The organism is Streptomyces sp. NPDC014801, assembly GCF_043082085.1.
In the GTDB taxonomy this organism is placed as follows: Bacteria; Actinomycetota; Actinomycetes; order Streptomycetales; family Streptomycetaceae; genus Streptomyces.
In genome coordinates, this window is the sequence record NZ_JBIBXG010000006.1 from 227,536 (window position 1) to 285,206 (window position 57,671).

Annotated in this window: 45 protein-coding genes and 1 pseudogene (2 of these 46 only partly in view); 26 read left to right on the top strand and 20 right to left on the bottom strand. The window is 72.3% G+C overall.

Going from position 1 to position 57,671, the window contains the following annotated elements:
* From murC to ACF1AL_RS16275, 3 genes are all read right to left on the bottom strand, one after another.
* A protein-coding gene (gene murC, locus ACF1AL_RS16265) for a UDP-N-acetylmuramate--L-alanine ligase (RefSeq protein WP_384208413.1) crosses the window boundary here: on the bottom strand, positions 1 to 800 show its 5' portion. The gene continues 589 nt to the left of window position 1, outside the view; the window shows 800 of its 1,389 coding nt (coding positions 1-800); it begins with the start codon at positions 798 to 800; its stop codon lies beyond the left edge, outside the window.
* A 182-nt stretch (positions 801 to 982) separates the two neighbouring features.
* On the bottom strand, positions 983 to 1,456 hold the full coding sequence (locus ACF1AL_RS16270; protein WP_384208416.1) for an indole-3-glycerol phosphate synthase: 474 nt from the start codon (positions 1,454 to 1,456) through the stop codon (positions 983 to 985).
* Between the two features lie 216 nt (positions 1,457 to 1,672).
* Positions 1,673 to 2,611 (bottom strand): pyrimidine reductase family protein, encoded by a 939-nt coding sequence (locus ACF1AL_RS16275; protein WP_391826239.1) that lies wholly within the window; start codon positions 2,609 to 2,611, stop codon positions 1,673 to 1,675.
* 37 nt (positions 2,612 to 2,648) lie between these two features.
* On the opposite strand from ACF1AL_RS16275, the gene zapE reads away from it, so the two are divergent.
* Positions 2,649 to 3,758 carry a cell division protein ZapE gene (gene zapE, locus ACF1AL_RS16280; RefSeq protein WP_391703576.1) on the top strand — a complete coding sequence of 370 codons (1,110 nt, stop codon included), beginning with the start codon at positions 2,649 to 2,651 and terminating at the stop codon, positions 3,756 to 3,758.
* On the opposite strand, the gene ACF1AL_RS16285 is transcribed toward zapE, so the two are convergent.
* Complete coding sequence (locus ACF1AL_RS16285) at positions 3,755 to 4,024, bottom strand: hypothetical protein (RefSeq protein WP_391826241.1); 270 nt, start codon at positions 4,022 to 4,024, stop codon at positions 3,755 to 3,757. The two genes, zapE and ACF1AL_RS16285, sit on opposite strands and share 4 nt — an antisense overlap.
* Positions 4,025 to 4,252: 228 nt before the next feature.
* Here ACF1AL_RS16285 and ACF1AL_RS16290 point away from each other — a divergent pair, with 228 nt between their 5' ends.
* From ACF1AL_RS16290 to ACF1AL_RS16355, 14 genes and pseudogenes are all read left to right on the top strand, one after another.
* The gene (locus tag ACF1AL_RS16290) at positions 4,253 to 4,645 is read left to right on the top strand and encodes a hypothetical protein (RefSeq protein ID WP_391826243.1); all 393 of its coding nucleotides are present in this window, start codon (positions 4,253 to 4,255) and stop codon (positions 4,643 to 4,645) included.
* A gap of 109 nt (positions 4,646 to 4,754) precedes the next feature.
* Complete coding sequence (locus ACF1AL_RS16295; protein ID WP_391826245.1) at positions 4,755 to 5,336, top strand: carbonic anhydrase; 582 nt, start codon at positions 4,755 to 4,757, stop codon at positions 5,334 to 5,336.
* Positions 5,337 to 5,344: 8 nt separating this feature from the next.
* Complete coding sequence (locus ACF1AL_RS16300) at positions 5,345 to 6,802, top strand: SulP family inorganic anion transporter (RefSeq protein WP_391826247.1); 1,458 nt, start codon at positions 5,345 to 5,347, stop codon at positions 6,800 to 6,802.
* Positions 6,803 to 6,986: 184 nt separating this feature from the next.
* Entirely contained in the window at positions 6,987 to 7,880 is an 894-nt protein-coding gene (locus ACF1AL_RS16305) for a slipin family protein (protein WP_391826249.1), read from the top strand.
* A gap of 293 nt (positions 7,881 to 8,173) precedes the next feature.
* On the top strand, positions 8,174 to 9,541 hold the full coding sequence (locus ACF1AL_RS16310) for a PhoX family protein (RefSeq protein ID WP_391826251.1): 1,368 nt from the start codon (positions 8,174 to 8,176) through the stop codon (positions 9,539 to 9,541).
* A 50-nt stretch (positions 9,542 to 9,591) separates the two neighbouring features.
* Positions 9,592 to 11,109 carry an FAD-dependent oxidoreductase gene (locus ACF1AL_RS16315; protein WP_391826253.1) on the top strand — a complete coding sequence of 506 codons (1,518 nt, stop codon included), beginning with the start codon at positions 9,592 to 9,594 and terminating at the stop codon, positions 11,107 to 11,109.
* A 339-nt stretch (positions 11,110 to 11,448) separates the two neighbouring features.
* Positions 11,449 to 12,345, top strand: a complete 897-nt coding sequence (locus ACF1AL_RS16320; protein ID WP_391826255.1) for a polysaccharide deacetylase family protein — start codon at positions 11,449 to 11,451, stop codon at positions 12,343 to 12,345.
* Positions 12,346 to 12,373: 28 nt separating this feature from the next.
* Complete coding sequence (locus ACF1AL_RS16325) at positions 12,374 to 12,595, top strand: hypothetical protein (protein WP_391657913.1); 222 nt, start codon at positions 12,374 to 12,376, stop codon at positions 12,593 to 12,595.
* 76 nt (positions 12,596 to 12,671) lie between these two features.
* Positions 12,672 to 13,397 (top strand): peptidyl-tRNA hydrolase, encoded by a 726-nt coding sequence (locus ACF1AL_RS16330; RefSeq protein WP_391826402.1) that lies wholly within the window; start codon positions 12,672 to 12,674, stop codon positions 13,395 to 13,397.
* A 65-nt stretch (positions 13,398 to 13,462) separates the two neighbouring features.
* Positions 13,463 to 14,254, top strand: a complete 792-nt coding sequence (locus tag ACF1AL_RS16335) for an SAM-dependent methyltransferase (RefSeq protein ID WP_391826257.1) — start codon at positions 13,463 to 13,465, stop codon at positions 14,252 to 14,254.
* A gap of 179 nt (positions 14,255 to 14,433) precedes the next feature.
* A complete protein-coding gene (locus tag ACF1AL_RS16340) occupies positions 14,434 to 15,756 on the top strand; it encodes a DUF692 domain-containing protein (protein WP_391826259.1) in 1,323 nt (440 codons plus the stop codon).
* Between the two features lie 119 nt (positions 15,757 to 15,875).
* Positions 15,876 to 16,708, top strand: a pseudogene (locus ACF1AL_RS16345) (DUF4142 domain-containing protein).
* A gap of 9 nt (positions 16,709 to 16,717) precedes the next feature.
* Positions 16,718 to 17,485, top strand: a complete 768-nt coding sequence (locus ACF1AL_RS16350; protein WP_391779594.1) for a TIGR04222 domain-containing membrane protein — start codon at positions 16,718 to 16,720, stop codon at positions 17,483 to 17,485.
* 116 nt (positions 17,486 to 17,601) lie between these two features.
* Positions 17,602 to 19,257, top strand: coding sequence for an alpha/beta hydrolase (locus tag ACF1AL_RS16355; protein WP_391826261.1), 1,656 nt, complete (start codon positions 17,602 to 17,604; stop codon positions 19,255 to 19,257).
* Between the two features lie 114 nt (positions 19,258 to 19,371).
* Here the strand turns inward: ACF1AL_RS16355 and hemQ are convergent, their stop codons facing one another.
* Entirely contained in the window at positions 19,372 to 20,103 is a 732-nt protein-coding gene (hemQ, locus tag ACF1AL_RS16360) for a hydrogen peroxide-dependent heme synthase (protein ID WP_391657908.1), read from the bottom strand.
* Positions 20,104 to 20,107: 4 nt separating this feature from the next.
* On the bottom strand, positions 20,108 to 21,559 hold the full coding sequence (gene hemG / locus ACF1AL_RS16365) for a protoporphyrinogen oxidase (protein ID WP_391826263.1): 1,452 nt from the start codon (positions 21,557 to 21,559) through the stop codon (positions 20,108 to 20,110).
* A 152-nt stretch (positions 21,560 to 21,711) separates the two neighbouring features.
* On the opposite strand from hemG, the gene ACF1AL_RS16370 reads away from it, so the two are divergent.
* Together ACF1AL_RS16370 and ACF1AL_RS16375 are read left to right on the top strand one after the other, a co-directional pair.
* Positions 21,712 to 22,659, top strand: coding sequence for a DUF4349 domain-containing protein (locus ACF1AL_RS16370; RefSeq protein WP_391703543.1), 948 nt, complete (start codon positions 21,712 to 21,714; stop codon positions 22,657 to 22,659).
* A gap of 44 nt (positions 22,660 to 22,703) precedes the next feature.
* Positions 22,704 to 24,104, top strand: coding sequence for an FAD-dependent oxidoreductase (locus ACF1AL_RS16375; RefSeq protein WP_391703540.1), 1,401 nt, complete (start codon positions 22,704 to 22,706; stop codon positions 24,102 to 24,104).
* Between the two features lie 536 nt (positions 24,105 to 24,640).
* Here the strand turns inward: ACF1AL_RS16375 and ACF1AL_RS16380 are convergent.
* Positions 24,641 to 24,907: a hypothetical protein gene (locus ACF1AL_RS16380; RefSeq protein ID WP_366837678.1), complete on the bottom strand. Its 267-nt coding sequence runs from the start codon at positions 24,905 to 24,907 to the stop codon at positions 24,641 to 24,643.
* 125 nt (positions 24,908 to 25,032) lie between these two features.
* Between ACF1AL_RS16380 and ACF1AL_RS16385 the strand changes: the two genes are divergently transcribed.
* Positions 25,033 to 25,857, top strand: coding sequence for a rhomboid family intramembrane serine protease (locus ACF1AL_RS16385; RefSeq protein WP_391820974.1), 825 nt, complete (start codon positions 25,033 to 25,035; stop codon positions 25,855 to 25,857).
* Between the two features lie 48 nt (positions 25,858 to 25,905).
* On the opposite strand, the gene hemE is transcribed toward ACF1AL_RS16385, so the two are convergent.
* Complete coding sequence (hemE, locus tag ACF1AL_RS16390) at positions 25,906 to 26,973, bottom strand: uroporphyrinogen decarboxylase (protein ID WP_366837680.1); 1,068 nt, start codon at positions 26,971 to 26,973, stop codon at positions 25,906 to 25,908.
* Positions 26,974 to 27,091: 118 nt separating this feature from the next.
* Between hemE and ACF1AL_RS16395 the strand changes: the two genes are divergently transcribed.
* From ACF1AL_RS16395 to ACF1AL_RS16425, 7 genes are all read left to right on the top strand, one after another.
* Positions 27,092 to 27,766, top strand: coding sequence for a DUF3000 domain-containing protein (locus ACF1AL_RS16395; protein ID WP_384208473.1), 675 nt, complete (start codon positions 27,092 to 27,094; stop codon positions 27,764 to 27,766).
* Positions 27,767 to 28,268: 502 nt separating this feature from the next.
* Complete coding sequence (locus ACF1AL_RS16400; RefSeq protein ID WP_361624703.1) at positions 28,269 to 28,931, top strand: response regulator transcription factor; 663 nt, start codon at positions 28,269 to 28,271, stop codon at positions 28,929 to 28,931.
* A 226-nt stretch (positions 28,932 to 29,157) separates the two neighbouring features.
* A complete protein-coding gene (locus ACF1AL_RS16405) occupies positions 29,158 to 30,438 on the top strand; it encodes a ribonuclease D (RefSeq protein WP_384208477.1) in 1,281 nt (426 codons plus the stop codon).
* Positions 30,439 to 30,884: 446 nt separating this feature from the next.
* Positions 30,885 to 32,105: an acetyl-CoA C-acyltransferase gene (locus ACF1AL_RS16410; protein ID WP_366841641.1), complete on the top strand. Its 1,221-nt coding sequence runs from the start codon at positions 30,885 to 30,887 to the stop codon at positions 32,103 to 32,105.
* A complete protein-coding gene (locus tag ACF1AL_RS16415; RefSeq protein ID WP_384208481.1) occupies positions 32,102 to 34,231 on the top strand; it encodes a 3-hydroxyacyl-CoA dehydrogenase NAD-binding domain-containing protein in 2,130 nt (709 codons plus the stop codon). Before ACF1AL_RS16410 ends, ACF1AL_RS16415 begins: the two co-directional genes overlap by 4 nt.
* A gap of 236 nt (positions 34,232 to 34,467) precedes the next feature.
* Positions 34,468 to 35,553, top strand: coding sequence for an LCP family protein (locus ACF1AL_RS16420; protein WP_391826265.1), 1,086 nt, complete (start codon positions 34,468 to 34,470; stop codon positions 35,551 to 35,553).
* Between the two features lie 50 nt (positions 35,554 to 35,603).
* Positions 35,604 to 35,987, top strand: a complete 384-nt coding sequence (locus ACF1AL_RS16425) for an NTP pyrophosphohydrolase (protein ID WP_386916004.1) — start codon at positions 35,604 to 35,606, stop codon at positions 35,985 to 35,987.
* A 134-nt stretch (positions 35,988 to 36,121) separates the two neighbouring features.
* Here the strand turns inward: ACF1AL_RS16425 and ACF1AL_RS16430 are convergent, their stop codons facing one another.
* From ACF1AL_RS16430 to ngcE, 9 genes are all read right to left on the bottom strand, one after another.
* Complete coding sequence (locus ACF1AL_RS16430; RefSeq protein WP_391779601.1) at positions 36,122 to 37,636, bottom strand: amino acid permease; 1,515 nt, start codon at positions 37,634 to 37,636, stop codon at positions 36,122 to 36,124.
* A gap of 145 nt (positions 37,637 to 37,781) precedes the next feature.
* Entirely contained in the window at positions 37,782 to 39,698 is a 1,917-nt protein-coding gene (gene dxs / locus ACF1AL_RS16435; RefSeq protein WP_386916006.1) for a 1-deoxy-D-xylulose-5-phosphate synthase, read from the bottom strand.
* A 224-nt stretch (positions 39,699 to 39,922) separates the two neighbouring features.
* Positions 39,923 to 41,215, bottom strand: a complete 1,293-nt coding sequence (locus ACF1AL_RS16440; protein ID WP_366841647.1) for a sugar ABC transporter permease — start codon at positions 41,213 to 41,215, stop codon at positions 39,923 to 39,925.
* Positions 41,212 to 42,012 (bottom strand): ATP-binding cassette domain-containing protein, encoded by an 801-nt coding sequence (locus ACF1AL_RS16445; protein ID WP_366841648.1) that lies wholly within the window; start codon positions 42,010 to 42,012, stop codon positions 41,212 to 41,214. Before ACF1AL_RS16445 ends, ACF1AL_RS16440 begins: the two co-directional genes overlap by 4 nt.
* Positions 42,013 to 42,216: 204 nt before the next feature.
* Positions 42,217 to 43,323 (bottom strand): sugar ABC transporter substrate-binding protein, encoded by a 1,107-nt coding sequence (locus tag ACF1AL_RS16450; RefSeq protein WP_384208565.1) that lies wholly within the window; start codon positions 43,321 to 43,323, stop codon positions 42,217 to 42,219.
* 134 nt (positions 43,324 to 43,457) lie between these two features.
* The gene (locus tag ACF1AL_RS16455; RefSeq protein WP_391703528.1) at positions 43,458 to 44,657 is read right to left on the bottom strand and encodes an ROK family transcriptional regulator; all 1,200 of its coding nucleotides are present in this window, start codon (positions 44,655 to 44,657) and stop codon (positions 43,458 to 43,460) included.
* 261 nt (positions 44,658 to 44,918) lie between these two features.
* Positions 44,919 to 45,842, bottom strand: coding sequence for a carbohydrate ABC transporter permease (locus ACF1AL_RS16460; RefSeq protein ID WP_366841651.1), 924 nt, complete (start codon positions 45,840 to 45,842; stop codon positions 44,919 to 44,921).
* Positions 45,842 to 46,768, bottom strand: coding sequence for a sugar ABC transporter permease (locus ACF1AL_RS16465; protein ID WP_366841652.1), 927 nt, complete (start codon positions 46,766 to 46,768; stop codon positions 45,842 to 45,844). Before ACF1AL_RS16465 ends, ACF1AL_RS16460 begins: the two co-directional genes overlap by 1 nt.
* An 87-nt stretch (positions 46,769 to 46,855) precedes the next feature.
* Positions 46,856 to 48,310 carry an N-acetylglucosamine/diacetylchitobiose ABC transporter substrate-binding protein gene (ngcE, locus tag ACF1AL_RS16470; RefSeq protein WP_391703522.1) on the bottom strand — a complete coding sequence of 485 codons (1,455 nt, stop codon included), beginning with the start codon at positions 48,308 to 48,310 and terminating at the stop codon, positions 46,856 to 46,858.
* A 436-nt stretch (positions 48,311 to 48,746) separates the two neighbouring features.
* Between ngcE and ACF1AL_RS16475 the strand changes: the two genes are divergently transcribed.
* Complete coding sequence (locus ACF1AL_RS16475; protein WP_391826404.1) at positions 48,747 to 52,490, top strand: GH92 family glycosyl hydrolase; 3,744 nt, start codon at positions 48,747 to 48,749, stop codon at positions 52,488 to 52,490.
* Positions 52,491 to 52,551: 61 nt separating this feature from the next.
* Here the strand turns inward: ACF1AL_RS16475 and ACF1AL_RS16480 are convergent, their stop codons facing one another.
* From ACF1AL_RS16480 to ACF1AL_RS16490, 3 genes are all read right to left on the bottom strand, one after another.
* The gene (locus ACF1AL_RS16480; RefSeq protein ID WP_391826268.1) at positions 52,552 to 55,839 is read right to left on the bottom strand and encodes a GH92 family glycosyl hydrolase; all 3,288 of its coding nucleotides are present in this window, start codon (positions 55,837 to 55,839) and stop codon (positions 52,552 to 52,554) included.
* A 322-nt stretch (positions 55,840 to 56,161) separates the two neighbouring features.
* Positions 56,162 to 57,262, bottom strand: coding sequence for a sensor histidine kinase (locus tag ACF1AL_RS16485; protein ID WP_391826270.1), 1,101 nt, complete (start codon positions 57,260 to 57,262; stop codon positions 56,162 to 56,164).
* On the bottom strand, positions 57,255 to 57,671 hold the 3' portion of the coding sequence (locus ACF1AL_RS16490) for a response regulator transcription factor (protein WP_391826272.1). The gene runs 279 nt beyond the window's last position; the window shows 417 of its 696 coding nt (coding positions 280-696); its start codon lies beyond the right edge, outside the window; it ends in the stop codon at positions 57,255 to 57,257. Before ACF1AL_RS16490 ends, ACF1AL_RS16485 begins: the two co-directional genes overlap by 8 nt.

Genomic DNA, 57,671 nt, shown 5'->3' on the forward strand with positions numbered 1-57,671 from the left:
AGGACGACCGTGACCTGGCTCTTGAGCCCCTGCGGCACGATCGACAGCACCCGCACGTCGGCGTCCTCGGCCTCGCCGTAGGTCACCACGCGCACGCCGTCGACACGGCGGGTCAGCTCGCGGGCGCCCTCGTGGTCGGCGGAGATCACCAGGGTGCCGCCGGGCACGATCTTGCCGGCGAAGGTCTCGAAGGACTCGTAGATCTCGTCCATCGAGGCGTAGTTGGCGTGGTGGTCCAGCTCGACGTTGAGGACGATCGCGACCTCGGGGGCGTACTTGTGGAAGCTGCGGTCGGACTCGTCGGCCTCCGCGACGAAGATCTCGCCGTCGCCGTGCAGCGCGTTGGAGCCGGGCGCGTCGAGGTCGCCGCCGATGGCGTACGACGGGTTCAGGCCCAGCTCGGTCAGGGAGACCGCCAGCATGGAGGTGGTGGTGGTCTTGCCGTGGGTGCCGGCGACGGCGATCGGGCGCAGGCCCTCCATCAGCGCGGCGAGCGCGTCGGAGCGGTGCACGACCGGGATGCCGAGCTCGGCGGCGCGCACCAGCTCCGGGTTGTCCTGGCGGATCGCGGAGGAGACGACGACGCAGCTCGCGTCGTCGGCGAGGTGGTCGGCGGCGTGCCCGATGTGCACGGTCGCGCCGAGCGCGCGCAGCGCCTCGGCGGTGGCGGACTCCTTGGCGTCGCTGCCGGCCACCTTGGCGCCGCGCTGGGCGAGGATCTTGGCGATGCCCGACATCCCGGCGCCGCCGATGCCGATGAAGTGCGGTCGGTCCATGGCGGTAGGAAGGCCGGGTGCCATGCGTTCTTCTCCCGAGTACGGTGCGGACGGAGCGTGCCTAGCCTATGCGGTCAGGCGCCGGGCTCCTCGCAGCGCCGGGCACCGGTCCAGCGGAAGGGGCGCGGGGAACTGCGCGACCAGCCACGACGGGCCCGCACCCGAAGACGCACCGCACCCTAGGCCCACGGCCGGCCCGCGGAGCGCTACGCCTTGCTGTGGGAGAACAGCTTCAGCACCGGCACCCCCACCTTGTGCCGCGCCCGCGAGGCCCAGTCGCGGTGGAAGAACTCCTCCACGTAGTGGGGATCGGTGAGCACGATCACCTCGTCCGCGCCGATCTCCTCCACGAGGCTCTTCAGCGCGTCCAGCGGGTGGTCCTCGACGAGCCGGCCCTCGGCCGGGCTGCCGGCCGAGCGCAGCGCGGTCAGGGACACGTCCAGGGCCTGCCGGCCGACGCTCTTGGCCTGCTCGCCCTCCGGTGTCTCCCCTTCGCGCGTGGCCTCGTCGATCTCACCGAGCGCGATGTCGTCGATGGCTCTCAGCAGCCGGTCGGCCTGGTCGCCGCGGGGCTGCAGCAGGACGTGGAAGGTGACCGGCTCGTCCCCGTGCAAGGTGGTGACGAACTCCACGTCGGCGGACGTCAGGGCCTTCTCGATCATCAAAACGCTTGTGAACACCAGGCGCCCCTTCTGCTTCGGGGGCGGTGGGCCCCCTGTCCTCCGTGGGCCGTGCCAGGCCCTGCGGAAACCATCCTGCCCCGTGATCGCACGGGTACTGCCGGATTCAGTGTGCCCGCCGGAACTAAAACGGAACGGCAGATTCCGATGATGTCGGCCCTTCCGGGGGGCCACCGGCCCGCCACGGGGCCGGCGACCGCCTTCCCTGCGGCCGCCTCAGGGCTGTGACCTGCGGTAACGGCTGTAGAGGAAGCCGTCCTCCTCCAGTAGGGACACCAGTGCGAAGCGGTGCGGAACGGTGACGGAGGGGCCTCCGGCGATCCGCTGGGCGTCCCCGGCGGTCAGCATCGGGGAGATCGTCAGGCACAGTTCGTCGAGCACCTCGGCGGCCACCATCTGGCCCAGCAGCCGCGGGCCGCCCTCGGTCAGCAGCCGGGTGTGGCCCAGGTCCGCGAGCACCTGGACGACCCGCACCGGATCCACGCCGACGCCGTCACCGGCGATCAGGACGCGGGCGCCCGCCTTCTCGGCCGCGGCCCGGCGCTCCGGGGAGGACGCGGCGCCGGTGAGCACGATCGTCGGCACCAGGGGCGAGGTGAACAGCGGCAGGGAGAAGTCGAGGTCCAGGCTGGCGGTGACCACGGCGATCGCCGGGACGGGCCCCTGCCCGGCGGCCTCGCGCAGCGCGGTGAACTCCGCACGCGCGCGTGCGGGCCGGTACCCCTCCTGACGTACCGTTTCGGCGCCGACGATCACCACGTCGGCGAGGGCGCGCAGGGTGCCGAAGATCCGCATGTCGGTGGCGTTGGAGATGGGCTGCGAGCGGCCCTCGTGCTGGGCGGCGCCGTCCAGGCTGGAGACCATGTTGGCGCGCAGCCACGGCTGCGGCTGCCCGGCGGGCCGCTCGGGGTAGGCGTACGCGGCGGCCAGCTCAGCGAGGCTCCACTCCCCGCCGTCGCCGCCGCTCGCGAAGGTCGGCAGCCCGACGGGGCCCGAGGCGTCCCCCTCAGGCGCTGCGGCACCGGAAGTCCCGGGAGCCCCGGAGGCCCCGCCGGCCCCAAAAGCGCCCTCCGCGCCGGCGGCCACCCCCTGCGCGGAGGCCCCCCGCGTGGGCTGGGCTGCTGTTTCGTCGGTCACAGGGAACAGGCGTCGCATGCCGTGCAGTCTGGCACGCCCCGTAGCATGGGTAACCGTGTCGTCCTCCACCTCCGCCTCCGGCCTCGCCCCGATAGCCGACGCGGCCCCGCTGTCCCTGTGCGCCCGTGAGCCGCATGTCCCCGCGGACCGTCTGGTGGCCGAGATGGTGCCGCCGCCACGGTTCGACTCGGTCCGCTTCAGCACGTACATCCCGGACCCGAACCAGCCCAGCCAGACCGAGGCCGTGCAGGTCCTGGAGAGCTTCGCGGCCGGACTCGACGGGGCGGGCGCGGGCGGCGCCAAGCGCGGCCTGTTCGGCTTCGGCAAGGCGAGGGCCAAGGCGGCCAAGGCACCGGCCGGCCCGCGCGGCGTCTACCTCGACGGCGGTTACGGCGTCGGCAAGACCCATCTGCTCGCCTCCCTGTGGCACGCCACGCCGGCCGAGCCGGCGAAGAAGGCGTTCGGCACCTTCGTCGAGCTGACCAACCTGGTCGGCGCCCTGGGCTTCCAGCAGACCGTGCAGACCCTCTCCGGACACCGCCTGCTGTGCATCGACGAGTTCGAGCTGGACGACCCCGGCGACACGGTCCTCGTCTCCACCCTGCTCGGCAAGCTGGTCGACGCGGGCGTCGCGCTCGCCGCCACCTCCAACACGCTGCCCGGCAAGCTCGGCGAGGGCCGCTTCGCCGCCGCCGACTTCCTGCGCGAGATCCAGGGCCTGTCCGCCCACTTCCGCACCCTGCGCATCGACGGCGAGGACTACCGCCACCGCGGTCTGCCCGAGGCGCCCGCGCCGTTCACCGACGAGCAGGTCACGCGGGCCGCGCACGCCACCGAGGGCGCCTCGCTGGACGCCTTCCCGCAGCTGCTGGAGCACCTGGCCAAGGTGCACCCCAGCCGCTACGGCGCGCTGACCGACGGGCTGAAGGCGGTGTGCCTGACCGACGTGCGCCCGGTCCCCGACCAGTCCACCGCGCTGCGGCTGGTGGTGCTCGCCGACCGGCTCTACGACCGTGAGGTGCCCGTGCTCGCGTCGGGGCTGCCGTTCGACCGGCTGTTCAGCGAGGAGATGCTGAACGGCGGCTACCGCAAGAAGTACTTCCGGGCCATCTCCCGTCTCACCGCCCTCGCCCGCGACGCCAAGGGCCTGGTCGAGGAGCGCTAGGAGGCGTCGGGGGCGTCGCGGAACACGAAGCGGCTGAGCCGGTAGGTCGTCGGCCGGACCAGGCGCCCGCACAGCATGTCCACGCGCGTCGCCGACCAGTCGAACCCCGGGTCGGATGCGCGCAGACGGCGCAGGTGGGCGTGCCACTCCGCCTCGTCCCGGGTCTCGAAGAGCACCTCCCAGTGCCCCGCCTCGGGCGCGAAACGGCCGACGGCCCGCTGCCGTTCGGCCTGCTGCCGCCGTTTCCTCCTGCGCTGACCCGGCATGGGGCCATCCTGGCCGCCGCGCGGCGTGCGCGGCAAGGCTCCCGGGACGCCGACATGCCCTGTGCGGCAGCCGGTTCGCGCCAAATCGCCCTCACTTTTCAGGCGCTCTTCGCGATGTAACGCGCAGTTAACCTTGCAAACGCCTCCGTCCCGCTACCGTGTCTCTTGACCAGCTGTTGACCAATTGTTGGTGCGCATATGACGCGCGGACAGGCAGGGGGGAGGCACATGTTCCGTGGTACGACGGTGCGAACCGTCCTCGCGATGCTCACCGCCGCCCTGCTCGCCCTCCCCCTCTTCGCACCCGCCGCATCCTTCGCACAAGCGCACACCATCCGTCACACAGAGGCCAAGGCCCGCCCCGGCCCCGCACTTGCGGCGGCGGCGCTGCGCGACGAGAGCGCCGGATCCCGGGACTGCGGCCACCCCCGCGGCCCGGCGGACCCCGCCCGTACCCGCGACCGGCACCGCGCGGCGGACTCCTCGCAGACCGCCGAACGCCCGCTCACCGCGCCGGACCCGGCCGCCCCGCAACCCCGCGCGGCCGAAGGCGCTCCCCCGCGCCCACCGAGACCGATACCGGCCCCGTCGCCGGCAGCGCTCCAGGTCTTCCGCTGCTGAGAACAGAGCAGTACCTCCCGCCTCCGCGCACAGCGGAGGCCGTACACCCCCACCTCTGTCCTTGAAGCCCGACGCGCCCCCCACGGCGCGCCAGGAGGAGCCACCACACATGCAACCCCTCATCGACAACGCCCGTTCCTTCGGACAGCGCCCTGAGGAGTTCGCCCCGCTGGCGCTCGGCCAGTCGCCGCAGGTCCTGTTCATCACCTGCTCCGACTCCCGGGTCGTCCCGGCCCTGATCACGGGCGCCCGCCCCGGCCAGCTGTTCGAGCTGCGCACCGCGGGCCACATCGTCCCGCCCCACACCGCGGACCGCCCCACCTCGGAGGCCGCCACCATCGAGTACGCCGTGAGCGTCCTCGGCGTCCAGGACATCGTGGTCTGCGGCCACTCGCACTGCGGCGCCGTCGGCGCGCTGGTGCGCGGCGACGACCTCGACGCCGTCCCCGCCGTACGGGACTGGCTCGCGCATGCCGCCGAGGACCCCAAGGCGGCGGACCGGCAGGACCCGGCCGTGGCCGAGGCCGTGCAGAACCACGTGCTCACGCAGGTGCTGCGGCTGCGCTCCTACCCGTGCGTGGAGCGGCGGCTGACGGAGGGCCGGCTCGCGCTGCACGCCTGGTACTACGAGGTGCACACCGGTGCCGTGCGCGAACACCGCGCGGCCACCGACACGTTCGAGGCGCTGTGAGGTCCCCGATGCGCGCGTTCCCTCATCTGCGCGAGGACTTCCTCGCCTCCGTCGTCGTCTTCCTGGTCGCGGTGCCGCTGTGCGTGGGCGTCGCGGTCGCCTCCGGGGTCCCGGCCGAACTCGGGCTCGTCACCGGCATCGTGGGCGGCCTGGTCACCGGGTTGCTGCCCGGCAGCAGCCTGCAGGTGTCGGGTCCGGCCGCCGGTCTGACCGTGATCGTCTACGAGGCCGTCACCGAGTTCGGGGTGGGCACGCTCGGGGTGATCGTGCTGATCGCCGGGCTGTTCCAGCTCGCCATGGGCTTCCTCGGGATCGGCCGCTGGTTCCGGGCGATATCCGTGTCCGTCGTCGAGGGCATGCTCTGCGGCATCGGCCTGGTGATCATCGCCGGCCAGGTCTACGGGGCCGCCGGGCTCAAGGCACCGCAGAGCGGCCTCGGCAAGATCGCGGGCCTGCCCGGGGCGTTCCTGGACACGCTCGGCAGCACCGAGGCGCTCGCCTCCGTGGCCGTCGGCGCGGGCACCATCGCCGTGATCGTGCTGTGGAAGCGGCTGCCCAAGGCGGTGCGGTCCGTGCCCGGCGCGCTCGCCGCGGTCGTGCTGGCCACCGTCGCCACGCTCGCCCTCGGCCTGCCGGTCGCCACGGTCAAGGTGGAGGGGCTGCTCGGCGTCGTGCGGATACCCGGCGCCGACGCCTTCGGCGAGCTGGCCCAGCCGGCCATCTGGGGCACAATCATCGCCTTCACGCTGATCGCGTCGGCCGAGTCGCTGTTCAGCGCGGCGGCCGTGGACCGGCTGCACGACGGCCCGCGCACGCAGTACGACAAGGAGATGATCGCCCAGGGCGCCGGCAACACGGTGTGCGGGCTGCTCGGTGCGCTGCCCATGACGGCGGTCATCGTGCGCAGCTCCGCCAACGTGCAGGCGGGCGCGAAGACCAAGGCCTCGCGGGTGCTGCACGGCGTGTGGCTGCTGCTGTTCGCCGCCGCGCTGCCCGCCGCCCTGGCGCTGATCCCGATCCCCGCCCTGGCCGGCATCCTCGTCCACGCGGGCTGGAAGCTGATCCCGTTCCGCCAGATCGCGGACCTGTGGCGCGGCCACCGGGGCGAGGCGCTGATCCTCGTGGTCACGGCCGTGTCGATCGTCGCGGTGAACATGTTCGAGGGCGTCCTGATCGGCCTGGCCCTGTCGGTCGTCAAGACCGCCTGGGAGGCCTCCCACCTCAAGCTGGAGATCGTCGACAAGGGCGCCGGGCCCGTCCAGGCGCATCTGTCGGGCAACGCGACGTTCCTGCGGCTGCCGAAGATCCTCGACAGCCTGGAGGCGCTGCCCCAGGACCGGCCGGTGGAGCTGGATCTGTCCGGCCTGCACCACCTGGACCACGCCTGCCGTACGGCGCTGGAGACCTGGGCCGAGCGGCACAGCGCCGTCGGCACCGAACCGGTCCGGGTGACGACGGCGGCGTAACCGCCGACGGGCCCGCCCCCGCCCACCCCGCCGATCAGCCTGCCCGGCCTCCGTCTCCCCGCCATTCCGCGGGCCGGGGGCCGGGCCGGCCGTAACCAGAAGATCCCGGCATACCCTTTCGGAAACATCCGGGCATATCGTTACAGAAGCAGGCGAAATCCGACCTCTCGGTGAGGGGGCCGCCATGGTCCAGGAGCTGGTGGGAGTGATCGCGGCGGCCGGTGTGGCCGGTCTGGTGTATCTGACCGCCGCGGCCCGGGTCGTCAAGCAGTACGAGCGCGGAGTGGTCTTCCGGCTCGGCCGGCTGCGCGGTGGGGTGCGGCCGCCGGGGCTGGCCCTGATCATCCCCGGGGTCGACCGGCTGCGCCGGGTCAACTTGCAGATCGTGACGATGCCCATCCCGGCGCAGGAGGGCATCACCCGGGACAACGTCACCGTGCGGGTGGACGCCGTCGTGTACTTCAAGGTCGTGGACCCGGCCGCGGCGGTCGTCAACGTGGAGGACTACCGGTTCGCCGTCTCCCAGATGGCGCAGACCTCGCTGCGGTCGATCATCGGCAAGAGCGAGCTGGACGACCTGCTCTCCAACCGTGAGAAGCTCAACCAGGGCCTGGAGCTGATGATCGACAGCCCGGCCGTCGGCTGGGGCGTCCAGATCGACCGCGTCGAGATCAAGGACGTCTCGCTGCCCGACGCGATGAAGCGGTCCATGGCCCGGCAGGCCGAGGCCGACCGCGAGCGGCGGGCGCGGATCATCAACGCCGACGCCGAGTTCCAGGCCTCGAAGAAGCTGGCGGAGGCGGCCCAGGCCATGGCCGACACACCGTCCGCGCTGCAACTGCGGCTGCTGCAGACGGTGATGGCGGTGGCGGCGGAGAAGAACTCCACGCTGGTGCTGCCGATCCCGGTCGAGCTGCTGCGCTTCCTGGAGAAGGGCGCCGAGCCACGGACGGACCGTCTCGAGCCGCAGCAGCAGCCGGAGCGGCGTGAGCCGCAGCCGGACCTGGACCCCGGCCGGCAGGACCATGTCCTGGAGACCCGCACCACCGAGCGCGAGGAGCACGTCGCCGAGCGATGACACCGGGCTCCCGATGGCCCGAAGACACCGGTTCCGGACCTCCGACGACAGGCTCCCGGTCGCCGACGACACCGGTAACCGATCGCCGATGGCACCGGTTCCCGGTCGCCGACGACACCGGTTCCCGATCGCCGGTGGCACCGCTTCGGGCACCGATGACAGCCCTTCACGGTCGGTGACACGTGTTCCACGCGTGGTTCCCGGGCACGGCGGCAGATGGTAGACACAGGCGGGTCAGTAGTTCCTGTCCATTCCTGTCCATTCCTGTCCGCCAGCAGGAAGGTTGCTGCCGCATGTCTGCAACTCGTCGTCAGGTCCTGGCCCGGGCGAGCGCCCTCGGAGCGGGCATCGCCTTCACCGGGGCCCTGTCCGAGCTCTTCGCGGGCACCGCCGCCGCGCAGAACCTGGGCCACTCCGGCTACGGCCCGCTCGTCCCCGACCCGCACGGACTGCTCGACCTGCCGGAAGGTTTCCGCTACACCGTCCTCTCCCGCGAGGGCGACCCGCTGCGCTCGGGCGAGGGCCCGGTCCCCTCCCACCACGACGGCATGGCCGCGTTCGCCGGCCGGGGCGGCCGTACCCATCTCGTGCGCAACCACGAGAACCGCGCCACCGCGCGCATCCCCGTGCCCACCGTCGAGGGCATCACCTACGACCCGGCGGGCAAGGGCGGCTGTACGGCCCTCGCCCTGGACTCCCGCAACCGGGTCCTCGCCGAACACGTCGCCATCGCCGGTACGGCCGTGAACTGCGCCGGTGGGCGCACCCCCTGGGGCACCTGGCTGACCTGCGAGGAGACCGAGGACAAGGCCGGCACCAACGGCTACGCCAAGGACCACGGCTTCATCTTCGAGGTCCACCCCACCGACCCGCACCGCACCGGCGCCGTCCCGCTCACCGCGATGGGCCGCTTCCAGCACGAGGCGATCGCGATCGACCCGGGCACCGGCATCGTCTACGAGACGGAGGACGCCTTCCTCAAACCCTTCGGCCTGTTCTACCGCTTCCTGCCGGAGCGACCGCTCGGCGGCGTCGGCTCGCTGCGGGCGGGCGGCCGGCTGCAGGCGATGCGGGTGCCCGGCGTGCCGGACCTGTCCACCATCCAGGAGACCGGGACCAGCTTCGACCACGTGGAATGGGTCGACGTGCCCGACCCGCTGGCCGCGTCCACCCCGACCCGGCTGCAGGACTACGGTCGCGGGGGCATCACGCACGCGCAGAAGCTGGAGGGCTGCTACTGGGGCGGCGCCGGCGTGTACTTCGTGTCGTCCTTCGCCCGCAGCGCGGACGGCTCGGCGGCCGACCACTACGGCCAGATCTGGCGCTACGACCCGCGCCGGCGCCGGCTGACCCTGGTGGTCGTCTTCGGCCCGGACACGGACGTGCAGCTGCCGGGCGAGTCCCCGGACAACATCTGCCTGGCGCCCAGCGGCGGCCTGATGGTGTGCGAGGACGGCAACGGCGCGCAGCACGTCTTCGGCGTCACCCGCAAGGGCGAGGTGTACGCGATGGCCCGCGGCCGCCAGAACATCGGCACCGCCGAGCAGCCCGAGTGGGGCGAGTTCGCCGGGGTCACCTTCTCCCCCGACGGCGACACGATGTACGTCAACTGCTACACCCCGGGCACGACGTTCGCCGTGACGGGGCCCTGGCGCCGGTAGCGCGACCGCCCGCAGCCGTGATCATGCCGGGACGGGGTACCCGCCCCGGCATGACGCGGAAACAGCAGGTCAGCGGCTCGTATTGGCTGCAGACGGAGCCCGGTGGCACCCCCCGTCCCACCCTCACGGAGGACCTAACCGTCGACGTGGCCGTGATCGGCGGCGGGATGGCCGGGCTGAGCACGGCGTGGGAGCTGACCCGGGCCGGGCTCGGCGTGGCCGTCCTGGAGGCCGACCGGATCGCGGCCGGGGTGACCGGGCACACCACCGCCAAGGTCACCGCCCTGCACACCCTGATCTACGACAAACTGCTCCGCACCCGGGGCGACGAGGGAGCAAGGCTGTACGCCCGCTCGCAGTCCGAGGCGCTGGAGCGGGCCGCCGAAATCGTGGCCGAACTGGGCGTCGACTGCGACTGGGAGGAGCGCGACGCCTACACGTACGTGCGCGAAACCGCCCGCGTCGACCAGCTGCGCGCGGAGGCGCGGGCGGCCAAGGAGGCCGGGCTGCCGGCTTCGTTCGTGACGGAGACGGGGCTGCCGTTCCCGGTGGCGGGCGCGGTCCGGGTGAGCGGGCAGGCGCAGTTCCATCCGCGGAAGTACCTCCTCGCGCTCGCCGAGGACCTCCAGGCGCGCGGCGGGCGCATCCACGAGTACACGAGGGTGACCGCGCTGACCGAGGGCGAGCCGTGCCGGCTGACGACCGACGCGGGCGTCACGGTCACCGCGCGGGACGTGGTCGTCGCCACGCACTATCCCGTCTTCGACCGGGCGTTGCTGTTCACCCGGCTCTCACCGCGCCGGGAGCTCGTGGTCGCGGGGACGATCGGCGCCGACCGCGACCCGGGCGGCATGTACATCACGCCCGAGGAGAACACCCGCTCGGTGCGCACGGCGCCGTACGACGACGGGCACCGGCTGCTGGTCGTCACCGGTGAGCACTTCACGCCGGGCACCGCCGACACCGAGGCCCGTTTCGAGCAGCTGTCCGACTGGGCGTCCACGCACTTCCCCGGCGTGTACCTCACGCACCGCTGGGCCACGCAGGACAACGACCCCACGGACACCGTGCCGATGGTCGGCCCCCTGCACGCGGGCGCCCGGCACGCGTACGTGGCGACCGGCTTCGGCGGCTGGGGGATGAGCGGCGGGATCATGGCCGGGCGGCTGCTGTCCGCGCAGATCCGGGGCGAGCGGTGCGCGTGGAGCGAGCTGTACGACCCGCGCCGGCTGGCCACGGCGGTGCGCGAGGCGCCGGCGTTCCTGATGACGCAGGCCAAGGTGGCCCGGCACTTCGTCGGCGACCGGCTGCGCCCGGCGAAGTCCCTGGAGGACGTCGCCCCCGGCGAGGGCGCGGTGGTCCGGGCGGGCGGCGACCGCGTGGCGGTGTACCGCGACGAGGACGGCGAGGTCCACGCCCTGTCGGCCCGCTGCACGCACCTGGGCTGTCTGGTGGACTTCAACGCCGCCGAGCGGTCCTGGGACTGTCCCTGCCATGGCTCCCGGTTCGGGATCGACGGGGAGATCCTGCAGGGGCCGGCGCTGCGGCCGCTGAAGCGGCGGGAGTAGCCCGCCGAGCGCACCGCGGGGCGGCGGGTTCGGTCCAGCGCGCGCGTCGGCGGGCGGGCGATGTCGTGCCCGGGGGTCGGGTGGGCTGTGCCGTGCCCGGGAGCCGGGCGGATGTCGGGCTGGGCGCCGGGGGGGCCGCGCAGTGCCCGGGCGCCGGGCGGGCGAGCTCGTGCCGGCGGGCTCCGGGCGGGCGTCCCGTGCCCGGGAGCCGGGCGGTTGCCGTACCGGCGGGCGCCGTGCGGGCGATGCCGTGCCGGCGGGCGCCGGGCGGGTGATTGTCGCGTCGCGTCGGGGGTGAGCAGCCCGGGATGAGCCGACCGCCGGTCATATCGTCATACCGTGATCATTTCTCTTCGCCGTCTCACCGCGGTGTGCGCCCTCGGCGCCGCCCTCGCCGCCTGCGGGACCGCACGCACCCCCGACCCGAAGACGGCGGCCCCGCACGCCGCCCGGCCGGCGCCGAGCGCGGCGTCACCGTCCGCGCCCCGCTCGGCGTCACCGTCGGCGGCCGCCTCCCGGCCCCCCACGCTCGCGCCGGGCCCGGCCGGCCTCACGCCCGTCTTCAAGAACGGGCCGCGCACCGGGCACGGCAAGGTCGTCGCGCTGACCTTCGACGCCGACATGACCGCCGACCAGGGCCCGCGTGCCGCCGCCGGGGAGCACTTCGACAACCCGGGGCTGATCCAGGCCCTGCGCACGCTGAAGGTCCCGGCGACGGTGTTCATGACGGGCCGGTGGGCGCAGCAGTACCCGGCGCAGGCCCGGGCCATCGACCACGACCCGCTCTTCGAGATCGCCAACCACTCCTACAGCCACTACGCGTTCACCGGCGACTGCTACGGGCTGCCCACGGTCGACCCGGACCGGATGCGCGACGACGTCGAACGCGCCTATGCCGCCTTCCGCGCGGCCGGGGTGAAGGACGCGCGGCCCTACTTCCGCTTCCCCGGCGGCTGCTACGACCGCGACGCGCTCAAGGCGCTCAGCGGCACCGGTGTCACGGCCGTGCAGTGGGACGTGGTGAGCGGCGACGCGTTCGCGACGGACGCGGACGCGGTGGTCCGGCAGGTGCTGGACGGTGTGCGGCCGGGGTCCGTGGTCGTGATGCACTGCACCCGCAGTGCCGCCCCGACCACCGAGCGCGTCGTGCGCGCCGTCGTGCCCGAGCTGCGCAAGCGCGGCTACCGCTTCGTCAGGGTCTCCGAGCTGATCGGCGAGGCGAGCGGCCGGCCCTGAGAGCCGTACGCCCTCGTACGCTGGAGGCATGAGCGACGACGACTCACCCGCGGACTACTGCCTGATCGACGCGGCCCGGCCGCCCAAGGCCGACGGCCCGCCGTACGCGGAGTGCGTGCTGTGCCGCGAGCCGACCGAGTACCCGGAGTCGTACAAGGGCGTCACGCTGTGCCCCGTGTGCGTGGGGGTCCCCCCTGTTCGGAGAACTTGGGGGAGGCAGGAGGCGCAGCGCACCGCCTGCTCGGGCTGACAGGCGACGGGGGCGCGCCCCCTCCCGCCCCCCGCCCGGCACCGCGCGGGCGGGCGCGCCCGGGCGGCTTGGCAGACTGGACGGCGTGAACAGTGAACCCACGCCCGTGCAGGACAGCCCCTTCCGCTCCGAGCCCACCGCCCGCGACCTCGCCCCGCAGTACGTGCTGCCGATGGTCGTCCGGCTGGAGAAGACCGCGCCGCCCGCCCGTACCGACGCGCTGGAGACGGCGGCCCGGGCCGTGCTGGTGATGCTGAGCGACGAGCGCTCGGCCGGGGACGGGGAGTGGGCGCAGGCCATGCGGGACTGGCAGGACGCGCGCATCCGCAAGGTGGTGCGCCGGGCGCGCGGCGCGGAGTGGCGGCGGGCGGAGGCGCTGCCCGGGATCACGGTGACCGGGAAGTCGGCCGAGGTGCGGGTGTTCCCGCCGGTGCCGCTGGACGGCTGGCCGAAGGACCTGGCCAAGTTGCAGGTCTCCGGCACCGAGCTGGACGACCCGGAGCCGCCCGCCGGGCCGGACCTGGCCGCTCCGGTGCTGTGGATGAGCCCCGAGGTGGAGATGTCGGCCGGCAAGGCGATGGCCCAGGCCGGGCACGGCGCCCAGCTGGCCTGGTGGGAGCTGCCGGACGAGGAGCGCGCCGCCTGGCGGGACGCCGGTTTCCCGCTCGCCGTGCGCACCGCCGCACCCGCGCGGTGGCGCGAACTGACCGGCTCCGGGCTTCCGTTGGTGCGGGACGCGGGCTTCACCGAGATCGCGCCCGGCAGTTGCACGGTCGTCGCGGACCACCCGGCGCTGCGCTGACCACCCGCTACGGTGGGGGTGCAACGCACGCGCCCCGAGGGGCCGTTGAGAACCGGGGAGTCGAGATGTCGGTGGACCGACCGCTGATCAACAGCACTGTGCCGCACTCCGCGCGCATCTGGAACTACTGGCTGGGCGGCAAGGACTGCTACGAGATCGACCAGCAGGTCGGCGACCGGATCCGTGAGGTCAACCCGGAGATCGTCGAGATCGCGCGCGCCCAGCGGGCGTTCCTGCGGCGCACGGTGGCCCATCTGGCGGGCGCGGCCGGCATCCGGCAGTTCCTCGATGTCGGCACGGGCCTGCCCACGCTGGACAACACGCACGAGGTGGCCCAGCGCATCGCCCCCGAGGCGCGGATCGTGTACGTCGACCACGACCCGGTGGTGCTCCAGCACGCGCACGCGCTGCTCACCTCCACCCCCGGGGGCGCCACCGACTACGTCGACGCCGACCTGCGCAGCCCCGGCACCATCCTGGAGGCGGCCCGGCGCACCCTGGACTTCGAGCGGCCGGTCGCGCTGATGCTGCTGGGCATCGCCGCGCACGTGCCCGGCGAGCACGCCTACGAGGTGGTCGGCCGGCTCAAGGACGCCCTCCCCGCGGGCAGCCACCTGGTCTTCTGCGACAGCACGGAGATGTTCCACGCGGAGCGGATGCAGGCGATGGTCGAGCACTGGAACGCGGCGAGCGACAACCCGCGCGTCAACCGCACGCCCGAGGAGCTGGCCCGGTTCTTCGACGGGTTCGAGCTGCTGGAGCCCGGCCTGGTCCCGGTCGCCGAGTGGCGCCCCGACCCGGCCTCCACGGACCGCCGGGACGTGGACAGCTTCGGCGGGGTCGGCGTCAAACGCTGAGCGCACGCGCTCGGGCGTCCGACGCTGAGCACACGCGCCCGGCGTCAAGCACCGAGCAGCACACGCACCGAACCTCAAATGTTGCTCTGAACCCCGGCCCCGCGCGGTTCGCCGCGCACCGCCGGGGCCATACCCCCGTCACAGCGACCGCCCACGGTGAGCGACGAGGAGGGGGACCCATGGAGCGACTGGGCACGGGCATCGGCTGGCGACCGGAGATCGCCGAGGCCGTGGAGCGCATGCCGGGCATCGACTGGGTCGAGGTCGTGGCGGAGAACGTCTGCCCCGGCCACCTGCCCGACTCGCTGGCACGGCTGCGCGAGCGCGGTGTGACCGTGGTGCCGCACGGCGTCTCCCTCGGCCTCGGCGGCGCCGACCGGCCCGACCCGCACCGGCTCACCGCGCTCGCCGAGCGGGCCGAGGCGCTCGGCGCGCCGCTGGTCACCGAACACATCGCGTTCGTCCGCGCGGGCGGGGAACTGACCGCCTCGCCCCGGCTGGAGGCCGGCCACCTGCTGCCCGTGCCGCGCACCCGGGACGCCCTCGCCGTGCTGTGCGAGAACATCCGCATCGCCCAGGACGCGCTGCCGGTGCCGCTCGCCGTGGAGAACATCGCCGCGCTGATCTCCTGGCCCGGCGAGGAGCTGACGGAGGGCCAGTTCCTGTACGAGCTGGCCGACCGCACCGGGGTGCGGCTGCTGATCGACGTGGCCAACCTGCACACCAACCACGTCAACCGCGGCGAGGACCCGGCCAAGGCGCTGGCCGACCTGCCGGTGGAGGCGTTGGCGTATGTCCATGTCGCGGGCGGCGTCGAGCGGGACGGCGTCTGGCACGACAGCCACGCGCACCCGGTGCCGCGCCCGGTTCTCGACATCCTCACCGACCTGGCCTCCCGCACCAGCCCGCCCGGCGTCCTGCTGGAACGGGACGACAACTTCCCCGAACCGTCCGAACTGGAGCGGGAGCTCGCCTCGATCCGGGACGCGGTGGAGCGGGGCCGCGCGGCGGCGTCCGCGGTGTCCGGAACCCCGGAGGCCACTGCGCCCGCTCCGGCGACCTCCCCTGCCCCGGCTCCCGTTCCCGACGCCACCCGCGCCCGCCTGGCCCTCGCGCAGACCGCGCTGCTGTCGGCGCTGGTCGCCGGGACGCCGGTGCCGGAGGGGTTCGACCGGGCGCGGCTGACCGTCCAGGCGCGGGCGCTGGCCGCGAAGCGCGCGGACGTCGTCGCCAAGGTCGCCCCGGAACTGCCGGACATCCTCGGCGACGCCTACCGCCCGGCCTTCCTCGCCTACGCCCAGCACCACCCGATGCCCGGCGGCTACCGCCGGGACGCGCTGGACTTCGCGGGGTCGCTGCTGCGCACCGGCGCGGTGGCGGACGTCCGGGCGCGGCGCGCGCTGCGCGTCTGGTGGCTCGACCGGTCCGGCCCCCGGCCGCGCGCCCACCGCCCCACCGTCCGGCTGGCCCGCGCCACCCGGCGGGTGCTGCTGCGCCGCTGAGCGATCCGCTGTCCCTCCCCGCCCGGCCGGTACGACCATCCTCTTTTCGGGGCGCAGTACTATGCCTCTCCCCGCACCCGACCGTCCCCGGTGTGCGGTGCCACCAGCAGGAGAGCACCATGCGACCGCGACCCCCCGTCCAGGGCCGAGGCCTTCTCAGTGGCACCGGCCTGATCATCGCCGGCCTCGCCGCCACGCTCCTGGCGCTGATCGTCCCGCTCCTCTCCTACGCCGACCGCCCCGCCGGCGCCGGCGCCGCGGCCGACACGCTGAGCACGGGTCCGGGTACGGGCGCCGGCGCCGGGTCGGTCTCCGCCGCGGCCTCCGATCCGGGGGCGCAGGACATGGTCACGCCGTACGGCACGCTGTCCGCGCTGGACCGGGACTTCGTCTTCAAGGTGCGGCTGGCGGGCCTGTGGGAGCTGCCCGCCGGGCGGCTCGCCCAGCAGAGGGGCACCACCGACGCCGTACGGACCGCGGGCCGGCATCTGATCGAGGGGCACACCTTCCTGGACGAGCGGGTGCGCGGTGTCGCCGCCCGGCTCGGCCTGCCCCTGCCGGACAAGCCGAACGAGCAGCAGCAGGCGTGGCTGCGGGAGCTGGAGGCGGCGCGGGGCGTCGACTTCGACCGGAGGTTCGCCAACATCCTGCGGCTCGCGCACGGCAAGGTGCTCACCCTGGTCGCGCAGGTCCGCGCCGGGACGCGCAACGCGCTCGTGCGCGACCTCGCCGACGACGCCGACACCACCGTGCTGGACCACATCCGGGTCCTGGAAGCCACCGGGTACGTCGACTTCGACTCCCTGGCCCGGGACCTGGCGGCCTCCGCCTCACCACCGGTCCGGTGACCCACGCGGCTCCGGCGGCTCCGGCAAGCGGACCATCACCCGCCCCTCACCGTCGTGTCCGGATGGTGAACAACCCATGGCGCAGGGGCGCGGCCCTGGCATAGAAACGCGGCATGGTCTGGGTCCTGTTCCTGCTGCTCGCCTGGGGGATCGCCGCGGTGGCCTGCACCCGGCTGTGCCTGGCCGCCGTCCGCGCGGCCGCCGCCGAACGGCAGGAGAGCGCCGCGCGCGACCTGACGCTCTACGAGGTCGCGTTCCTCGCCGGCGGCCCCGCCCGGGTCGCCGATCTGACCCTGGTGTCGATGGCCCGTCAGCGCCGGCTGCTGCTCGCGCACACCGGCTGGGCGACGGTCGTCGACCCGTCCGGCCGGGACGAGATGGAGCAGTCGGTGATAGGGGCCATCGGGCCCGAGGGCCAGTCGAGGATCGCGCCGGTGCGGACCGCCGCGGCCACCGCCGACGCGGTGCGCCGGCTGGCCGACCGGCTCGTGCGGGCCGGCCTCGCCCTGCCCGAGGCAGGGACGACGGTAGCGTCCGCGGTGCGCCAGGTGCGCTCGGCGGCGCTGGCCGTGACCGGTCTGGGCGCGGCCGCGCTGCTCACCCCCGGGCCGACGGGCGTGCCGCGCACGCTGGTCGCGATGTGGTTCGCGCTGCCGCTCGTCCTTTCCCTGAGCTGTCTGGCGCTCGCCCGGATCGAGGCGCACCCCTACTCCCGCTGGGCCTCCCCCGCCGGGCAGCGGTTGCTGAGCGCGCTGATCCGGCAGGCCGACGACGCCGGGGCGGACCGGCGGTACCTGATCTCCGTCGCCGTACGCGGCATACGGGCCGTCGGGGAACCCGAGCTGCGGGCCGCCTTCGCCCACCGCGACCGGACCGGCTGAGTCACTTCGGGGGCGCACAGGGCGCATTGACGCCGACACAGCCGGACGGTGCTTGCCTTCGCCGCCCGGCGGACGAACATCCCTTGTGTTGCAGACGCGCACGAAAGGGATACGCCATGAGAGCCGCCGCCCTCTGCTCGGCCGCCGGGTCGCTGCTGCTGACCGCCCTGGCCGCCGCCCCGGCCGGCGGCACGCCGGGCGTACCCCCCCTCGCCTCCCCCTCGGCCGCCGCGGCCCGGGCCGACGACACGCGCGGTGCCGTCGCCGCCCGCGCGGAACGGGCCGCCGAGAAGCACGGGGTGGCGGTCGCCGCCGCACGCGCCGCTGCGGCCGGGATCGACTTCGGTGACTGCTCCGACGCGCCCGACATGCCGGGCGCCCTGCAGTGCGGCACCGTGACGGTCCCGCTCGACTACGCCCACCCCGAGGGGCTGCAGATCAAACTGGCCGTCAGCCGGATCCCGGCCACGCACCGCGACCCGTACAACAGCAAGCGGCGCGTGCCCCGCCAGGGCGCCCTGGTCTACAACCCCGGCGGTCCCGGCGGCGACGGGCTGCCCTTCCCGCTGGCCGGGTTCCTGCCGCAGTGGAAGCGCCTGGCCGCCGCCTACGACCTGGTGGGCTACTCCCCGCGCGGAGTGGGCCGTTCCGCGCCGCTGTCCTGCCAGGACCCCGGACACTTCCTCAAGGGACCGGCCGATTCCCCGACCTACCCCACCGCCGCGTACAAGCAGGACCGGATCGCGCAGGCCAAGGCGTACGCGCGCGGCTGCGCCGAGCGGGCGGGCAACGCGCTGCGGCACTACACCTCGCTCAACAACGCCCGCGACCTGGACGTCATCCGGGCCGCGCTCGGCGAGGACCGGATCACGTTCATGGGCGCCTCGTACGGCACGTACTTCGGCGCGCTGTACGCGACGCTGTTCCCCACGCACGTACGGCGGATGGTGTTCGACTCGGCGGTCAACCCGGACCCGGAGAAGATCTGGTACCGCGCCAACCTGGACCAGTCGGCCGCGTTCGAGGGCCGCTGGGCGGACCTGCGGGACTGGATCGCCCGGCACCACGCGGTCTACGGGCTCGGCGACACCCCGCAGAAGGTGCTCGCGAGTTACGAGCGGGCCCGCGCCCGGCTCGCCGCGCGGCCGGCCGGCGGCAAGGTCGGCCCGGCGCAGTTGCAGAACGCGTTCCTGCAGGCGGGCTACGACGACGCCTACTGGCCGCAGCGGGCGCACGCGCTGTCGGCGTATCTGAAGGGCGACGCCAAGCCGCTGATCGAGCAGGCGGCGCCGGTGACGGAGGCGGCGGCCGAGGCGGAGAACGCCAAGGCGGTCTACACGGCCGTGGAGTGCAACGACGCGCCCTGGCCGACGGACTTCCGGGTCTGGGACCGGGACAACACCCGGCTGGCGCGGGTCGCGCCGTTCGAGACCTGGGACAACGTGTGGGCGAATCTGCCCTGCGCGTACTGGACCGCGCCCCGTCAGCGGGTGCTGGACGTGCGGACCGGGCCCGGTGAGCTGCCGCCCGTGCTGATCCTGGCCGCCGAGCGGGATGCCGCGGCGCCCTACGAGGGGGCGCTGGAGCTGCAGCGGCGGTTGTCGGGGGCCGTGCTGGTGACCGAGCGGGACGCCGGTACGCACGGGGTGGCCGGCGGGTCGAACCGGTGCGTCAACGGGTATCTGGACGCCTACCTGCTGCAGGGACGCCTTCCGGGGCGGCAGGCGTCGTGCGCGGGACGGGCGGAGCCGAAGCCCACGGTCGCCCGTTGACGCCGGACGCGGGCCGTCCGCGGCGGGTCGCGCTCACGCGTGCGGCCGCATGCCGGACACGGCCCCGCGCCCCTCGGGAGGGTGCGGGGCCGTGTCCGGCGACGTGGGGCAGCCTTACGCCAGCCCGGCGATCAGGTCGCCGATGTCCTTGCGGCGGCCCGTGAAGAACGGAACCTCCTCGCGGACGTGCATGCGGGCCTCCGAGGCGCGCAGGTGGCGCATGAGGTCGACGATGCGGTACAGCTCGTCGGCCTCGAAGGCGAGGATCCACTCGTAGTCGCCCAGCGAGAACGAGGCGACCGTGTTGGCGCGCACGTCCGGGTAGCCGCGGGCCATCTTGCCGTGGTCGGCGAGCATGCGGCGGCGGTCCTCGTCGGGCAGCAGGTACCAGTCGTAGGAGCGCACGAACGGGTAGACGCTCACATAGTTGCGGGGCGTCTCGTCGGCGAGGAACGCCGGGATGTGCGAGCGGTTGAACTCGGCGGGGCGGTGCAGCGCCATGTTCGACCACACCGGCGTGAGCGCGCGGCCCAGCCTGGTGCGGCGGAAGAGGTTGTACGCCTCCTGGAGCTGGTCGCTGGTCTCGGCGTGCCACCAGATCATGAGGTCGGCGTCGGCCCGCAGGCCGGACACGTCGTAGGTGCCGCGGATGGTCACGTCCTTGGCGGCGAGCTGGTCGAACAGCTCCTGGACCTCTTCGGCGTAGCCGCCGCGGTCCTCGGGGAGCACGTCCTTCAGCTGGAAGACCGACCACAGCGTGTAGCGGATGACCTCGTTGAGGTCCTTGGCCAGCTTGCCCTTGTTCGGGATCCGGTCAGGGCCGGTGGTGGAGGCGTCGTCACTCATGCCCCTATTCTCCCGCTCCGCCGTGCAGGCTCTGCACCGGGTGGGCGGTGAGCTCCTGCACAGCGCTCAGGTCGCCGCCGAGCTGGTCGACGGCGGCGTACGCGCTCGCGATGCACGCGGGGATGCCGACGCCGTCGTACGGGGCGCCGCACACGGCGAGGCCGGGCAGCCGGGAGACGTGCTCGCGGATGCGGGCCACGCGCGCGTGGTGGCCGACCGGGTACTGCGGCAGGCCGTCGTCCCAGCGGGTGACGCGGGTCTCCAGCGGCGTGGCGTCCAGGCCGGTGGCCTCCTTGAGGTCCCGGCGTGAGACCTCGACCAGCTCGGCGTCGTCGCGCCGGAGGATCTCCGTCTCGCCGTGCCGGCCGACCGAGGTGCGCAGCACGACCACGCCGGGGTCCTCCTCGGCGATCCAGCCCCACTTGTTCGAGGCGAACGTGGACGCCTTGATCGTCCGGCCGTCGACGGGCGGGACGAGGAAGCCGCTGCCCTCGGGCAGCCGGGCCTCGGCGCGGCGGTAGGCGAGGGTGACCAGGGCCATCGAGGCGTACTCGACGGTGCGCAGCTCGGCGGCGGCCTGCGGGGACTCGGCGGCCAGCAGGCGGGCGGCGACGGGAGCGGGGACGGCGACGACCACGGCGTCGGCGCGCAGCTCCCGCCCGCCGGCCATGACGCGCCAACCGCCGGGCTCGCGCCGCAGCGCGTCGGCGGGGGCGCCGGTGACGATCTCGCCGCCGCGCGCCCGCACCGCGTCGGCGACCGCGAGCGGCAGGGTGCCGATTCCGCCCCGGATGCCCATGAAGACCGGGCCGGCCTGCCCGCCGGCCGCGGCCTGGGCCTGGAGGGCGCGCACGCCCTCGGTCAGCGAGGCGTGGCTCCGTGCGGCCTGGAACAGCTGGGGGACGGCCGAGCGCATCGAGATGCGGTAGGCGTCGCCCGCGTACACCCCGCCGAGGAGGGGTTCGACGAGGCGGTCGACGACCTCGCGGCCGACGCGCGCCGCCACGTACTCCCCCACCGCGACGTCGTCGCCGACCTCGGTGCGCGGCAGCTCGGCGTCCCGCTCGATGCGGGCGAGGCCCTCCTCGGACAGGACGCCCGCGAGCGCGGAGGCGGTGCCGGGGACACCCATGACGTGACCCTTGGGCATGGGGCGCAGCGCGCCGCGGGTCCACAGGGAGGCCGTCGCGGTGGACGGGGGCTGGAGGCGGTCGCCGAGGCCGGCCTCGCGGGCCAGGCCGACGGCCTCGGGGCGGCGGGCGAGCATCGACTCGGCGCCGAGGTCGACGCGCACACCGGCGATCTCGCCGGGCAGCAGCTTGCCGCCGACCCGCTCGGAGGCCTCCAGCACGGTCACGCGCGCGCCGCGGTCCAGCAGCCGGTGGGCCGCGGCCAGCCCGGCGATCCCGGCCCCGATGACGACGACGTGCTGCGTGCTCGTACCCGTTGCGCTCATGACCCCACTCTCTCAAACGGCGCGGACAGCGCCGGTGTCCGGCCCGAGTCCCGACCGTGACCGCATCGGAACCGCCCCGGGCCGAACGGCGCGTGGTGCTGCGGCGTCGGAGGAGCGTTCGCTGTCCGACGACCCCGGGGGGTTCGACCCTGATGCGCGCATCTCACTCCGTACGACGGCCCGGTCCCGTCCTGACCGGCCTGCTGCTGGCCGCCGCGCTCGCCCTGACCGGGTGCGGCGCCGCCGGTGACGGGGGCGACGCGAAGAGCGCCTCCGACAGCCGGGCGGCCGCCGGTCCCGCCGACGCGGCCGCGGGTCCGGCGGAGGCCGCCGACGACCGGGCCGGCAGCGGCACGGGCGCGGGCGGGGCCGGCGCGGGCGGGGGGAACGGCAAGGCCGCCGCGGCGTCCGCGCCCGCGCCCACCGCCGAGCGGATCATCCGCACGGCCTCCCTGACCGTGCGCGTCAAGGACGTGGCGAAGGCGCTGGACGGGGCGCGGGCCGCCGCCGAGAGCGCGGGCGGCTACGTCGGTGACGAGACGACCACCCGGGACGAGGACGGTGGCGAGCAGACGCGGCTGGTGCTGCGCGTGCCCGTCGCCCGGTACGAGGCGGTGCTCACCGAGTTGCAGGGCGCGGGCCGGCTGCTGGAGCGCGCGTCCAAGGCGCAGGACGTCACCGACCAGGTCGTCGACGTGGAGAGCCGGATCCGTTCGCAGCGGGCCAGCGTGGCCCGGGTGCGGGAGCTCATGGACCGGGCGGCGAAGCTGAGCGACGTGGTGGAGCTGGAGGGCGAGCTGAGCCGCCGGCAGGCCGACCTGGAGGCGCTGCTGGCCCGGCAGGCGTCCCTCAAGGACCGCACCGGCCTGGCCACGATCACCTTGTCCCTGCACGGGACGCCCGTGCCGGAGGCGGCCGAGGACGACACGCCGGGCTTCGTGGACGCGCTGACCGGCGGCTGGCACGCCTTCGTCACGATGCTGCGCTGGATCGCCGTGGCGCTGGGCGCGACGCTGCCGTTCCTCGCGGCGGCGGCGCTGCTCCTGCTGACCTGGCTGCGGCTGGTGCGGGCCCGGCCGAGGAGCCGCGGCGAGGACTGAAATGCCGTGTGCGTCCGGCCTGTTCGTGCGTCTAGCGTGGTCGCATGACCATGACTGCTGGGGCACGGGGTGCGCGGGAACGGCTGGTGGTGATCGGCGGCGACGCCGCGGGGATGTCCGCGGCGTCGCAGGCCCGCCGGCTCAGGGGGCCGGACGAGCTGGAGATCGTGGCGTTCGAACGCGGCCACTTCACCTCCTACTCGGCGTGCGGCATCCCCTACTGGGTCGGCGGTGACGTGGCCGAGCGGGACGAGCTGATCGCCCGCACGCCCGAGGAGCACCGGGAACGCGGCATCGAGCTGCGCCTGCGCACCGAGGTCGTGGAGATCGACGTGGCCGGGCAGCGGGTACGCGCGCGTGACGTGGACAGCGGGGCCGAGTCGTGGACGTCGTACGACAAACTCGTGATCGCGACCGGGGCGCGGCCGATCCGGCCGGAGATGCCGGGCGTGGACGCGCCGGGGGTGCACGGCGTGCAGACCCTCGACGACGGGCAGTCCCTGCTCGACACGCTGGCACGCACGCGTGGGCGGCGCGCGGTCGTGGTCGGCGCCGGGTACATCGGCGTCGAGATGGCCGAGGCGCTGATCAACCGCGGCTACGAGGTGACGGTCGTCAACCGGGGCAGCGAGCCGATGTCGACGCTCGACCCCGACATGGGCCGCCTGGTGCACGAGGCGATGGTGGGACTCGGCATCACCATGGTCGACGACGCGGAGGTCACCAAGATCCTCACCGGGGACGACGGCCGGGTGCGCGCGGTGGTCACGGAGGACGCGGAGTTCCCTGCGGACGTGGTCGTGCTCGGCATCGGCGTACGGCCCGAGACGTCCCTGGCCCGGGCGGCGGGCCTGCCGCTGGGCCGGCACGGCGGCCTGCTCACCGACCTGTCGATGCGGGTGCGCGGCCACGAGAACATCTGGGCGGGCGGCGACTGCGTCGAGGTCCTCGACCTGGTCTCCGGACAGGAGCGGCACATCGCCCTGGGCACGCACGCCAACAAGCACGGGCAGGTCATCGGCACCAACGTGGGCGGCGGTTACGCCACGTTCCCGGGCGTGGTCGGCACGGCGGTGAGCAAGGTGTGCGACCTGGAGATCGCGCGGACCGGGCTGCGGGAGAAGGACGCCCGGCGGGTGGGCCTGCAGTTCGAGGCGGTGACGATCGAGTCGACGAGCCGCGCGGGCTACTACCCGGGCGCCTCGCCCATGACCGTGAAGATGCTCGCCGAACGCCGCACGGGCCGGCTGCTCGGCGTGCAGATCGTCGGCCGTGAGGGTGCCGCCAAACGGGTGGACATCGCGGCGGTGGCCCTCACGGCCGGGATGACGGTGGAGCAGATGACCGCCCTCGACCTCGGCTACGCACCGCCGTTCAGCCCGGTCTGGGACCCGGTCCTGGTCGCGGCCCGCAAGGCGGCCCGGGCGGTGGGCCGACGGTCCTGAACGGGCGCCAGCGGCCGGGGTTCGGGCAGCCGGGTGGCGGGCTGCCAGGGCGCGGACGGCCGGGTTCGGGCAGCCGGGTGGCGGGCTCGCCGGCATCGGGCCGCAGTCGCGGCACGCGGGCGTTCCGCGGCTCCGGCGCGGGTGCCCCGCTGTCGGCGGACCCGCCGCTCACGGCCTGCCAGGCAGCGCAGCCGCCGCGCGCTCCGGGCGCACACGGGCGCCGACGGGCTCCGGCGGGCGTCGCTGGGCGCCGACGGGCTCCCGCAGGCGCCGACGGGCTCCGGCAGGCGTCGATGGGCGCCGACGGGCTCGGGCAGGCGCCGACGGGCTCCGGTGGGCGCACACGGACGCCGACGGGCTCGGGCAGGCGCCGACGGGCTCCGGTGGGCGCACACGGACGCCGACGGGCTCCCGCAGGCGCCGATGGGCTCCGGCGGGCCGTGACGCGCGCCCGACGCGTCACGCCCGCCCCGGACCCCGGGACCCACGACCCGCTCCAGCCGCCCCGCAGGAAGGCGGCACCGCACGTCGGTCCCTTACGCCGTGCCGCTGATGCGGGGGAGGGCCGAGACCGCGGCCGGCTGTTCGCCCGCCGGCTTGGCGTGGGCGGCGGTGACCGGGCGGGACCGCAGCCGGTGGCTCACCGCCTCGTCCAGGGTCACCGGCCGCTGCGCCTGCGCCGCCAGCCGTCCGGCCTCCTGGCCCAGTCGGGCGACGTCCTCCCAGGGCAGCCGGAGCACCACGGCCAGCTCCGCCTCGCCGTCGGGCAGCGCGTGCATCGCGGGAGTCACTCGGTCGTTCATCTGCCTGTCCCCTCGTCGGCCCCGCGGCGCGCCTTCCCCGCGCCGCGGGCGGTTGACGGGTCATACGCGCGAGCGGCCCCGCACGTTCACCGATTCGCGCGCCGCATCGCGGGCAGTAGTTCCTCGTGGTCATCCCCGTCCATGACGTGAACCCCGTGCGCCGCACCCCCTGGGTGACATACGCGCTCATCGCCGCCAATGTCGTCGTGTTCCTGTTCACGCCCGGCCTCGCCGGGTCCGTGGCCGGGGAGAGCACCCTGGCGCAGACGTGCCACCTGCACGCGTTCCTGGACCACTGGGCGGCCGTGCCGCGCGAGCTGATCCATCATCAGATGCCGCACCTGGTCCCCACCGGGAACGTGGGCGTGGGCGCGCACGGCGCGGGCTGTGTGGTGGCCCCGCCGTCCTACGACAAGTCGCCCCCGCTGAGCGTGTTCACGGCGATGTTCCTGCACGGCGGCTGGCTGCACCTGCTGGGCAACATGCTCTTCCTGCTGATCTTCGGCAACAACGTCGAGGACCGCATGGGCCACGTGCGCTTCCTGCTCTTCTACGTCGTCTGCGGCTACGCGGCCGGCTACGGCTTCGCCGTCCTCAACGCGAACTCCGGCGACCCGCTGATCGGCGCGTCCGGGGCGATCGCCGGGGTGCTCGGGGCGTACCTGGTGCTGTACCCGAAGGCCAGGGTGTGGGTCCTCGTGCCCTTCCTGATCTTCCTGCCGCTACGGCTGCCGGCGTGGCTGGTGCTGGGCTTCTGGTTCGTGCTCCAGGCGGTGTACTCCGCGGGCGAGGGCGTCTCGTCGGCCGGCACCGTGGCCTACGCGGCCCACGTGGTCGGCTTCATCGCGGGCATGCTGATCGCCCTGCCCCTGCGCCCCGGCACCCCACCGCCCCCGGAACCACGCGGCCTGCTCTTCGGCCGGAACGCCCGGCCCCGGCAGACGTGGTGACACGGGCCGGGGGCCGGCCACCCGCCCCCGGCCGTCTCTCTGCGCCCGTCAGCGCTCCGTCTGCGTGTGGACGTACTCCACCAGGCGGGTCAGGGCGTCGGGGTCGGTGGAGGGCATGACGCCGTGGCCGAGGTTGAAGACGTGACCCTCCAGGGCGGCGGCCGACTCCAGCACCTCGCGGGTCTTGGCCTCGACGGCGGAGCGCGGGGCGAACAGGACCGTCGGGTCGAGGTTGCCCTGGAGCGCCTTGCCGGGGCCGACGCGGCGGGCGGCCTCGTCCAGCGGGACGCGCCAGTCGACGCCGACGACGTCCGCGCCGGCCTCGCCCATCAGGCCGAGCAGCTCGCCGGTGCCGACACCGAAGTGGATGCGCGGCACGCCGTAGGACTCGACGGCCCGGAAGACCTTGGCGGAGGCGGACAGCACCGAGCGGCGGTAGTCGACGGGCGCGAGCGCGCCTGCCCAGGAGTCGAAGAGCTGCACCGCGGAGGCGCCGGCCTCGATCTGCACCTTCAGGAAGGCGGCCGTGATGTCCGCGAGCCGGTCCAGCAGGTCGGCCCACAGCTCCGGGTCGCCGTACATCATCGCCTTGGCGTTCTCGTACGTGCGCGACGGTCCGCCCTCGACGAGGTAGCTCGCGAGGGTGAACGGGGCGCCGGCGAAGCCGATCAGCGGGGTGGCGCCGAGCTCGGCGGTGAGCAGGCCGATGGCCTCGGTGACGTAGGGGACGTCCTCGGGGGTGAGGTCGCGCAGCTGGGCGAGGTCGGCGCGGGTGCGGATCGGGTTCTGCACCACGGGGCCGACGCCCGGCTTGATGTCGAGGTCGACGCCGATGGCCTTCAGCGGGACGACGATGTCGCTGAAGTAGATCGCCGCGTCCACGCCGTGCCGGCGCACCGGCTGCAGCGTGATCTCCGTGACCAGGTCGGGCCGCATGCAGGAGTCCAGCATGCCGACGCCCTCGCGCACCTTGCGGTACTCCGGCAGGGAGCGCCCGGCCTGCCGCATGAACCACACCGGCGTGTGCGGCACGGGCTCGCGCCTGCACGCCTTCAGGAAGGCGCTGTCGTACGTCGCTGTCGGCTGCTTGCCCGAGGGGCTTCCGTTGGCACTCACGACGGCAAGTCTCGCACGCCACGCCAGGCCCTCCGCCCGCACCCGCCCGGCAACAGGCTGGGCCGACGGGGGGTGTCTTGCCCTGCGCGAGGGCCCGCTTCCCCTTACTCTTCCCCGCATGGCTGCGGCTCAGGGACGACTGTCGGACGGCGCTGACGGAATGGACGACGCGAGGGGCACCGGGGAGGGAAGGGGAGGCGGCGGATCGGTTCCACTGGTCTTCCGGGCCGCCGTCGACGCGTTGCGCACGGCGCGGCTGCGCCCCCAGGTGGAGATCGAGCCGACCCCGGCGCCGCAGCGGCTCGCGCCCTACGCGTACGCGCTGGAGGCCGCGGTGGTCGACGGCGAGACGGAACTCGCCGACGGCCGGCTGGTGCTGCTGCACGACCCGGCCGGGCACGACGCCTGGCGGGGCACGTTCCGGCTGGTGACGCTGGTGCGGGCGGAGCTGGAGCCGGAGATGGCGGCCGATCCGCTGCTGCCCGAGGTGTGCTGGTCGTGGCTGACGGGGGCGCTGACGGCGCGCGGGCTGGCGTTCGGCGAGCCGAGCGGCACGGTCACGCGGGCCGGCTCGCACTACTTCGGGGGCCTGTCGACGCGGCCGCCCGCCTCGCAGATCGAGATCCGCGCGTCCTGGACGCCCCGCGAGGGGCTCGGCGGCGTGCCGGACACGGCGGCGCACCTGGCGTCCTGGTGCGATCTGCTGGCCCAGGTCGCGGGCCTGCCGCCGGCCGGGCCCGGCGACGCGTCGGTGGTGACGCTGCCGCAGCGGCGGGGGCCGCAGTCACCCTGACGGAGTGATGCCCGCGGGCGGCCGCCCACGGCTGGTCGGCTACGCCGGCTGCCTGCGGACGGGTCGCGTACGGACGGGTCGCCTGCGGACGGGTCGCGTGCGGCTCGGGCAGCCGGCGGGCTGGCCCTCGTGGCTGGACGGCGGCCTGCCTCGCGTGGCTCGGGTCGCCGGCGGCTGTCGCTCGTAGCTCAGGTTTGCCGGCGGCCGGTCCCTCGCGGTCGGTCACCCGCGGTCAGTCACCCGCGGTCAGTCACCCGCCGTTCCTCCTGGTTCACCCCCGGAACGGGTTTGCGGCGGCTCTTTGACCGTCACTTTGTCGATACGGCCACATTCAGTCACGACGACCACTCGAACGAACCGATTCGTTCACCGAACGATCGACCGCATGTCCGAATTGCACAGATTGTTACTCACTAAATCGTGATCTTTCCCTAAAGGGCCCGGGCTTCGCTGCCGAAGACGACTGTGACCTTGAAAGCCGTCCCGCCCCTCAGGAGGCCTGGTGTCCGTTCTCCTCGAGCAGCCCTCAAGCCTGGTCGCCTACCGCCCGAACAAACCCACCGCCATGGTCGTCGTCGCCGACCCCCGTGTCCGCTCCACCGTCACCCGCCACCTGTGGGCGCTCGGCGTCCGCGACGTCATCGAGGCCTCCTCCATCGCGGAGGCCCGTCCCCGCGTCGGCAACCCCAGAGACATCTGCGTGGCCGACGTCCACCTGCCGGACGGCTCCGGCCTGACCCTGCTGTCCGAGACCCGCGCCGCGGGCTGGCCCAACGGGCTCGCCCTGTCCGCCGCGGACGACATCGGCGCCGTACGCAACGCCCTCGCGGGCGGCGTGAAGGGCTACGTCGTCACCGGCACCCGCACCGCCGTCGGGCTCCCCACCCGGCCCGGTGCCGCCCCCATCGGCGCGGCCGCGGCCCGCCTGCACCGCCGCCCCCCGGGTGCCCCGAGCCACCCGGGTGGCTACCGCGAGCTGTCCGGCCGCGAGGTGGAGGTGCTGCGGCTGGTGGCGGAGGGCCAGTCGAACAAGGCCATCGGTGTCTCGATGGGCCTGTCCGCGCTGACCGTCAAGAGCCACCTCGCCCGCATCGCCCGCAAGCTGGGCACCGGCGACCGCGCCGGAATGGTCGCCGTCGCCCTGCGCACCGGCATCATCCACTGACCTCTCCCCCGATCCCCTCCCCTCCCTTCGTCCCCGCCCTTCCCCGGCCGCTCGCCACCCCCGTCCTTCACTGACGTGAACGGGACGGGACCGCGATCCCGCCCCTCCTCCCCCATCGGTTCGTGAACCCGGCATGACAGCGAACTGACCGGTTTACGACCCTTCGGCGCCCGTCGACGGAACGTTCCGTCGACGGGCGCCGTCCATACATGGATACCCTTGACAGGTGACCGACGCCCACGACACCGCAGCAGACACTTCACTGCGAACCACCGGAGGCGCCCCTCCGGACGACGGCGGATCTTCTGCTACGGAGGCGCCGATCCCGCTGCTGGAGCCGCGCGAGGGCATCCCGCCCGTCGTCGCGGACCAGGCGGCGCTCGCCGAGGTGGTCGCCGCCTTCGCCGCCGGCTCCGGCCCCGTCGCCGTCGACGCCGAGCGCGCCTCCGGCTACCGCTACGGGCAGCGCGCCTACCTCGTGCAGCTGCGCCGCGAGGGCGCCGGCACCGCTTTGATCGACCCCGTGGCCTGCGGCGACCTGTCGGATCTCGGCGCGGCGCTGGCCGGCACCGAGTGGGTGCTGCACGCCGCCACCCAGGACCTGCCGTGCCTGCGCGAGATAGGCATGGTGCCGACGCGCCTGTTCGACACCGAGCTGGCCGGACGGCTGGCCGGCTTCCCGCGCGTCGGGCTCGGCGCGATGGTCGAGAACGTCCTCGGCTTCGTCCTGGAGAAGGGGCACTCCGCCGTCGACTGGTCCACCCGCCCGCTGCCCGAGCCCTGGCTGCGCTACGCCGCCCTCGACGTGGAGCTCCTGGTCGACCTGCGCGACGCGCTGGAGAAGGAGCTGGAGCGGCAGGGCAAGCTGGAGTGGGCCCGCCAGGAGTTCGACGCGATCGCCTCCGCGCCGCCGGCCGAGCCGCGCAAGGACCCATGGCGGCGTACGTCCGGCATGCACAAGGTGCGGCGCCGGCGGCAGCTGGCCGTGGTGCGCGAGCTGTGGCAGACCCGGGACCGGATCGCCCAGCGGCGGGACGTGTCGCCGGGGAAGGTGCTGTCCGACGCGGCCATCGTCGAGGCCGCGCTCGCCCTGCCGTCGAACGTCCACGCCCTCGCCGCGCTCGGCGGCTTCGGGCACCGGATGGGGCGGCGGCAGCTGGAGCAGTGGCAGGCCGCCGTCGACCGGGCCAAGGCCCTGCCGGAGGCGGAGCTGCCGCAGCAGGGGCAGCCGGTGACCGGGCCTCCGCCGCCGCGTGCCTGGGCCGACAAGGACCCGGCCGCCGCGGCGCGGCTGTCCGCGGCGAAGGCGGGTGTCTCGGCGCTGGCCGAGCGTCTGAAGCTGCCGCAGGAGAACCTGATCACGCCGGACACGGTGCGACGGGTGTGCTGGGAGCCGCCGAAGGTGGTCGACACGGAGTCGGTGGCGGAGGCGCTGGCCGCCCATGGCGCTCGGGCGTGGCAGGTGGAGCTGGTGACGCCGGTGCTGGTGTCCGCGCTGTCGTCCTGACCGGACGGGAACCGGGACGATGCGCGCGGCTGGCGGTGCCTGGGGGTCGCGCAGTTCCCCGCGCCCCTGTGCCGGGGCGGTGCCCCGCCGTTTTCGGCTGCGGGTGCGTTGTGGTTGTTCGCGCAGTTCCCCGCGCCCCTGGCGGGGCGGTGGCCCGCCGTTGTCGGCTGCGGGCCCCGTCGTGGTTGCTCGCGCCGTTGCCCGCGTCCCTTTCGGGGCGCGGGTTTTTGCTGCCTGCGTGACACCCGTCCCTCAAGCCGGGTCGAGGCGGTGGGATTGCGCCAAGATCTGGGGGGTGGCCAGGTGGAGCGCCGGAGGCGGTGTGTGACGTTCGCCGCTACGGGCGGCAGGACTGGGCAGCGACGTTACTCGTAAGTAGCATGGGAACTGAGCGCGCGCTCAGCGCATCGCAGCAGTGCCATCCCGCACCCTGGAGGAGAGCCATCGTGCCTCGTACCGTCAGGGACGTCGTCTTCGTCGACGGCGTCCGCACCCCGTTCGGCAAGGCGGGCCCGAAGGGCATCTACCACGAGACCCGCGCCGACGACCTTGTCGTGAAGGCGATCCGGGAGCTGCTGCGCCGCAACCCCGGTCTGGACCCGAAGACGATCGACGAGGTCGCCATCGCCGCGACCACGCAGATCGGCGACCAGGGCCTGACCCTCGGCCGCACCGCCGGCATCCTCGCGGGCCTGCCGCAGTCCGTCCCCGGCTACTCCATCGACCGTATGTGCGCGGGCGCCCTGACGGCCGTCACCTCGGTCGCCGGCTCCGTCGCCTTCGGCGCGTACGACGTCGCCATCGCCGGCGGTGTCGAGCACATGGGCCGCCACCCGATGGGCGAGGGCGTGGACCCCAACCCGCGCTTCGTGAGCGAGAAGCTGGTCGACGAGTCCGCCCTGTTCATGGGCATGACCGCGGAGAACCTGCACGACCGCTACCCGTCGATCACCAAGCTGCGCGCCGACGAGTACGCGGTGCGCTCGCAGGAGAAGGCCGCCAAGGCGTACGCCAACGGCAAGATCCAGCAGGACCTGGTGCCGATCTCGGTGCGCCGGACCAACCCGGAGGGCGGTGAGACCGGCTGGGGTCTCGTCACCGCCGACGAGCCGATGCGCCCGGGCACCACCCTGGAGAGCCTGGCCGGCCTCAAGACGCCGTTCCGCGTCCACGGCCGGGTCACCGCGGGCAACGCGGCCGGTCTGAACGACGGCGCCACCGCCTCGGTCATCGCGAGCGAGGAGTTCGCCCGCGAGAACGGCCTGCCGGTCAAGATGCGCCTCGTCTCCTACGCCTTCGCCGGCGTGGAGCCGGAGGTCATGGGCTACGGCCCGATCCCGGCGACGGAGAAGGCCCTCGCCAAGGCGGGCCTGTCGATCTCCGACATCGGCCTGTTCGAGATCAACGAGGCCTTCGCCGTGCAGGTGCTGGCCTTCCTCGAGCACTACGGCATCGCCGACGACGACGCGCGCGTCAACCAGTACGGCGGCGCCATCGCGTTCGGCCACCCGCTGGCCTCCTCCGGCGTCCGTCTGATGACGCAGCTGGCCCGCCAGTTCGAGGAGCAGCCGCACGTCCGCTACGGCCTGACCACCATGTGCGTCGGCTTCGGCATGGGCGCGACGGTCATCTGGGAGAACCCGCACTTCGACGGAGGCGACAAGTGAGCACCACCGCTGAACTCCTGAAGGGCGCGGCCGAGCTGTTCCCGGACGAGGTCGTCACGCAGGCGCACGTACGCCACTTCGACCTGCCGCTGGGTGCCGGGCGCTTCGCGCTCATCACGCTGGACAACGGCCACGACCACACCAAGCCGACCACCTTCGGCCCGCAGTCGCTGGCGAACCTCAACACCGCCATCGACCAGGTCGAGAAGGAGGCGGCCGAGGGCGCGATCGTCGGCGTCGGCATCACCGGCAAGCCGTTCATCTTCGCCGTCGGCGCCGACCTCAAGGGCGTCGAGCTGCTGAAGGAGCACAAGGACGCGCTCGCCATCGGCAAGGGCGGCCACGACGTCTTCAAGCGCCTCGCGGGCCTCGCGGTCCCGACCTTCGCGTACTACAACGGCGCGGCGATGGGCGGCGGCGTCGAGGTCGGTCTGCACTGCACCTACCGCACGGTGTCGGCGGCGCTCCCGGCGTTCTCGCTGCCCGAGGTCTTCCTCGGCCTGGTCCCCGGCTGGGGCGGCTGCACGCTGCTGCCGAACCTGATCGGCGCCGACAAGGCCGTGACGGTGATCATCGAGAACAGCCTCAACCAGAACAAGCAGCTCAAGGGCAAGCAGGTCTACGAACTCGGCATCGCCGACGCGCTGTTCGAGGGTGCGGACTTCCTGGAGCAGTCGCTGATCTGGACGGCGGCCGTCCTCAAGGGCGAGATCGTCGTCGAGCGCCCCGCGATCGACCGCGGCGAGGCCTGGGACCAGGCGGTCGCCCGCGGCCGCTTCATCGCCGACTCCAAGGTGCACGGCGCGGCCCCGGCCGCCTACCGCGCCCTGGACATCATCGCCGCCGCCAAGAACGGCGACCTGCAGCAGGGCTACGACGCCGAGGACCAGGCGCTCGCCGACCTGATCATGGGCGGGGAACTGCGCGCCGGCATCTACGCGTTCAACCTGGTGCAGAAGCGCGGCAAGCGCCCGGCCGGCGCGCCGGACAAGTCGCTGGCCCGTCCCGTCACCAAGGTGGGTGTCGTCGGCGCCGGCCTGATGGCCAGCCAGCTCGCCCTGCTCTTCCTGCGCCGCCTGGAGGTGCCGGTCGTCCTGACCGACATCGACCAGGAGCGCGTCGACAAGGGTGTGGGCTACGTCCACGCCGAGATCGACAAGCTGCTCGGCAAGGGCCGGATCAACCAGGACAAGGCCAACCGCCTCAAGGCGCTGGTGACCGGTGTCCTGGACAAGGCCGAGGGCTTCGCGGACGCGGACTTCATCATCGAGGCCGTGTTCGAGGAGATGGGCGTCAAGCAGAAGGTGTTCGCGGAGGTCGAGGCGGTCGCCCCGGCGCACGCCATCCTCGCCACCAACACCTCCTCGCTGTCGGTGTCGGAGATGGCGTCGAAGCTGCAGCACCCGGAGCGGGTCGTCGGCTTCCACTTCTTCAACCCGGTCGCGGTGCTGCCGCTGCTGGAGATCGTCCGCGGCGAGCAGACGGACGACGCCTCGCTCGCGACGGCGTTCGCCGTGGCCAAGAAGCTGAAGAAGACCGCGGTGCTCGTCAAGGACGCCCCGGCGTTCGTGGTCAACCGCATCCTCACCCGCTTCATGGGCGAGATCCAGAACGTCATCGACGAGGGCACCCCGGTGGCCGTGGCGGAGAAGGCGGTCGAGCCGCTGGGCCTGCCGATGTCCCCGCTGGTCCTGCTGGAGCTGGTCGGCCCGGCGATCGGCCTGCACGTCTCCGAGACGCTGCACGGCGCGTTCCCGGACCGCTTCACGGTCTCCCCGAACCTCAAGGCGGTCGTCGAGGCGGGCAAGCGCGGCTTCTACGTCTACGACAGCGGCAAGCCGGAGCTGGACCCGGAGGTCGCCGCGCTGCTGCAGCAGGGCGACACCGTCCTGACGGAGGAGCAGGTCCGCGCCCGCGTCCTGGACGCCGTGGCGCAGGAGATCGGCCTGATGCTCGACGAGGGCGTCGTCGCCGAGGCCCAGGACATCGACCTGTGCCTGATCACCGGCGCCGGCTGGCCCTTCCACCTGGGCGGCATCACCCCGTACCTGGACCGCGAGGGCGTCAGCGACCGCGTGAACGGCAAGAAGTTCCTGGCCCCCGGCGTGGCGTCGATCCCGGCGTAACTCCCCTGGCACGCAGGGCCCCCGCTTCCCGGCGGGGGCCCTTCGCCGTTCCGCGCCCGCTCCCGCTCCCGCTCGAACGTACGGCCGTCGCCTGTACGCCATTCCGGGCACGATCGGCCGATCATCGGCTTATAGTGCGGGATTGACAGGGCTACGCGGACCGGCCCTCCCCCACCCGAGTCCTCCACGCCGCAGCCACGCCGCTCCCGGCACGACCAGCGAGGACCCGACACGCGATGAGCCAGTCCCCGACGTCCCAGCCCAGCGACGACGCACCGGCCCGAAGACGGGACGGCCGGGGCGGCCGGGGCGGCCGCCGCGTCGGACGGAAGATCCTGCTCGGCCTCGCGGTGGTCGTGGTCGCCGCCGCCGGCACCGGCTACTGGCTCTACAGCGACCTCGACGGCAACATCAAGGACGTCGACATCGACCGCGCGATCGGTGACGACCGGCCCGTGAAGGCGCCGACGTCGGGGCAGAACATCCTGATCCTCGGGTCCGACTCGCGGGCCGGGGCCAACGCCGCGCTGGACGACGACAAGGTGGCCGGGGCCCGTTCGGACACGGTACTGGTGATGCACATACCCGAGGGACGCACCCGGGCCGTGGCGGTCAGCATTCCGCGGGACACCCTGGTGACGCGGCCCGAGTGCGCCAAGGCGGACGGGTCGACCGTCGCCCCGGCGAAGCGTGTGATGTTCAACTCCATCTACTCGCAGGTCGGTCCGGCCTGTGTGGTCAAGACCGTGGAGAAGATGTCCGGCGTCCGCATGGACCACTACGTCGAGGTCGACTTCGCCGGCTTCAAGGGGCTGGTGGACGCCATCGGCGGGGTCACCGTCACCGTCGATCAGGACATTCACGACAAGTCCAGCGGCCTGAACCTGAGCGCGGGCACCCACCGTCTCGACGGCACGCAGGCCCTGCAGTTCGTGCGCACCCGGCACGGCGTCGGTGACGGCAGTGACCTCGGCCGGATCGGGCTGCAGCAGCAGTTCCTGATGGCGCTGCTGACCGAGATCAAGCAGCAGGACCTGCTGGGCAGCCCGACGAAGACCTACAAGATCGCCGACAAGCTCACCGCCGCGCTCACCACCGACTCCGACCTCGCCTCGCTGACCAAGCTCGCGGAGTTCGGCCGCAGCCTGAACGGTGTGAACCCGTCCACCATGGAGACGATCATGCTTCCGGTGGCGTACGACAAGGTCGATCCCAACCGTGTGGTGGCCGCCGAGCCGCAGGCGTCAACGCTGTGGAAGGCGGTCCGCGACGACGCCGAGATCCCGGAGTCCGCGAAGAAGTCCCCCGCCAAGGGCGGCTGAGGGTCCCTCGTCCGCCGACCGCGCCGGGGCCGTTGTGCCAGGCTGGCCCCATGGACGACAGCACCCCCCTGCTCGTGATCGTCGACGGTGCGAATGTCGTCGGGTCGGTGCCCGACGGCTGGTGGCGGGACCGGCGCGGGGCCGCCGAGCGGCTGCGCGACCGGCTGGCCGCGCGCGGGCTGCCGGGGTACGGCGGTCACGACGGCGAGGTGGAGCTCGTCCTCGTCGTCGAGGGCGCCGCCCGCGGCGTGGCCTCCGTGCCCGGCGTACGGGTCGAGGACGCGCCCGGCAGCGGCGACGACCACATGGTCGACCTGGTCGCCCGCGCCGCGGGCCGCCGCTGCCTCGTCGTCACCGCCGACCGGGAACTGCGCCGCCGCGTCACGGCCCTGGGCGCCGAGGTCACCGGCCCCCGGTCGGTGCGCGACGACTGAGCCGCCGCCGAACCCGTCGCCGGTCGCCGACCCCGTCACCGGTCGCCCACCCCATCGCGGTCGCCGACCCCGTCGCCGGCCAGCCGGCAGAGCCGTTCCGTTCCGTTCAGGGCCGGGCGCCAGAGCCGTTCCGTTCAGGGTCGGGCGCCCGGGCCCGGCGCGTCGGCCGGTTCCTGGGCGCGGCGCGCCAGGCGGCTGTGGCTGCGGCCGTACAGGAAGTAGACGGCGAAGCCGATCACCATCCAGATGCCGAAGCGGACCCAGGTCTCGGCCGGCAGGTTGAGCATCAGCCACAGCGAGGCGCACACCGACAGGATCGGGATGAACGGCACCCACGGGGTGCGGAAGGCCCGGTGCAGTTCGGGGCGGGTGCGGCGCAGGATGATCACGCCGATGGCGACCACCACGAACGCGAACAGCGTGCCGATGTTCACCAGCTCGGCCAGTTCGCTCAGCGGGGTGAAGCCGGCGAGGATCGCGATGAGCACGCCGAGCAGAATGGTCGGCCGGTGCGGGGTCTTGAAGCGCGGGTGCACGTGGGAGAAGAAGCGCGGCAGCAGTCCGTCGCGGCTCATCGCGAAGAAGACCCGGGTCTGGCCCAGCAGCAGGATCATGCAGACGGTCGTGAGGCCCACCGCGGCCCCGAAGCTGATCAGGCCCGCGAACCACGGGTGCCCGGTGGCCTTGAAGGCGTCGGCGAGCGGGGCGGTGATGGACAGCTTGGTGTAGTGCTCCATGCCGGTCACGACGATCGACACCGCCACGTACAGCACCGTGCAGATGAAGAGCGAGCCGAGGATGCCGCGCGGCATGTCGCGCTGCGGGTTGCGGGTCTCCTCGGCGGCCGTCGCGACGACGTCGAAGCCGATGAAGGCGAAGAAGACGACCGAGGCCGCGGTGAAGATGCCCATGACGCCGAAGTTCGACGGCGCCCAGCCGAAGATCAGCTGGATCAGCGGCGCCTTCAGGTCACCGCCCGCCTCCACCGGCTTCTGCGCGGGGATGAACGGGTGGTAGTTGTCGCCGTTGACCAGGAAGGCGCCCGCGATGATGACGATGAGGACGACGGTGACCTTGATCGCGACGACGACCGAGGTGACGCGCGCGGAGAGCTTGGTGCCGAGGACGAGGATGCCGGTGAGCACGAGGACGAGCGCGGCGGCGAGGATGTCGAAGCCGAAGCCGTGGGCGCCGTCCCGGGTGCCCAGCGCCGCCGGCAGGTGCCAGCCCGCGTTGTCCAGCAGTGAGGCGATGTAGCCGGACCAGCCGACGGCCACCACCGCCGTCCCGAGGGCGAACTCCAGCACCAGGTCCCAGCCGATGATCCAGGCGGGCATCTCGCCGAGCGAGGCGTAGGAGAAGGTGTACGCCGACCCGGCGACCGGGACGGTGGAGGCGAACTCGGCGTAGCACAGCGCGGCCAGGGCGCAGACCACGCCCGCCACCACGAAGGCGAGCGCCGTCGCCGGGCCCGCGTTGTTCTTGGCGACGGTGCCGGTGAGGACGAAGATGCCGGTGCCGATGATCACACCGACGCCGAAGACGGTCAGATCCAGCGCGGACAGCGATTTCTTGAGCGCGTGCTCCGGTTCCTCGGTGTCGGCGATGGACTGCTCGACCTTCTTCGTCCGGAAGAGGGTGCTGCTCACGGTGGACCTCCCACGCGGTGTCGTCCTCGGCATGGTCGAGAGGGGGTGTGGTGCGTATGCCCCACCGTGGGCCTCGTCACGCGAACGGGCCGGTCGCACCACTCTTCACAGTGGCGCAACCGGCCCAGTCCGGCACGTCGGAGGATCAGTCGCGAGCCGGTTCCGCCTCCGCGGCTGCGTCGAAGCGGCCGTCCAGCTTGGCGACCAGCCCGGTGACCTGGCGGGCGATGTCCGGCGCGGTCAGCCCGATCTCGGCGAGCACCTCCGAGCGGGAGGCGTGGTCGAGGAAGCGCGGCGGGATACCGAAGTCGCGCAGCGGCACGTCCACCCCGGCGTCGCGCAGCGCCTGCGCGATCGCGGAGCCGACGCCACCGACGCGGCTGTTGTCCTCGACGGTGACGACGACCCGGTGCCGCTCGGCGAGCGGCGCCATGGCCTCGTCCACCGGCTTGACCCAGCGCGGGTCGACGACGGTGGTGGAGATGCCCTGCTTGTCCAGCAGGCCGGCTACCTCCAGGCACATCGGGGCGAGTGCCCCGACGGAGACGAGCAAGACATCCGGGCGGTCGGTGCCCGGCTCGCGCAGCACGTCCATGCCGCCGACGCGGCCCACGGCCGGTACGGCGGGGCCGACGGCGCCCTTGGAGAAGCGCACCACGGTCGGCGCGTCCTCGACCTCGACGGCCTCCCGCAGCTGGGCGCGGACCTGGTCGGCGTCGCGCGGCGCGGCGAGCCGCAGGCCGGGCACGACCTGGAGGATCGACATGTCCCACATGCCGTTGTGGGAGGCACCGTCGGTGCCGGTGACCCCGGCCCGGTCCAGGACGAAGGTCACCCCGCACTTGTGCAGGGCCACGTCCATGAGGACCTGGTCGAAGGCGCGGTTGAGGAAGGTGGCGTACACCGCGAACACCGGGTGCAGACCGCCGTGCGCGAGGCCGGCCGCGGAGACGGCGCCGTGCTGCTCGGCGATGCCGACGTCGTAGACCCGCTCCGGGAAGGCCTTGGCGAACCGGTCCAGGCCGACCGGCTGGAGCATCGCGGCCGTGATGGCGACGATGTCCTTGCGCTCCTTGCCGAGCTTGACCATCTCGTCGCCGAAGACACTCGTCCAGTCGGCGCCGGAGGTGGAGATCGGCAGGCCGGTGTCCGGGTGGATCTTGCCGACGGCGTGGAAGCGGTCGGCCTCGTCCTGCAGGGCGGGCTGGTAGCCGCGGCCCTTCTCGGTGAGGCAGTGCACGATCACCGGGCCGCCGAACCGCTTGGCGCGGGCCAGCGCCGACTCCAGCGCCTCGATGTCGTGGCCGTCGATCGGGCCGACGTACTTCAGGCCGAGGTCCTCGAACATGCCCTGCGGGGCGATGAAGTCCTTCAGGCCCTTCTTCGCGCCGTGCAGCGTGTCGTACAGGGGGCGGCCGACGACCGGGGTGCGCTCCAGGAGGTCCTTGGTGCGGGCCAGGAAGCGCTCGTAGCCGTCGGTGGTGCGCAGGGTCGCCAGGTGGTTGGCGAGGCCGCCGATGGTCGGCGCGTAGGAGCGCTCGTTGTCGTTGACGACGATGACGAGCGGGCGGTCCTTGGCGTCGGCGATGTTGTTCAGCGCCTCCCAGGCCATGCCGCCGGTGAGCGCTCCGTCGCCGATGACGGCGACGACGTGGCTGTCGCGTTCGAGCAACTGGTTGGCCTTGGCGATGCCGTCGGCCCAGCCGAGCACCGTGGAGGCGTGGCTGTTCTCGATCACGTCGTGCTCGGACTCGGCCTGCGAGGGGTAGCCGGACAGGCCGCCCTTCATCTTCAGCCGGGAGAAGTCCTGCCGGCCGGTGAGCAGCTTGTGGACGTAGGACTGGTGGCCGGTGTCCCACAGCACCTTGTCCTTCGGCGACTCGAAGACGCGGTGCAGCGCGATGGTCAGCTCCACGACGCCGAGGTTCGGACCGAGGTGGCCGCCGGTCTTGGAGACCGCGTCGACGAGGAAGGTCCGGATCTCGCCGGCCAGCTGGTCCAGCTCCTCCAGGCTGAGCCGGTCCAGATCGCGCGGTCCCGAGATGCGGGTCAGCAGCGGCACCCGTGCCTCCTTGCAGTAGAGCTGATCGAGCAATTGCCGGGCCTGTCGAGTCTAATGTTCCGCCCGGGGAAACGATGCCGGGGGCAGTGACACAGCAGTGCCCGGCGCCATGAAGGCACCGGGCACCGGAACGCCCCGAAGGGGCGCGGGGAACCGCGCGACCAGCCACGACGGACCGGCACGCGCAGTCACACCCGCACCCCTGCTGCGGCGCCCGCGAAGCGCTACGCGCGACCCGCGGTCTTCTGCGTCTTCCGGGTGATGGAGTCGATGACGACCGTGGTGAGCAGCACCGCCGCGGTGATCATGTACTTCACCGGCTCGGCGATGGACTCCAGCTGCAGGCCGTACTGGATGGACACGATCACCAGCACACCGAGCAGCGCGTTCCACGTGCGGCCGCGGCCGCCGAAGAGCGAGGTGCCACCGATGACGGCCGCGGCGATCGCGTTCATCAGCAGGTCACCGGTGCCGGCGCTCTGGTTGGCGGAGGCGATCTTCGAGGCCAGGAACAGGCCGCCGATCGCCGCGAACCCACCGGAGATGGCGAACACGGAGATCCGCACGGCGGTGACGTTGATGCCGGCGCGCCGGGAGGCCTCCACGCTGCCGCCGAGCGCGAACACCTTGCGGCCGTAGGTCGTACGGCGCAGCAGGAAGTCCGTGCCCACCAGGAAGGCGAGGAAGATCACGGTGGCCAGCGGCAGGCCCTTGTACTGGTTGTACATGTACGCCGCGGCGAAGGAGATCACCGCGAGCAGCACCGTGCGCAGGACGGTGTCGCTCATCGGCCGCGAGGGGACGCCCGCGGCCTCGCGGCGCCGGTTGCCGAGGAAGGAGGAGAGGAAGAACACGATCACGACCACGGCGGCCAGCCCGTACGCGGCGGCCACGTCGGTGAAGAAGTACGTGGTCAGCTTGCCGATGAGGCCCTCGCTGTCGAGGTTGATCGTGCCGTTCTCGCCGAGGATCTTCAGCATGAAGCCGAGCCAGAACAGCAGGCCGGCCAGGGTGACGGCGAAGGCGGGGGCGCCGAGGACGGCGAAGAAGAAGCCGTGCGCGGCGCCGATGGCGCAGCCGGCGACGACCGCGACGAGCACGGCCGCCCATTCGGGCCAGCCCTGGTTGACGGCGAGGACGGCGGCGATGGCGCTGGCCGCGCCGCTGACCGAGCCGACCGCGAGGTCAATCTCGCCGAGCAGCAGCACGAACACGATGCCGACGGAGATCATGCCCGTGCCGACCATCGTGACGGTGATGTCGCTGATGTTCTGCGCGGACAGGAACTCGGAGTTCAGGCTCTGGAAGACGACGCAGATGATGATCAGGCCGAGGATGACGGGCATGGAGCCCAGCTCGCCCGCCTTCACCTTGCGCTTGAACTCGCCCAGGTAGCCCGCGAGACCCTGCTCGCGGACGAGGAGGCGGGGGTCGACGGCGACGTCGGCGCCGGCGGCCGCCTCGGGGTTCACGACCTGCTCGTCCTGCGCGGTCGTGGAGGTCTTGTCGATGCTCACTTGGAAACCTCCCCGTTCGTGCTGGACGTGCGGGCCGCACGGCGGGTCACGGCGTTGTCGGTGGCGCCGGTGATGGCGGAGATGATCTCTTCCTGGGAGGTCGTCTTGACCTCGAAGACACCGTTGTTGCGGCCGAGCCGCAGCACCGCGACCTTGTCGGCGACGGCCTTGACGTCGGCCATGTTGTGGCTGATCAGGATGACGGCGTGCCCGCGCTCGCGCAGCCGCTCCACGAGGTCGAGCACCTGTGCGGTCTGCTCGACGCCGAGGGCGGCGGTGGGCTCGTCGAGGATGACCAGCTTGGGCTCGCCCAGCATGGAACGCGCGATGGCCACGGTCTGGCGCTGACCGCCGGAGAGCGAGGCGATCGGGATCCGGACGCTGGGGATGCGGATCGAAAGGGTGCGCAGCAGTTCCTGCGAGCGCCGCTCCATCTCGACCTCGTCGAGGACGCCCCACTTCCGCAGCTCGCGGCCGAGGAAGAGGTTGCCGACGACGTCGATGTTGTCGCAGAGCGCGAGGTCCTGGTAGACCGTCGCGATGCCCAGGGACTGGGCGTCGTGCGGCCTCGAGATCGAGACCTTCCTGCCCTCCCATTCGATGGCGCCCTCATCGATGGGGTGCACGCCGGCGATCGTCTTGACCAGCGTGGATTTTCCGGCGCCGTTGTCGCCCACCAGGGCGACCACTTCACCGGCGTGGACCTCAAGCTCTACGTCGGTGAGCGCCTGAACGGCACCGAACCGCTTGGAGACCCCGCGCAACGCCAGCACGGGCGTAGCGGACACGTGAACCATCTCCTTCGCCGCCTGACCCGGCGGAAGGGTTGTGCAGAAGAGTTGGGGGGGTGTTCCGTCCGGCGCCCCGCCACTGAGCTTGCGGGGCTGTCCGATGCGCGGGGCGCCGGAGGAGCGGGGAAGCAGCGTGTGCTGCTTGCGGGGGCCGGTCCGCCTGCGCCGGGCCCGCACTGGGGCGGGCCGGCGGACGCGGACGGCCGCTGCTTACTTCAGACCGATCTTGTCGCAGGCCGCCTTGTACTTGGCGGTGCAGATCTCGTCGATGGTGTAGACGCCGTCCTTGACGACAGTGTCCTTGATGTTGGCCTGGGTCAGCGAGGTGACCGGGACCAGGACGGACGGGACGTCCTTCTGGCTGGCGCTGGAGACCTTGTCCTTGGCGACGGAGTCCAGGGACTGGCCCTTGGCGAGCGCGACGGCCATCGCGGCGGCGGCGTCGGCCTCCGGCGCGTAGGGCTTGTAGACGCTCATGTACTGGTCGCCGGCGACGATGCGCTGCACACCGGCGAGCTCGGCGTCCTGGCCGGTGACGGGGACCGTGACGCCGGCGGCCTTGAGGGCGGTGATGATACCGCCGGCCATGCCGTCGTTGGCGGAGTAGACGCCCGCGATGTTCTTGGCGCCGACCGCGGAGATCGCCGCCTCCATCTCGGAGTTGGCGTTGTCCGGCGACCACTCCTTGGTGTCGTACTCCTTGGCGACGGTCACCTTGCCGTCGAGGACGGAGTGGGCGCCCTGCTTGAACTGGGCGGCGTTCGGGTCGGTCACCGAGCCGTTGATCATGACGATCTTGGAGGCGGGGGTGGCCTTGGCGCCCAGGGCCTTCAGCAGGGCCTCGCCCTGCGTCTTGCCGACCTGGACGTTGTCGAACGAGGTGTAGGCGCTGATCGGGCCCTCGGCGAGGCGGTCGTAGGCGACGACCTTGATGCCGGCGTCGACGGCCTTCTTGACCGAGTTCTGGATGGCCTTGGCGTCGACCGCGTCCAGGATGAGGACGTCCACCTTGTTGGTGATCATCGTGTCGACCTGCTGCGCCTGCAGGTTGGCGTCCTGGCGGGCGTTGTTGTACTGGATGGTCGCCTTGCCGCCCGTGAGATCCTTGATCTTCTTCTCGATCAGGGGCCGGTCGAACTTCTCGTACCGGGCGGTCTTGTTCTCCGGAAGGAGCAGACCGATCTTGATGTTGTCGCCCTTGGCGGCGGCGGAACCGGAGGACTCGCTCTTGCTGCCGCTCGACTCCTTGGCGCTGCCACAGGCGGCGAGCGAAACGGCCATCGCACCGGCGGCAACAACCACGGCGGCACGACGCATACGCGTGTTCACTTCGAAAAACCTCCCTGACGAGGCCGCGTCGTTGCGGCCGAGGTGGCTGGAAGTCAACTCGGCCACACGTACGACGTCAAGAAGTAAATCCTTAACGAGATGGCAACGGTGCCATCCGTTCTCTAAGTGAAGGCAGGCACACCCGCAGTGGGCGCGCCGTCCAAAAGTGTCGAATCGCCCATCTCGCTGAGTGCGAGCGCGAGCGCTCCGAGCACCTCCGCACGGCCCCCAAGTGCCCCGGGGAGAACGGAGAGTTGGCGCGCCGCGCTGGGGATCGCATAACGGCCGACGGACTCCCTGATGGGCCCGAGCACCAGCTCACCGGCCTCGGCGAGATCACCACCCAGGACGACCCGGCTCGGGTTCAGCAAGTTGCAGAGATTGGCCACTCCACTGCCGATGTGACGGCCGACGTCGGCGATCACCCGACGACAGCCCGGGTCTCCCTCCTTGGCCAGCCGTACGACGCCCTCCATGGTCAGGTCGGTGCCGTGGCTGGACTGGAGCAGCGGCAGCACGTAGCGCGCCGCCGTGAAGGTCTCCAGACAGCCGCGGTTTCCGCAGCGGCAGACCGGTCCGGATTCATCAAGAGTAATATGACCGATTTCTCCCGCTGTGCCACCGGGGCCGCGATAGATCTTGCCGTCGATCACCAGACCGGCGCCGACACCGCTGGCGACCTTGATGTAGGCCAGGTCGCGCACTCCCCTGCCGCTGCCCCAGACCAGCTCGCCGAGGGCGCCGAGGTTGGCGTCGTTGTCCACGTGCACGGGCACGCCGAGGCGCTCCCTCAGCTCCTCGGCGGGCTTGGTGCCGGTCCAGCCCGGCAGGATCGCGGTGGAGCCCAGGGTGCCGGACTCCACGTCGATCGGGCCGGGCACGCCGAGGCCCACGCCGGCCACCTTCGAGCGGTCGACGCCCGTTGCTGCGATCAGGCGATTGACCAGCTCCTCGGCCCGGTCCAGGCCCTGCGCGGAGGAGGCGTCGACGTCCAGCGGCTCGGACTCCTCGGCGAGCACCTGGTGGGCCAGGTTGCCGACGGCGACGCGCAGGTGGGTGTGGCCGAAGTCGACGCCCACGACGATGCCGGCGTCCCCGCTGAGGCTGACGCTGCGGGCCCGGCGGCCGCCCGCCGAGGTGGGTGTGACCTCGACCGTTCCGCCGTCCTTGAGCTCGCGGACGATGTTGGAGACCGTCGCCGCGGACAGGCCCGTGGTCCTCGCGATCTCCGCCTGGGTGAGGGATCCCGCCAGCCGGACGGCGCGTACCACCCGCTCCAGGTTGGCTCGGTGCAGCGACGACTGCGACCCCGGAGTCTCCACGACGACCTCCTGCGCACGGGGCCGCTTCGATGAGGCCCCGCTCTATGTCCAACTAGTGAACTCTAAGCTGAGCCGTTCGTGGGCCCGCCCGTCAAGAGGTTGAACACTTTCCACCTCCGTACACGCGATCTCACCGTGCGTTTCCGACGCCGGGACGCCCCGCACGCGTGCGATCGCACAGCGCGACGAAGGGGCGCAGGGCACACGACCGCGCGCCGCCCCCGGAGGGAACGGCGCGCGAGGACGGTCGCAGCGGGACCGCTACTTCAGGGCCCCCGCCGTGAGCCCCTGGACCACCTGGCGCTGGAAGACGATGTACGCCGCCAGCACCGGCAGCATGGCCATCACCAGGCCGGCGAACAGGCCCGACCAGTCGCCCTTGTAGCCCTGGCTGACGGCCAGCTGGACCAGGCCCTGGGTGAGGACCCGCTTGTCGGGGTCGGTGTTGAGGACCGTGGGCAGCATGTACTGGTTCCACTGGCCCAGGAAGTTGAAGATGCCCACGCTGATCAGGCCCGGCTTGGCCATCGGGAGCATGATCTGGAAGAACGTCCGGCTGTGCGAGGCCCCGTCCACGAACGCCGCCTCCGCCACCGAGGTCGGCAGCGAGCGGAAGAACGCGGTCAGGAAGAACACCGTGAACGGCAGCGAGTACGCGATGTACACGAGGATCAGGCCGTGGATCGTGTTCAGCAGGCCCATGTTGTTCACGACGTAGAACAGCGGGACCAGCGCCAGCATGATCGGGAAGCTCATGCCGCCGACGAACAGGTAGTAGATGAACCGGTTGCCGGGGAAGTCGAAGCGGGCCAGCACATAGGCCGCCATCGAGCCCAGCACCAGCGTGCCGATGAGCGAGCCCCCGACCACCAGGATCGTGTTGAGGAAGTAGTCGCTCATGTTGGCGTCGGTCCACGCCCGCGCCCAGTTCTCGAAGTGCAGCTTGTCGGGCAGCGACCAGGGCGAGCCGAAGATGGAGCTGTCGTCCTTGAAGGACGTCATCACCGCCCACAGCAGCGGCATGACCACCATGATCGCCCAGACGACGAGGATGCCGTGCGAGAAGACGTTGAGGACATGGCCCTCCTTCTTCGCCGCACGCGGCTTCGCCGCCGGTACGTCCACCTTGGTGACCGGCAGGCCCGACTCGGCCGGAATCGGGGCGGGGGATTCGGTCGTCTTCATCAGAACTCCAGCCGCTCGCGCCGGCCCAGCCGCATGACGACGGCCGCGAAGGCCAGCGTGACGACGAGCAGGGCGACGCCGATGGTGGTGGCGTAGGCGGCCTGACCGTCACGGAACGCCTTCTGGTACACGTACAGGACCATGACGGTGGTCGAGTAGTCGGGGCCGCCCGGTCCGGTCGTCATGATCTGCACGACCGCGAAGGACTCGGCGCCGAGCGCCAGGATGCCCATGTACACCCAGCCGGACTGCACGGTGTCCCACAGCAGCGGCAGGGTGATGCGGAAGAACGTGGTGAAGCGGTTCGCCCCGTCCAGCAGCGCCGCCTCGTACAGGTCCGCCGGGATGGACGCCATGCCCGCCGAGAAGAGCACCACGAAGAAACCGACCGTCGACCAGACCAGAACGGCCATCACACACCACAGCGCCAGACTCGGGTCGCCCAGCCACAGCGGCTGCACGCTGTCCAGCCCGATTCCCCGCAGGACCGAGTTGATGGCGCCGCTGTCCGGGTTGTACGCGAAGGCGAACAGCAGGGCGACGATCGCGATCGAGAGCACCTGCGGGAAGAAGTACACGATTTTGTAGAACGACGACCCCCGCACGCCGGAAATGACCGGCCCGCCCTTTCTCCGCCGTCCGCCCACATTGATCATGAAGGAGAAGAACAGCGCCAGGCTGAGCGTCACCAGCGGCAGCACCAGTGCGAACAACAGGCTGTGCTGCAACGACTTCCAGAAGATGTCGTCGTCGAGCATCCTCTTGTAGTTGTCGAAGCCGACCATCTTGAATTCGGGGCTCAGGCCCGTCCAGTCCGTGAAGGAGTAATAGATGGACTGGATGAACGGCCACACCACGAACAGGGCGTACAGCCCCAGGGGAACCGCCAGGAACCCCACGATGAACCGGTATTTACCGTGCTGCATTACTACCGACCCCGATCTCTGGGCGGGCTCTGCCGCCAGGGCCGCCCGGGCCGGTCAGCGCGCCGGGCGGTCCCTGGTGACGGTTCGTCACTGGTGCTTGTAGTGCTTGATCGAGCTGTCCTTGGCGGCCTCGTCGGCGAAGCCCTGGATCTTCTTGATGGCCTCCGCCGGGGTGAGGCGGCCGGCCATCATCTCGCCCAGGCCGGCCACACCGATCTTCTCCTTCTGCAGCTGCACGTACCAGTCCTGCAGCCGCGGGTTCACCACGTTCTGCCCGGCCTTGTCCAGCGCCGCCACACCCGACTTCAGACCGGGGGTGAGGGTGATGCCGTCGGTGCCGCCGTTGTAGGCGGTCAGCGACTTCACCTTGGCGGTGAAGTTCTTCGAGGACGCCTCGCTGAGCATGATGCGCAGCTGCTCCATGCCGCCGGTGCCGTTCTTGGCCTTGGCGGGCACGATGAAGGGCTCGCCGCCGGAGGCCCAGATGGTGCCGAAGGGCATCTTGTCGGAGGCGTCCAGGCCGGTGGGCGCGGAGACGGCGAGGTTGAAGTCGGCGGGGATGACGTTGGCCGACTCGTTCTCCACCCAGGAGCCGTTCGGGATGAACAGCGCCTTGCCCTTGGCCCACGCGGTCTGCGACTGGATGTGGTCCAGGCCGGGGGTGCCCTGGAGGACGTAGCCCTTCTTGTACAGCTCGTAGTAGGCCTCGAAGCAGGCCTTGACCGCCGGGTGCTTCCAGGCGTTGGGCTCCAGGTTGTCGATGGCGTCGAGCACCTCGCGGCCCCCGACCTTGCCGATCATCGGGTAGAGCGAGAAGGGCAGGTAGTAGGGGTACTTGCCGGCGTAGGTCCAGCCGGCCATGCCCTTCTTCTTGGCCTTCTCGCACACCGCGAGCATCTGGTCCCAGGTCTCGGGGTACTTCTCGTCGAGCGCGTCCAGGGCCTTCTGCGAGTACCAGACGCCGTACACGGTGTAGGCGTAGTACAGGATCCAGACCTGCTGGCCGTCGAACTGGCCCATCTCCACGATGCCGGGCCGCAGCGTGTCGCGGACCTTCTTGTTCGGGTCGTCGTAGGACGGGGCGTCCAGCAGCGGGGTGAGGTCGGCGAGCTGGTTCTTGCCGACCAGGACGCCCATGTCCATCTGCTCGGCGCCGGAGTTGTCGATGAGGTCCGGCGGGTTGCCCTGGTTGAAGCGGGGCTGCAGGGTGGACTGGATCTTCTGGGTGGCGGAGAACTTGACGTGCGTCTTGGGGAAGTTCTTCTCGTAGATCTTCGTGGCGTCCTCGGCGTACTCCTTGCCGAAACCGCCGTCGAAGAGGACGAACTCCATCTGCGCGGTGTCATTGACGCCCAGCGGGTTCTTGGCGGTCTTCTGGCCCGCCTCGGCCTTCTCGTTGTTGTCGCTGCCGCCGCCGCTGGCACAGGCGGACAAAAAGCCCAGGGCGGGGACGGACACCAGGCCCAGCGCGGCGGACCGCTTGATCAGATCGCGGCGGCCGACGCCCTCGGTGCCGTTGTTTGCAGCGGAAGTGGATCCCATGCTCAAGTCCTCGCCTTCTCACAGGACTCAGGCGGTGAACCGGATCCTCCCCGGCACCGCGGTCGGGTCAAGCAGGGTGGAGCTTCAGTGACACAAGGGTGGTGCTGCGGGTGGTGCAGATCGTGTGAATCGCCGACAGGTATAGTCCACTTCCGGCCGACTGAGCAAGATCGAATGCAAGGTTGGCCATGGGTCTTTTCCGAGTTGAGACCTCGCGGAAATATGAACTGCCCGTGGATGCCGTGGCGGAAAAATTGCCGACATACCCCCCGAACGGCGCAGCCAACACCCTTGACATCGCTGACCACTTCACCCCCTACTGGTTCCTGCGCGACGAAGTGACAACGTTGTCCACCGCGCAGGGAGGGTGTGCTTGTCGATGCACAGAACACGGCACAGATGCGGTCCGGCGGTCGTCCTCACGGCCGCCTTTGTCATGGCGGCGGGGGCGCAGGGCGCGGCGGTGGCACTGCCCGGGCAGTCCCCGGCCGCCGGTTCGTCCTTCTCCTCCTCCTTCGAGGCGGGGGATGCGGCACCCGACTGGCTCAACACCGTCGACACCGGCGCGGACGGCACCCGGCGCGCCTCGGGCGTGGACGGCGGCTACGCGAGCGGGATACCGGGCAATGTCACCGACCATGTCACCGACGTGCGGGCGAGCGGGGAGAACACGGGCGCCGGCGAGGTGAAGGAGAACCTCGTCGACGGGGAACCGAGCACCAAGTGGCTGACGTTCGAGCCGACCGGCTGGGCCGAGTTCGACCTGGACAAACCACAGGAAATCACCACGTACGCGCTCACTTCGGCCAATGACTTCGCCGAGCGCGACCCCAGGGACTGGACCCTGAAAGGCTCCACGGACGGCAAGGACTGGAAGACCCTCGACACCCGCTCCGGCGAGACCTTCGCCGAGCGTTTCCAGACGAAGACGTACGACCTGGCCGAACCCGCCGAATACGCGCACTTCCGGCTGGAGGTGACCCGCAACAACGGCGCCTCGGGCATCCTCCAGCTGGCCGACGTGCAGTTCTCCACGGGCGCCGCGAACGGGCCGGTGCCCCAGGACATGCTCTCGCTGGTCGACCGCGGACCGAGCGGATCGCCGACCGCGAAGGCGGGTGCCGGATTCACCGGAAAGCGCGCCCTGCGTTACGCCGGACGCCACACCGCCGACGGCCGGGCGTACTCGTACAACAAGGTCTTCGACGTGGACGTGCGGGTCACCCGGGCCACGCAGCTGTCCTACCGGATCTTCCCGTCGATGGCCGACGGCGACCGCGACTACGACGCCACCAACGTCTCCGTCGACCTCGCCTTCACCGACGGCACGTACCTCAGCGGCCTCGGCGCCACCGACCAGCACGGGTTCGCGCTCACCCCGCAGGGCCAGGGCGCGGCGAAGGTGCTCTACGTCAACCAGTGGAACAACGTGGTCTCCGCGATCGGCTCGGTCGCGGCCGGCAAGACCGTCGACCGCATCCTGGTGGCGTACGACTCCCCCAAGGGACCGGCGCGCTTCCGCGGCTGGCTGGACGACATCAGCCTGCGGCCCGCCCCGCCCGAGCGGCCCAAGGCGCACCTCGCGGACTACGCGGTGACCACCCGCGGCACCAACTCCAGCGGCGGCTTCTCCCGCGGCAACGACTTCCCCGCGACGGCGATGCCGCACGGCTTCAACTTCTGGACGCCGGTCACCAACGCCGGCTCGCTGAGCTGGCTGTACGACTACGCCCGGATGAACAACGCGGACAACCTGCCCACCATCCAGGCGTTCAGCGCGAGCCACGAGCCGAGCCCGTGGATGGGCGACCGGCAGACGTTCCAGGTGATGCCGTCGGTCACCCCCGGCACCCCGGACACCTCGCGCACCGGGCGCGCCCTGCCCTTCCGGCACGAGAACGAGACCGCCCGGCCGTACTACTACGGGGTGCGGTTCGACAACGGGCTGAAGGCCGAGATGGCGCCCACCGACCACGCGGCCGCGCTGCGGTTCACCTTCCCCGGCGACGACGCGAGCGTGCTGTTCGACAACGTCACCGAGCAGGCCGGCCTGACCCTGGACAAGGAGAACGGGATCGTCACCGGCTACTCGGACGTGAAGTCCGGGCTGTCCACCGGCGCGACCCGGCTGTTCGTGTACGGCGTCTTCGACAAGCCGGTCACCGACGGCTCGTCCAGCGGCGTGCAGGGCTGGCTGCGCTTCCGGGCGGGCGAGGACCGCACGGTCACCCTGCGCCTGGCGACCTCGCTGATCAGCCTCGACCAGGCCAAGGACAACCTGCGCCAGGAGATCCCCGACGGCGTGTCCTTCGACGGGGTGAAGAACCGGGCCCGCAAGGCCTGGGACGCGCTGCTGGGCAAGGTGGAGGTCGAGGGCGCCACCCCGGACCAGCTGACCACGCTGTACTCCAGCCTCTACCGGCTCTACCTGTACCCGAACTCCGGCTTCGAGAAGGTCGACGGCAAGGACCAGTACGCCTCCCCCTTCTCCCCCATGCCGAGCCAGGACACCCCCACGCACACCGGCGCGAAGATCGTCGACGGGAAGGTGTACGTCAACAACGGCTTCTGGGACACCTACCGCACCACCTGGCCGGCCTACTCGTTCCTGACGCCCACTCAGGCGGGTGAGCTGGTCGACGGGTTCGTGCAGCAGTACAAGGACGGCGGCTGGACCTCCCGCTGGTCCTCCCCCGGCTACGCCGACCTGATGACCGGCACCTCCTCGGACGTGGCGTTCGCCGACGCCTACGTCAAGGGCGTCCCCTTCGACGCGAAGGCGGCGTACGACGCGGCCGTGAAGAACGCGACCGTGGTGCCGCCGGCCTCGGGTGTGGGCCGCAAGGGCATGGCGACCTCGCCGTTCCTCGGCTACACCAGCACCGACACGCACGAGGGCCTGTCCTGGGCGCTGGAGGGCTACCTCAACGACTACGGCATCGCGCGGATGGGCCAGAAGCTCTACCGGGAGACCGGCGAGAAGCGCTACCAGGAGGAGTCGCAGTACTTCCTCAACCGCGCCCGCGACTACGTCAACCTCTTCGACGCCAAGGCCGGCTTCTTCCAGGGCCGTGACGCGAAGGGCAACTGGCGCGTCGCGTCGGACACGTACGACCCGCGCGTCTGGGGCTACGACTACACCGAGACCAACGGCTGGGGTTACGCCTTCACCGCCCCGCAGGACAGCCGGGGCCTGGCCAACCTCTACGGCGGCCGCTCGGGACTCGGCGACAAGCTCGACACGTACTTCGCCACCCCGGAGACGGCCTCCCCCGAGGTCGTCGGCTCCTACGGCGGTGTCATCCACGAGATGACCGAGGCCCGGGACGTGCGGATGGGCATGTACGGGCACTCCAACCAGGTCGCCCACCACGTCATCTACATGTACGACGCGGCCGGGCAGCCGTGGAAGGCGCAGGAGAAGGTCCGCGAGGTGCTCTCCCGGCTGTACGTCGGCAGCGAGATCGGTCAGGGCTACCACGGCGACGAGGACAACGGCGAGCAGTCGGCCTGGTACCTGTTCTCCGCGCTCGGCTTCTACCCGCTGGTCATGGGCAGCGGCGAGTACGCCATCGGCTCGCCCCTGTTCACCAAGGCGACCGTGCACCTGGAGAACGGCCACGACCTGGTGGTGAAGGCCCCGAAGAACAGCGCCCGCAACATCTATGTGCAGGGCCTGAAGGTGAACGGCCGCAGCTGGACGTCCACCTCGCTCCCGCACGCGCTGCTCGCCCGGGGCGGGGTCCTGGAGTTCGACATGGGCCCGCGGCCGTCGGCCTGGGGCACCGGCAAGAACGCCGCCCCGGTGTCGATCACGACCGACGACAAGGTGCCCACGCCGCGCGCGGACGTGCTCAAGGGCGACGGCGCGCTGTTCGACGACACGTCGGCGACCGAGGCCGCGGTGACCACGCTCGACCTGCCGGTCACCGGCCCCACCGAGGGCGTCCAGTACACGCTGACCTCGCCGAAGGACCACACCAAGGCGCCGTCCGGCTGGCGTCTGGAGGGCTCCGCCGACGGCACCACCTGGCAGACCCTCGACGAACGCTCCGGCCAGTCCTTCGCCTGGGACCGGCAGACCCGGGCGTTCACGGTGGCCAGGCCGGGCGCGTACGCGAAGTACCGCCTGGTGTTCACCGGTGAGGCGACCCTGGCGGAGGTGGAACTGCTCGCCTGAACCGCCGGCAGGTGACCGTACGGCCCGGGGACACGCTCCCCGGGCCGTACGCGTCCGCGGGTCAGCCCACGGCGAGCGTGAACACGTGCAGGTCGGCGTTGCGGGGAAGCCGCACCGAGGTGATCCGCTTGCCGTCGGGTGCGGTGAACGGCTTCGTGGCGAAGACGTAGGTCGCCACCGGGTCGCGGTCGGCGCCGGCGACGTTGCGGTACGCGGTCCGGGCGACGACCTCGTTGCCGTACCGGACCGTGCCGCCTCCGCCGCCGACCGTCCAGTCGGTGAAGGACAGGTCGACGGTCGCGCTCGTGCCGTCGTCGTAGGTGACGGCGGCCTCGGCCTGCTGGTCGCCGTTGACCGCGCTGCCGACGAAGGACAACCGGGCGGCGGGAGAGGCCAGGCGCACCGTCTGACCGGCCGCAGAGGCGTTGTCGGGCCGGCCGGCCGGGGAGTTCGGCCAGGTGAAGGTCAGCCCGGCGACGGTGCCGTGGGCGCCCGGGGCGAGGCCCGCCGCGGCCAGCGCCTGACGGGAGTAGCTCCAGCCGCCGCCGTCGTAGTCGGCCTCGTCGTGGTCGCCCGAGTCGTCGGAGACCCCGGTGGTGTCGTAGGCGGCGAGCAGGGTGCCGGGGGCGGCCACCTTGAGCACGACCGGCTGGCGGTAGGCGGTGTCGCCGGAGATCACCGTGATCTGCGCGTCGTAAAAGCCCTGCGGGGTGTCCGGGGCGGCGGTGAGGGTGATCTCCCGGGAGCCCGAGCCGATCGTGCCGTCGGCGGGGGCGGCGGTGACGCCGTCCGGTGTCTCGACGTGGAAGCGCGCCCCGGGTCCGGTGCCGCCGTCCAGCGACACGGCCCGCACGGTCGTCGTCGTACTGCCGCCCGGCGGGACGGTCGCCGCGGTCGGCCCGACACCGATCTGGTAGGGCTGCTCGCCCTCCCGGAAGGACGGCGGCGCGTCGGCGGGGTCGCTCCCCCAGCTGCGGTCCGGAGTGGCGGACAGCGTGTAGTCGAGGCGACCGCCGTGCCGCACGAAGGACGCGGGCAGCCAAGGCCGGTCACTGGTCCGGCCGTCGACGCGCAGGGAGTGGACGTACGGGGCGCCCGCGGCGGCGCCGGCGGCGCGCACGGAGATGTCGTTGCCGTACGGCCGGTGGATCTCGATCCGCTCGAACAGCGGTGAGGCGAGAACCAGTTCGGCGCGGGAGGGCACCTGCGGGTACATGCCGAGCGCGGAGAAGACGTACCAGGCCGACATCGCGCCGAGGTCGTCGTTGCCGGGGATGCCGCCGGGCGCGGTCGACCACAGCTGCCGCATGGCGGCGCGCACGGTCTCCTGCGTCTTGTACGGCGCGCCGGCGTAGGCGTACAGGTAGGGCACGTTGATCGACGGCTCGTTGTCCAGTTCGGACTTCTCGCCGCCCGCGCCGGTGAACGCCCAGTCGCCGCCGTCGGTGTGGAAGAAGGCGTCGAGGCGCCGCAGGGCCTCCTCCCGGCCGCCCATCGCGGCGAACAGGCCGGCCGGGTCGTGCGGCACCATCCAGGTGTACTGGGCGGCCGTGCCCTCGACGAAGCCGTTGCCGGTGGCCGGGGTGAAGCCGGTGACCCAGCTGCCGTCGGCCCTGCGGCTCGCGATGTACCCGCCGCTCTGGTCCGCGGCGACGTTGAAGGTGTTCTGCCACCACTGGGCGCGGCGGGCGAAGGCGGCCGCGGTGTCCTTCTCGCCCGCCGCCGTCGCGAGCCGGGAGAGCGCGTAGTCGGCGGTGGACATCTCCAGGGTCTCGGCGGCGCCGCCCCAGGCGTTGGAGACCGACGGCATGTAGTGCAGCTTCAGGTACTTGTCGAGGGAGGGGCGCTGGCCGACGGACAGCACGGGCTTGCCGGCCGCGGACAGGTCCTCCTCGGTCGGTACGGTGGCGGCCCGGACCAGGGAGGCGAGGGCGCCCCTGAGGTCGAAGCGGGTGCCACCGAAGGCGTGGACGGCGGCGAGGGCGGTGGCGGAGGGGTCGCCGTTCATGACGTGGGTGCCGGCCGCGCCGTGCAGCCAGCGGTCCCAGACGCCGCCGTTCTGCCGGGCCAGCTCGTACAGGGACTGGGCGATGTCGGAGCCGACGCGCGGGTCGAGCAGGGTGAGCAGCTGGACCTGGTCGCGGTAGACGTCCCAGCCGGAGAAGGTCCCGTACTGGGCGCGGTGGCCGGCGCCCACCGTGTGCACCCGGCCGTCGGGGCCGCGGTAGCGGCGGTCGGTGTCGTCGATGACGTTCGGGTGCAGCAGGGAGTGGTAGAGGGCGGTGTAGAAGGTGGTGCGCTCCTCGTCGGTGCCGCCGCCGACGCGGACCGCGCCGAGCCGGTCGCGCCAGGCTCGGCGGGCCGCGTCCCGGACGGCGTCGAAGGGGCGGCCGGGCGGGTTCTCGGCGGCGAGGTTGGCCTCGGCGCCGGCGCGGCCGACGTAGGAGATGCCGACCTTGACGTTCACCCGCTCGGTGCCGGGCGCGAACCGCACGTATCCGCCGGCGCCCTTGCCGGCGACGGGCCGGCCGCCGTGCGCGAAGCCGCCGGTGGAGCCGGAGGCGGTGCGGGAGCCGGGGCTCAGCTTGTCGTCCTGCCAGGTGCCGGTGGCCTGGAAGGGCTGGTCGAAGCGGGCGGTGAAGTACAGCGTGTAGTACGACCGCTGCCCCTCGGGGTCGAGGAAGCCGCAGAAGTTGCCGGAGGTGACGGATCCGGAGACGGTGCGGTGCGCGGGGTCGATCTCGACCGTGGAATCGGTGGAGCCCACCTCGGAGTTGGCGGTGCGCACGAGCAGCGAGGCGGCCTTGTCCGCGGGGAAGGTGAAGCGGGCGGAGCCGGTGCGGGCGGTGGCGGTGAGGTCGGCGGTGACGCCGGAGTCGAGGGCGACCCGGTAGTGGCCGGGCTCGGCTCTCTCGTCGGCGTGCCGGAAACCGGCGGCGTACACGGCGTCCTTGGTGTCGCTCGCCGGGGAGGTGGTGACCTCGCCGGCGTACGGGAAGAAGGGGATGTCGCCGCTGCCGCCGGCGCAGCCGGTGCCGGACATGTGGGTGAGGCTGAAGCCGCGGATGCGGGTGGCGTCGTAGTGGTAGCCGCCGGGCGCGGCGGTTCTGGTGGCGTCGCCGCGGGTGTTCTCGGGGCTGAAGGAGAACATGCCGAAGGGGACGACGGCGCCGGGGAAGACGTTGCCGCCGTTCCTGGTGCCGATCAGCGGGTCGACGTAGGCGGTGGGGTCCGTGACCAGGGCGGGGGCCCGGTCGGGGGGTGGCGCGGCGGTCGCCGCGAGGGCGGGGGTGGCGCCGGCGGCCGCGAGTGCGGCGGCCAGCAGCAGGGACACGGGACGGAAGCGCATGGACGCGGCCCCTCCTCGTTGCGGACGGGTCGCGCACCACAGGTCGCACAAGCCGCACGGACAGTACCGTGAGCCAGCGGTAGCACGGAAGAGGGCGTGACCGCGGGCAGGCGTGCCGCCGGCTCACTCGGGCGGCTCAGCCGTCAAGTCGCTTGACATCGTTGTCCGTTGAGGCGCTAGAGTCAGGTACACACCAATCAGACAACGTTGTCGCCGCACCACGGTGACGCACAGGCCACCCCTCACGGCCCGGCCCCACCCCCCTCCGGCCGGCCGGCTCGCGGCCCGGTGGACGTCGGCTCACGTCCACCGGGTCCGCGGATCACCGCGGCGTGCTCGCCGTGGGCGGGGCGTCGTCCACCGCCCGGGGCAGTTCCACGGTGACCCGCAGCCCGCCCGTGGGGCGCGGTGTGAGGGTGAGTGCTCCGTCGTGCGCGTCGGTGATGGTCCTGACGATGGTCAGCCCCAGGCCGACGCCCGCGTGGTCGGTGTGGACGCGCTCGGTGCCGCGCTGGAAGGGCTCGGTGAGCGTCGCGGCCACCTCGGCGGTGACCCGCGGGCCGGTGTTCTCCACGGTGAGCAGCACGGTCGTGGGGCGGACCCCGGTGGTCACCCGCACGCTGCCCCGGTCCGCCAGGTTGTGGACGATCGCGTTGTGCACGAGGTTCACGGTCAGCTGCAGCAGCAGCGCCGGCGACCCGATCGTGTGGGCGACGTCGCCCTCGGTGTCGAGGGCGACACCGTGCTTCTCCGCGAGGGGGAGGACCGTTTCGGCGGCTTCCTCCGCCGTCAGGGACAGGTCGACCCGTTCCCGCGGGAAGGACCGCCGGCCGGCCCGGCTGAGCATCAGCAGCGCTTCCGTGAGGTCGATGGCCCGGGTGTTGACGGTGCGCAGGCGGTCGAGGATGTCATCGGTGTCCCGGTCCGGGTCGCTCTCGGCCAGGTCCAGCAGCGACTTCGAGATCGCCAGCGGGGTGCGCAGCTCGTGGGAGGCGTTGGCCGCGAACCTCTCCTGCTCGGCGACGTGTGCCTCCAGCCGGGCGACCATCGTGTCGAAGGCGTCGGCGAGTTCGCGGAACTCGTCCTGGCGGCCCGGCAGCCGGATCCGGTGGGAGAGCGATCCGTTCGCGACGGTGCGGGTGGCCTGCGTGATGCGGTGCAGCGGGGCGAGCATGCGCCCGGCGAGGAACCACCCTCCCGTGAGGCCGAACACCAGCAGGAACAGCATCGTCATGAACGCCATCGGGGCGAAGTCGCGCGCGACGGAGAAGCGGTAGTCGGGGACGAAGACGAGTCCGACGTGCCTGACCCGCGTCAGGAACAGCCACCCGGTGACGAGCATCAGGGTCCCGGCGACCAGCAGGAATCCGGTGTAGCTGAGGGTGAGCTTGAGACGCACGCTCCAGCCGGACGGCCTATCCACGCTCTTCTCCCCCACGCCCGGCCCCGGGTGCGGTGTCGATGCGGTAACCGGCACCGGGCACGGTGGCGATGATCCACGGTTCGCCGAGGCGTTTGCGCAGGGCGGAGACCGTGATGCGCACGGCGTTGGTGAAGGGGTCGGCGTTCTCGTCCCAGGCCCGCCGCAGCAGCTCCTCGGCGCTGACCACACCGCCCTCGGCGGCGACGAGCACTTCGAGCACGGCGAACTGCTTGCGGGTGAGCGCGACGTAGCGGCCGCCCCGGTAGACCTCGCGGCGGAAGGGATCGAGGCGCAGCTCACCGATCTCCCGCACCGGAGGCCTCGCGTGCGCCCTCCTGCGGTCGAGCGCTCTGAGCCGGAGGACGAGCTCCTGCAGGGCGAAGGGCTTGGTGAGGTAGTCGTCGGCGCC

What these genes read in the sequence shown, in the direction of transcription:
- ACF1AL_RS16275 (WP_391826239.1), bottom strand. Translation starts at nt 2,611, where the DNA reads ATGCGACGCCTGTTCCCTGTGACCGACGAAACAGCAGCCCAGCCCACG.
- ACF1AL_RS16285 (WP_391826241.1), bottom strand. Translation starts at nt 4,024, where the DNA reads ATGCCGGGTCAGCGCAGGAGGAAACGGCGGCAGCAGGCCGAACGGCAG.
- ACF1AL_RS16290 (WP_391826243.1), top strand. Translation starts at nt 4,253, where the DNA reads ATGTTCCGTGGTACGACGGTGCGAACCGTCCTCGCGATGCTCACCGCC.
- ACF1AL_RS16295 (WP_391826245.1), top strand. Translation starts at nt 4,755, where the DNA reads ATGCAACCCCTCATCGACAACGCCCGTTCCTTCGGACAGCGCCCTGAG.
- ACF1AL_RS16300 (WP_391826247.1), top strand. Translation starts at nt 5,345, where the DNA reads ATGCGCGCGTTCCCTCATCTGCGCGAGGACTTCCTCGCCTCCGTCGTC.
- ACF1AL_RS16305 (WP_391826249.1), top strand. Translation starts at nt 6,987, where the DNA reads ATGGTCCAGGAGCTGGTGGGAGTGATCGCGGCGGCCGGTGTGGCCGGT.
- ACF1AL_RS16310 (WP_391826251.1), top strand. Translation starts at nt 8,174, where the DNA reads ATGTCTGCAACTCGTCGTCAGGTCCTGGCCCGGGCGAGCGCCCTCGGA.
- ACF1AL_RS16315 (WP_391826253.1), top strand. Translation starts at nt 9,592, where the DNA reads ATGACGCGGAAACAGCAGGTCAGCGGCTCGTATTGGCTGCAGACGGAG.
- ACF1AL_RS16325 (WP_391657913.1), top strand. Translation starts at nt 12,374, where the DNA reads ATGAGCGACGACGACTCACCCGCGGACTACTGCCTGATCGACGCGGCC.
- ACF1AL_RS16335 (WP_391826257.1), top strand. Translation starts at nt 13,463, where the DNA reads ATGTCGGTGGACCGACCGCTGATCAACAGCACTGTGCCGCACTCCGCG.
- ACF1AL_RS16340 (WP_391826259.1), top strand. Translation starts at nt 14,434, where the DNA reads ATGGAGCGACTGGGCACGGGCATCGGCTGGCGACCGGAGATCGCCGAG.
- ACF1AL_RS16350 (WP_391779594.1), top strand. Translation starts at nt 16,718, where the DNA reads ATGGTCTGGGTCCTGTTCCTGCTGCTCGCCTGGGGGATCGCCGCGGTG.
- ACF1AL_RS16355 (WP_391826261.1), top strand. Translation starts at nt 17,602, where the DNA reads ATGAGAGCCGCCGCCCTCTGCTCGGCCGCCGGGTCGCTGCTGCTGACC.
- hemQ (WP_391657908.1), bottom strand. Translation starts at nt 20,103, where the DNA reads ATGAGTGACGACGCCTCCACCACCGGCCCTGACCGGATCCCGAACAAG.
- hemG (WP_391826263.1), bottom strand. Translation starts at nt 21,559, where the DNA reads ATGAGCGCAACGGGTACGAGCACGCAGCACGTCGTCGTCATCGGGGCC.
- ACF1AL_RS16370 (WP_391703543.1), top strand. Translation starts at nt 21,712, where the DNA reads ATGCGCGCATCTCACTCCGTACGACGGCCCGGTCCCGTCCTGACCGGC.
- ACF1AL_RS16375 (WP_391703540.1), top strand. Translation starts at nt 22,704, where the DNA reads ATGACCATGACTGCTGGGGCACGGGGTGCGCGGGAACGGCTGGTGGTG.
- ACF1AL_RS16380 (WP_366837678.1), bottom strand. Translation starts at nt 24,907, where the DNA reads ATGAACGACCGAGTGACTCCCGCGATGCACGCGCTGCCCGACGGCGAG.
- ACF1AL_RS16395 (WP_384208473.1), top strand. Translation starts at nt 27,092, where the DNA reads ATGGCTGCGGCTCAGGGACGACTGTCGGACGGCGCTGACGGAATGGAC.
- ACF1AL_RS16420 (WP_391826265.1), top strand. Translation starts at nt 34,468, where the DNA reads ATGAGCCAGTCCCCGACGTCCCAGCCCAGCGACGACGCACCGGCCCGA.
- ACF1AL_RS16425 (WP_386916004.1), top strand. Translation starts at nt 35,604, where the DNA reads ATGGACGACAGCACCCCCCTGCTCGTGATCGTCGACGGTGCGAATGTC.
- ACF1AL_RS16445 (WP_366841648.1), bottom strand. Translation starts at nt 42,012, where the DNA reads ATGGTTCACGTGTCCGCTACGCCCGTGCTGGCGTTGCGCGGGGTCTCC.
- ACF1AL_RS16450 (WP_384208565.1), bottom strand. Translation starts at nt 43,323, where the DNA reads ATGCGTCGTGCCGCCGTGGTTGTTGCCGCCGGTGCGATGGCCGTTTCG.
- ACF1AL_RS16460 (WP_366841651.1), bottom strand. Translation starts at nt 45,842, where the DNA reads ATGAAGACGACCGAATCCCCCGCCCCGATTCCGGCCGAGTCGGGCCTG.
- ACF1AL_RS16465 (WP_366841652.1), bottom strand. Translation starts at nt 46,768, where the DNA reads ATGCAGCACGGTAAATACCGGTTCATCGTGGGGTTCCTGGCGGTTCCC.
- ngcE (WP_391703522.1), bottom strand. Translation starts at nt 48,310, where the DNA reads ATGGGATCCACTTCCGCTGCAAACAACGGCACCGAGGGCGTCGGCCGC.
- ACF1AL_RS16475 (WP_391826404.1), top strand. Translation starts at nt 48,747, where the DNA reads ATGGCGGCGGGGGCGCAGGGCGCGGCGGTGGCACTGCCCGGGCAGTCC.
- ACF1AL_RS16480 (WP_391826268.1), bottom strand. Translation starts at nt 55,839, where the DNA reads ATGCGCTTCCGTCCCGTGTCCCTGCTGCTGGCCGCCGCACTCGCGGCC.